This window comes from Planctomycetota bacterium (assembly GCA_018242585.1).
In the GTDB taxonomy this organism is placed as follows: Bacteria; Planctomycetota; Planctomycetia; order Pirellulales; family PNKZ01; genus JAFEBQ01.
Genome location: JAFEBQ010000021.1, coordinates 1 through 55,978, shown reverse-complemented (window position 1 = coordinate 55,978; position 55,978 = coordinate 1). Strand labels below are relative to the sequence as shown.

General features: G+C 62.5%; 41 protein-coding genes, 4 tRNA genes and 5 pseudogenes. 31 read left to right on the top strand and 19 right to left on the bottom strand.

The genetic code is table 11. The features are described from left to right. The 6 genes from JSS27_11225 to JSS27_11200 form a co-directional block, all read right to left on the bottom strand. Window positions 1-151, bottom strand: a 151-nt coding sequence (locus JSS27_11225) for an elongation factor Tu (GenBank protein ID MBS0209511.1), incomplete at its 3' end; no start/stop codon positions are given. A gap of 86 nt (window positions 152-237) precedes the next feature. Continuing rightward, window positions 238-310, bottom strand: a tRNA-Thr gene (locus JSS27_11220). A 127-nt stretch (window positions 311-437) separates the two neighbouring features. Continuing rightward, window positions 438-508 (bottom strand) — tRNA-Gly (locus tag JSS27_11215). A gap of 136 nt (window positions 509-644) precedes the next feature. Then, window positions 645-726 (bottom strand) — tRNA-Tyr (locus JSS27_11210). A 223-nt stretch (window positions 727-949) separates the two neighbouring features. Then, window positions 950-1,022 (bottom strand) — tRNA-Thr (locus JSS27_11205). Window positions 1,023-1,458: 436 nt separating this feature from the next. Further along, a complete protein-coding gene (locus JSS27_11200) occupies window positions 1,459-3,126 on the bottom strand; it encodes a sigma-70 family RNA polymerase sigma factor (protein MBS0209510.1) in 1,668 nt (555 codons plus the stop codon). An 861-nt stretch (window positions 3,127-3,987) separates the two neighbouring features. On the opposite strand from JSS27_11200, the gene JSS27_11195 reads away from it, so the two are divergent. The 7 genes from JSS27_11195 (at window position 3,988) to JSS27_11165 (ending at window position 11,709) form a co-directional block, all read left to right on the top strand. Beyond that, window positions 3,988-5,349 (top strand): hypothetical protein, encoded by a 1,362-nt coding sequence (locus JSS27_11195; protein MBS0209509.1) that lies wholly within the window; start codon window positions 3,988-3,990, stop codon window positions 5,347-5,349. 182 nt (window positions 5,350-5,531) lie between these two features. Beyond that, window positions 5,532-6,332, top strand: coding sequence for a DUF3891 family protein (locus JSS27_11190; GenBank protein MBS0209508.1), 801 nt, complete (start codon window positions 5,532-5,534; stop codon window positions 6,330-6,332). Window positions 6,333-6,511: 179 nt separating this feature from the next. After that, window positions 6,512-7,387 (top strand): hypothetical protein, encoded by an 876-nt coding sequence (locus JSS27_11185; protein ID MBS0209507.1) that lies wholly within the window; start codon window positions 6,512-6,514, stop codon window positions 7,385-7,387. Window positions 7,388-7,539: 152 nt separating this feature from the next. Continuing rightward, a complete protein-coding gene (rpmA, locus tag JSS27_11180) occupies window positions 7,540-7,791 on the top strand; it encodes a 50S ribosomal protein L27 (protein MBS0209506.1) in 252 nt (83 codons plus the stop codon). Window positions 7,792-8,066: 275 nt separating this feature from the next. Then, the gene (gene obgE / locus JSS27_11175; protein ID MBS0209505.1) at window positions 8,067-9,131 is read left to right on the top strand and encodes a GTPase ObgE; all 1,065 of its coding nucleotides are present in this window, start codon (window positions 8,067-8,069) and stop codon (window positions 9,129-9,131) included. Next, window positions 9,128-9,955 carry a type III pantothenate kinase gene (locus tag JSS27_11170; GenBank protein MBS0209504.1) on the top strand — a complete coding sequence of 276 codons (828 nt, stop codon included), beginning with the start codon at window positions 9,128-9,130 and terminating at the stop codon, window positions 9,953-9,955. The genes obgE and JSS27_11170 overlap by 4 nt, the downstream gene beginning before the upstream one ends. A 458-nt stretch (window positions 9,956-10,413) precedes the next feature. Further along, entirely contained in the window at window positions 10,414-11,709 is a 1,296-nt protein-coding gene (locus tag JSS27_11165) for a hypothetical protein (GenBank protein ID MBS0209503.1), read from the top strand. A gap of 92 nt (window positions 11,710-11,801) precedes the next feature. On the opposite strand, the gene JSS27_11160 is transcribed toward JSS27_11165, so the two are convergent. From JSS27_11160 to metH, 3 genes and pseudogenes are all read right to left on the bottom strand, one after another. Then, window positions 11,802-13,058, bottom strand: coding sequence for a DUF2092 domain-containing protein (locus JSS27_11160; protein ID MBS0209502.1), 1,257 nt, complete (start codon window positions 13,056-13,058; stop codon window positions 11,802-11,804). Between the two features lie 192 nt (window positions 13,059-13,250). Further along, window positions 13,251-14,807: pseudogene (locus JSS27_11155) on the bottom strand (cobalamin-dependent protein). Between the two features lie 2 nt (window positions 14,808-14,809). Next, window positions 14,810-17,116: pseudogene (gene metH / locus JSS27_11150) on the bottom strand (methionine synthase). 303 nt (window positions 17,117-17,419) lie between these two features. Between metH and JSS27_11145 the strand changes: the two are divergent. From JSS27_11145 to JSS27_11105, 9 genes are all read left to right on the top strand, one after another. After that, a complete protein-coding gene (locus tag JSS27_11145) occupies window positions 17,420-18,322 on the top strand; it encodes a hypothetical protein (protein MBS0209501.1) in 903 nt (300 codons plus the stop codon). Continuing rightward, complete coding sequence (locus JSS27_11140; GenBank protein ID MBS0209500.1) at window positions 18,294-19,436, top strand: hypothetical protein; 1,143 nt, start codon at window positions 18,294-18,296, stop codon at window positions 19,434-19,436. Before JSS27_11145 ends, JSS27_11140 begins: the two co-directional genes overlap by 29 nt. A 145-nt stretch (window positions 19,437-19,581) precedes the next feature. Then, a complete protein-coding gene (locus JSS27_11135; protein ID MBS0209499.1) occupies window positions 19,582-20,403 on the top strand; it encodes an AAA family ATPase in 822 nt (273 codons plus the stop codon). A 341-nt stretch (window positions 20,404-20,744) separates the two neighbouring features. Continuing rightward, window positions 20,745-21,251 carry an acetolactate synthase small subunit gene (ilvN, locus tag JSS27_11130; protein MBS0209498.1) on the top strand — a complete coding sequence of 169 codons (507 nt, stop codon included), beginning with the start codon at window positions 20,745-20,747 and terminating at the stop codon, window positions 21,249-21,251. Between the two features lie 88 nt (window positions 21,252-21,339). Beyond that, the gene (gene ilvC, locus JSS27_11125; protein MBS0209497.1) at window positions 21,340-22,344 is read left to right on the top strand and encodes a ketol-acid reductoisomerase; all 1,005 of its coding nucleotides are present in this window, start codon (window positions 21,340-21,342) and stop codon (window positions 22,342-22,344) included. Window positions 22,345-22,545: 201 nt separating this feature from the next. Continuing rightward, window positions 22,546-22,779 carry an addiction module protein gene (locus JSS27_11120; GenBank protein MBS0209496.1) on the top strand — a complete coding sequence of 78 codons (234 nt, stop codon included), beginning with the start codon at window positions 22,546-22,548 and terminating at the stop codon, window positions 22,777-22,779. Next, on the top strand, window positions 22,776-23,078 hold the full coding sequence (locus JSS27_11115) for a type II toxin-antitoxin system RelE/ParE family toxin (protein MBS0209495.1): 303 nt from the start codon (window positions 22,776-22,778) through the stop codon (window positions 23,076-23,078). Before JSS27_11120 ends, JSS27_11115 begins: the two co-directional genes overlap by 4 nt. Before the next feature lie 84 nt (window positions 23,079-23,162). Next, a complete protein-coding gene (locus JSS27_11110) occupies window positions 23,163-23,468 on the top strand; it encodes a hypothetical protein (GenBank protein ID MBS0209494.1) in 306 nt (101 codons plus the stop codon). A gap of 86 nt (window positions 23,469-23,554) precedes the next feature. Then, window positions 23,555-24,385, top strand: coding sequence for an RDD family protein (locus tag JSS27_11105; GenBank protein MBS0209493.1), 831 nt, complete (start codon window positions 23,555-23,557; stop codon window positions 24,383-24,385). Window positions 24,386-24,622: 237 nt separating this feature from the next. Here the strand turns inward: JSS27_11105 and JSS27_11100 are convergent, their stop codons facing one another. Beyond that, entirely contained in the window at window positions 24,623-25,252 is a 630-nt protein-coding gene (locus JSS27_11100) for a sugar transferase (GenBank protein MBS0209492.1), read from the bottom strand. Between the two features lie 559 nt (window positions 25,253-25,811). Between JSS27_11100 and JSS27_11095 the strand changes: the two genes are divergently transcribed. Continuing rightward, window positions 25,812-27,008, top strand: a complete 1,197-nt coding sequence (locus JSS27_11095) for a GNAT family N-acetyltransferase (protein ID MBS0209491.1) — start codon at window positions 25,812-25,814, stop codon at window positions 27,006-27,008. Here JSS27_11095 and JSS27_11090 read toward each other — a convergent pair. After that, window positions 26,992-27,801, bottom strand: a complete 810-nt coding sequence (locus JSS27_11090; GenBank protein MBS0209490.1) for an SDR family oxidoreductase — start codon at window positions 27,799-27,801, stop codon at window positions 26,992-26,994. The two genes, JSS27_11095 and JSS27_11090, sit on opposite strands and share 17 nt — an antisense overlap. 388 nt (window positions 27,802-28,189) lie before the next feature. Between JSS27_11090 and pyk the strand changes: the two genes are divergently transcribed. Next, window positions 28,190-29,644 (top strand): pyruvate kinase, encoded by a 1,455-nt coding sequence (gene pyk, locus JSS27_11085; protein MBS0209489.1) that lies wholly within the window; start codon window positions 28,190-28,192, stop codon window positions 29,642-29,644. Window positions 29,645-29,994: 350 nt separating this feature from the next. Here the strand turns inward: pyk and JSS27_11080 are convergent, their stop codons facing one another. The 5 genes from JSS27_11080 to JSS27_11060 form a co-directional block, all read right to left on the bottom strand. Then, entirely contained in the window at window positions 29,995-30,465 is a 471-nt protein-coding gene (locus tag JSS27_11080; GenBank protein ID MBS0209488.1) for a hypothetical protein, read from the bottom strand. Between the two features lie 78 nt (window positions 30,466-30,543). After that, window positions 30,544-33,120, bottom strand: coding sequence for a trypsin-like peptidase domain-containing protein (locus tag JSS27_11075; GenBank protein MBS0209487.1), 2,577 nt, complete (start codon window positions 33,118-33,120; stop codon window positions 30,544-30,546). 230 nt (window positions 33,121-33,350) lie between these two features. Continuing rightward, the gene (locus JSS27_11070) at window positions 33,351-34,061 is read right to left on the bottom strand and encodes a class I SAM-dependent methyltransferase (protein ID MBS0209486.1); all 711 of its coding nucleotides are present in this window, start codon (window positions 34,059-34,061) and stop codon (window positions 33,351-33,353) included. Window positions 34,062-34,351: 290 nt separating this feature from the next. Then, the gene (locus JSS27_11065) at window positions 34,352-34,918 is read right to left on the bottom strand and encodes a hypothetical protein (protein ID MBS0209485.1); all 567 of its coding nucleotides are present in this window, start codon (window positions 34,916-34,918) and stop codon (window positions 34,352-34,354) included. A gap of 85 nt (window positions 34,919-35,003) precedes the next feature. Beyond that, window positions 35,004-35,585 carry a hypothetical protein gene (locus tag JSS27_11060; protein MBS0209484.1) on the bottom strand — a complete coding sequence of 194 codons (582 nt, stop codon included), beginning with the start codon at window positions 35,583-35,585 and terminating at the stop codon, window positions 35,004-35,006. Between the two features lie 469 nt (window positions 35,586-36,054). On the opposite strand from JSS27_11060, the gene JSS27_11055 reads away from it, so the two are divergent. The 9 genes and pseudogenes from JSS27_11055 to JSS27_11015 all read left to right on the top strand — a co-directional run bounded on the left by JSS27_11055 (window position 36,055) and on the right by JSS27_11015 (window position 48,913). Next, on the top strand, window positions 36,055-38,694 hold the full coding sequence (locus tag JSS27_11055; protein MBS0209483.1) for a sodium-translocating pyrophosphatase: 2,640 nt from the start codon (window positions 36,055-36,057) through the stop codon (window positions 38,692-38,694). A 231-nt stretch (window positions 38,695-38,925) separates the two neighbouring features. After that, window positions 38,926-39,384, top strand: a pseudogene (locus JSS27_11050) (restriction endonuclease subunit R). Continuing rightward, window positions 39,367-41,040: pseudogene (locus JSS27_11045) on the top strand (DEAD/DEAH box helicase family protein). The pseudogenes JSS27_11050 and JSS27_11045 overlap by 18 nt, the downstream one beginning before the upstream one ends. Window positions 41,041-41,451: 411 nt before the next feature. After that, window positions 41,452-41,655: pseudogene (locus tag JSS27_11040) on the top strand (transposase). Window positions 41,656-41,703: 48 nt separating this feature from the next. Continuing rightward, a complete protein-coding gene (locus JSS27_11035) occupies window positions 41,704-42,630 on the top strand; it encodes a hypothetical protein (protein ID MBS0209482.1) in 927 nt (308 codons plus the stop codon). Next, on the top strand, window positions 42,627-44,453 hold the full coding sequence (locus tag JSS27_11030; protein MBS0209481.1) for a restriction endonuclease subunit S: 1,827 nt from the start codon (window positions 42,627-42,629) through the stop codon (window positions 44,451-44,453). Before JSS27_11035 ends, JSS27_11030 begins: the two co-directional genes overlap by 4 nt. A 4-nt stretch (window positions 44,454-44,457) precedes the next feature. Then, window positions 44,458-46,068 carry an SAM-dependent DNA methyltransferase gene (locus JSS27_11025; protein MBS0209480.1) on the top strand — a complete coding sequence of 537 codons (1,611 nt, stop codon included), beginning with the start codon at window positions 44,458-44,460 and terminating at the stop codon, window positions 46,066-46,068. 43 nt (window positions 46,069-46,111) lie between these two features. Continuing rightward, entirely contained in the window at window positions 46,112-47,911 is a 1,800-nt protein-coding gene (pepF, locus tag JSS27_11020) for an oligoendopeptidase F (protein ID MBS0209479.1), read from the top strand. A gap of 243 nt (window positions 47,912-48,154) precedes the next feature. After that, window positions 48,155-48,913, top strand: coding sequence for a sugar phosphate isomerase/epimerase (locus JSS27_11015; GenBank protein ID MBS0209478.1), 759 nt, complete (start codon window positions 48,155-48,157; stop codon window positions 48,911-48,913). A gap of 66 nt (window positions 48,914-48,979) precedes the next feature. On the opposite strand, the gene JSS27_11010 is transcribed toward JSS27_11015, so the two are convergent. The 3 genes from JSS27_11010 to JSS27_11000 form a co-directional block, all read right to left on the bottom strand. Beyond that, entirely contained in the window at window positions 48,980-49,552 is a 573-nt protein-coding gene (locus JSS27_11010; GenBank protein ID MBS0209477.1) for a thiamine pyrophosphate-binding protein, read from the bottom strand. Window positions 49,553-49,598: 46 nt separating this feature from the next. Next, window positions 49,599-50,276, bottom strand: coding sequence for a hypothetical protein (locus JSS27_11005; protein MBS0209476.1), 678 nt, complete (start codon window positions 50,274-50,276; stop codon window positions 49,599-49,601). Window positions 50,277-50,423: 147 nt separating this feature from the next. Then, window positions 50,424-51,158 (bottom strand): hypothetical protein, encoded by a 735-nt coding sequence (locus JSS27_11000; protein ID MBS0209475.1) that lies wholly within the window; start codon window positions 51,156-51,158, stop codon window positions 50,424-50,426. A gap of 368 nt (window positions 51,159-51,526) precedes the next feature. On the opposite strand from JSS27_11000, the gene JSS27_10995 reads away from it, so the two are divergent. The 4 genes from JSS27_10995 (at window position 51,527) to JSS27_10980 (ending at window position 55,971) form a co-directional block, all read left to right on the top strand. Then, complete coding sequence (locus JSS27_10995; GenBank protein ID MBS0209474.1) at window positions 51,527-52,912, top strand: replication-associated recombination protein A; 1,386 nt, start codon at window positions 51,527-51,529, stop codon at window positions 52,910-52,912. A 202-nt stretch (window positions 52,913-53,114) separates the two neighbouring features. Then, entirely contained in the window at window positions 53,115-53,858 is a 744-nt protein-coding gene (locus JSS27_10990; protein MBS0209473.1) for a hypothetical protein, read from the top strand. 354 nt (window positions 53,859-54,212) lie between these two features. Next, window positions 54,213-55,478 (top strand): aminotransferase class I/II-fold pyridoxal phosphate-dependent enzyme, encoded by a 1,266-nt coding sequence (locus JSS27_10985; protein ID MBS0209472.1) that lies wholly within the window; start codon window positions 54,213-54,215, stop codon window positions 55,476-55,478. A gap of 178 nt (window positions 55,479-55,656) precedes the next feature. Then, entirely contained in the window at window positions 55,657-55,971 is a 315-nt protein-coding gene (locus JSS27_10980) for a hypothetical protein (protein ID MBS0209471.1), read from the top strand. The last annotated feature ends 7 nt before the right edge of the window (window positions 55,972-55,978 follow it).

Genomic DNA, 55,978 nt, shown 5'->3' with positions numbered 1-55,978 from the left:
CGATATCGGAATACGACTTCTTCAACGCCAGGCCCTTGGCGGCCTGCACGGCGAGAATCGCGCCGGTGGTCGTGGTCTTGCCGTGATCGATGTGGCCGATCGTGCCTACGTTGACGTGCGGCTTGGTACGTTCAAAATTTGCCTTGGCCATTCTTGCTCCTACCTATTAATTCATGCCAACGATGAAAGACTTGTACTTGTCGAAACCAGCGAAACTCACGTTCCGCGAAACCCAAAAGCTGCTGAAGGGACTTGAACCCTTGACCTCGTCCTTACCAAGGACGTGCTCTACCAACTGAGCTACAGCAGCGCGTGTCCTCCTGACCGATCAACTGCTGCCGCCACACACCCGGCTCCAACTGAACCGATCACATACTGCCCAAAAGTCAAACCGCCAGCTACGACCCCTTCACCCCTGCACCGGGCGGCACGAGCCAAGCGGGTGAAGGGAATCGAACCCTCGTCATTAGCTTGGAAGGCTATTGCTCTACCATTGAGCTACACCCGCGGTTGCAAAACCCGAATGTCGAGATCATTTGCGCCCGCGCGGGCCTAGCACCTCACCAACAACCAATTCACGCTCAATCTAAAAGCCGCACTCGAACTTTCGCTATTCGAGCTTCGACTATTCGTCATTTCTTCAGTGGGGGGTACAGGATTCGAACCTGTGAAGGCATAGCCATCAGATTTACAGTCTGACCCCTTTGACCGCTCGGGAAACCCCCCGTGTCACTTGACGGCCGACGCAATCTGCTGCCGAAACCATCACACCAACGATTCACTAACTTGCATTTCGCCACAGCACTTGCCGCCTCGCTCGAGCACTCCGACGCAAACCCGCGCCAGGGCCAAGGAGACCCACTCGCAACCATCGCTCCGCGGCGCAATCGCCGCGCCGCGATTGATCACGACTGGCCCAAAACTGACAAGCGTCGCTCCGCGCGCAATGAGCTAGCGGAGGGACTTGAACCCACAACCTGCGGTTTACAAAACCGCTGCTCTGCCAGTTGAGCTACGCTAGCCTGGTAGTCCCGTTACGAAAACCTCTAAATATAGCGATGACAAAGACAAACACAATACGACGGGCACAAAATCTGCTACCCGCCAAACCCAGTCATTCCGCGCTGTAAACCCAATAAAAAAGACGGCGGAAGGACGGGGAAAAGTTCGGCCACGGCGGCTGCTTTTCAGACCATAGGCCCAATCGCCCATAGACCCGACAGCACTGCCGTTACCGATCTTCTCCGCGTTGCTTCCGCCGCCTCCGTAGGTTAGTTCCCCACCACTTGGGGAGCTCTTGATTCGATCGTTTCCGCACCTGCTGCCGCCACATTACCGCAAATCACACTGTGGCAAGACAGGGGGGCGCTATCAAAGCAAAACCGGCGGCTTGCGCCGCCGGCTGATGAGTTTGCCTATCTATCGGCGATTTGCCGGGTTTCGTTCAATCCGCGAGCATTACAGACCGGGAACGTCGATATGCTCTTCCTCGGCGGCCTTGCGCAGCTTGCTCAGCGCCCGGGCCTCAATTTGTCGCACGCGTTCCTTGGTCACGCCCATTTCAGCCCCCACTTCCTTGAGCGTTTGCGGCTCTTGGCCGTGGAGCAGGCCGAAACGTCGAATGATAATCTTCTGCTCGCGGTCGTCAAGTCGCTCGAGAATCTTGCCAATCTGCGATTCGCGGCGAACCTGGGCTGTTTCCTGCTCGATCTGGTCGCTTCGCCGGTCTTCGGCGGCGCTGAACATCTCGTCCAACCCGCTGCGGAACCGGTCGCGGCGACGCAACTCGTCGGGAATGGTCCGGGCGAAGTTCTTCATGATCGCCCAGCTAGCATAGGTGCTGAACTTGTTGCCGCGGCTGAAGTCGAACTTCTCGGCCGCGCGCATCAGCGAAATGTTGCCATCGCTGACCAGCTCAAAGAAGTTGTCGACCGGCCCGACGTGCCGCTTGGCAATCGAAACCACCAGCCGCAAGTTCGAGCGGATGATCTGGTTCTTGGTCGCCACGGCCTCTTCGTTCAGTCGTTCGATCTCGTCCATCACGCTGCTGCGCGAGTGGACCGGGTCCAACTCCTTGCGCAACTGCGACGCCTTGAACTTCAGGTAGTTCAACTTGCGGAAGTGGTAAACTTCCTGCTCGCGCGTCAGCAGCGGCATCTCGTACAAACTGGTCAGGTACGGCGGCAAACCCGCCGGGGGCCGCGCCTTCTTCACCGCCGGCGAAGGCGGGTACGGCGACTGCAGGATCTGGGCGTCGGCGTCCGCGCGGCTGAACGAGGCGTGCGAAATGTAGTCGAGCGGCAATTCCATGATCCGCTCGGCCCGCATCTCGTTAATCACGCGATAGATCGTCGTCCGCGTCCGGCAGAAGCGCTTGGCCAGCACGTCAACCGACACGCCGCGGCGATACTGCTGGTAGATCTTCTTGCGCGAAATCTCGGACAGCGGCCCCGTCGCGTCGGGAAACACCGCCAGGTCCGGATGCTCGGTATCAAAGGCCTTGATCGTGTAGCGGATCGTCTCGGCGCTGCGGCCGCTCCGCTCGGAAAGCCGGCGCGCCACCTCCGACGGGCAAGCGCCAGCCCGAGCCAAACGCCGGGCGTCGTCGATGATTTCATTCCGCTCGTTGTCGCTCAGTTGGCTGAACCGCGTGCCGCGGGCGACACGTTCCTCGTGCTTCGACACAAAGTGATCGACCGAGCTTTGCAGGAAGCCCACTCGCTTGCGGCCATCGAACATGAACCGCCGGCTGACCAGCCCATGCTGACGCCACCGGGCGATCGTCTTGGTCGACACGTGGAACTGCTTGCTCAGCTCTTCCACGGTCAGGACCGGTTCGCCGACCGAGTCGGCGGGGACTTCGGCCGCGTCGGACAAGTCCTCGACGAACAACCGCAAATCGTGCAACGCCTCCTGGCCCTCGATGCGCGCCGCGGCGTACGTCTCGGGACGGAAGTCGGTAATGCGGTAACAGAGGAAGTCGTACGGATAGCTGCGCTGCGGGTCGAGTTCATACAGCAACCGCTCGGCGCGGTTGACCTGTTCGACCTTCTTTTCGCGCGGGGCGAAACGAACCTGCTGGTCGCGCAACTGGCGAAGGACCGGATTGAGATAATCGGTGTGCATCTGAGATGACCCTCCCTGGATCGGTCGGTTTTCCTTGCGTTGCGGCGCCCGACCAACCCTAACTAGCCCTGCAACAACGGCCCGGACCCAAACGTAACGCACGCGAGTGGCTCCTCATTTCCACTGCAAGCGTGATGCCGCTTTAGGACCATTCCTACCGCTGTCCACCCGACCTTTCTTTCCGACCCACTCGCGTAGCGAACGCCGCCAGCTATCGGGCCGGAATCTACCGCATGGGGTGCTGTTTTGACAATCTGTGCCAGCACCGCGGCGACGGGATGCTGTATATACGGTCAATAGGTGTCAAAGGTTCTCAAGTTTGTTCGCGCAAAAACCGGGCTTCTTCTATTTTGACACAACGGCGGGCGATTCGTTGCCTAGCTGTCGTGATTTTCAGCTAAATCGCGAATGCATTGCAAGTTATGCGACAAAACGCCGCTCATAATTCACCCCAGATTCACGCGGCTTGTGCCAAGTTTCACAAGCACGTTGTTGCTCACCCTCCGTTCGAGTTACAACCTCGCGATTCCCGTTTTCCTAGCTGTCCAACCACCAACCTGGTCGCCGCGCGATCACCGCCTTGTTGAGAACTTCTTTTGATGTAGCAAACCGTCATTCCCGCGCAGGCGGGAATCCAGAGTGAAATCACACCACTAGATTCCCGCCTGCGCGGGAATGACGGGAACTGGGTTGGCGTTCGATAACTAGCCCCAAGCCGAGCGTCCTCTGCTAGCGATAAACCCTGACATTTACGTTGAATGAACCGGCACGCCGTGGCCGATTTTAGGCGTCACGGACTCCCCTGCTTGGGCCGTCCACTTGCTAGCACGACCTCATTACGCCCCACGTCGGGAGTGCATCATGCCGCGTTGCCTCGTCAATCGCCGGGCCGCTTGGCTGCTCGCCCTGTTGTTATTCGCCGCCGGTCGCCCCGGATTGGCCGCCGAAACCCACTGGCTTCGCCCCGCGCTAAAAGCCGGAGACACGGCTACGGTTGAGTTGCTGCTGGAAGTCGGCGGCAACTTGCAGGTTAACGAGCAACAAAATGTCCGCGCCCTGCCGACCAGCGTCGTCGGCAAGCTGCGCTATCACGAGCGGCTGATGAAGCTGAGCCCCGACGGGCAACAGGCCGATTCCCTCCGTTGGTACGAACAGACCGACGCCACGATCAAAGTCAATAACACGGTGACCAAGCCGGCGTTGCGCGACGACCGCAAGCTGATCGCCGCCCACCTGCGGGACGACCGGGCCACGCTGGTCAGCCCCTCGGGTCCGCTGGTCCAGGACGAACTCGAACTGCTCGACGTGCCCGCCAACACCGTCATGCTCCACCGGCTGCTACCGGACAAGGACGTGGCCGTGAACGACACCTGGGCCCACGGCGAAGCGGTGATGACCACGCTGCTGGGGCTCGACGCCGTCAGCCAGACCGACGTCGTCAGCCAGTTGAAAGAAGTCGACGCCACCGGCGCCAAGTGCGAGCTGTTCGGCAGCGTCCAAGGGGCCGTCAACGGCGTGGCCACCAGCATCGAGGTGAAAGGACGCTACAAGTTCAACTCGGCCGCCGGCCGGATCACCTGGCTGGCGCTGCTGATCGAAGAAAAGCGGTCCATCGGCCAGGTCGGCCCCGGCACCGATGTGGTGGCTCGGCTGCAAGTAACCATCAAGCCCGAGTCAGCGCCGGCCGAGTTGGCCGACGAACTGGTGGCGCAAGTCCCCTGGGCCGTCGAGCCAGGGCAGGAAACGCTCGAATGCCTGTTGCGCAACGGTCAACTGCAATTCATGCACGACCGGCGCTGGCACGTGATCGACGAAAGCAACGACGCCGTGGCGCTGCGGCTGGTCGATCGAGGTGAACTGGTCGCGCAATGCAACATCTCGTCACTCCCCTCGGGCAAGGACGTGACACTCGAACGCTTCCAGGAAGACGTGCAACGCTCGATCCAGAAGCACTTTGGCAGCTTCATCGAGGCCAAGGAAGGCGCCAACGCCCTGGGCCAGAAGGTCTATCGCGTCGTCGCCGCCGGCACGGTGGCCGAGTTGCCGATCCAGTGGATCTACTATCGGCTGTCGGACGAGCAAGGGCACCAGGCGGTGTTTGTGTTCACCATCGAAGAGCCGATGTTGGAACTCCTGTCGGGCGCTGACCAGGGGTTGTTCTCGTCGGCCCAATTCATCGACGGCAAGTCGCAAACCGCCGCCGTTCCTGCCGCCCAGCGCTAAGCACACTCGCCCGGCTGATACAATGCTGCTGGACGTCGCTCGGCAGTTCACTGATGGGTGGCACGTCCCAAGCGAAGCGCAGGGCGTGGTGAACCACCATTCACATTGCGGGGATGATATGCGCTTCCCCACGCCCTAGGAGGGCGTGCCACCCCGAAGTGGGCACGCCACGAGAAACGACGATGATTCGGCGAACCATGACCATCGCGGGTAATCCGGCTTGGGCGTTGATCGCCCAGGCCGATCATGCCCACTTGGCCTACGAGTTCGCCACGGCTTGGGGGCCCGAGCCGTTCGCGCCGCTGGCCGATCGCCAGCAAGTGCTGCGCGCCGTGCGGCATCACGACGATGGCTGGCCGGCCTGGGACGTCGCGCCGAGTGTTGACGCCTCGTCGGGTCGGCCGCTGCAATTCACCGAAATGCCGCTGGCCGAATCACTGGCCATTTGGCAACGCTCGATTGACGTAACCGCCGCGATTGGGCCGCTGGCGGCGTGGATGGTGGCGGGGCATTTCTCGGCTCTGCTCCGTCACACGAACAGTTGGCAAATCACGTCGAGTTTGCCCACATCGCAAGCCCACGAGTTCCTTGCCCGACAAGATGCCGACCGGCTCGGCTGGTTCGCCGACTGGCAGGGCGTCGATCCTACGGGCAATACACCGGCTGCGGCCCAGCGCGCGTTGGAACTGTTGCAATTCTTCGACGCGCTCAGCCTCTGGTATTGTTGCTCGGCGGCCGAGCAACCGAAGCCGCTGACGATCCCCGGCGGCCAGCCGTTGCGCCTCGCGCCCGAAGGGGCCGATCCGGACGGAACGCTACGAATCGGCTGGCAACCTTGGCCGTTCGCGGCGAGTGAAATGGCGTCGTCAGTCACCGCCCGAGCGGTTCCACCCGGCCGGTATCCCGGCGCTGCCGAACTGGCCGCGGTCCCGTCCGCCCTGGTGACCATTCATTGGCGATCCGCCCCCGCGACCACGGCATAACCGGCACGAACCGACCGGCGGACTCCTGCCCGTGGCCCCCTGCTCTGCCCGGTTTTCGCGGAAAACGGCCGGGAATTGGAAAAAAGTTGGGATTCGCCCGACCGGGCAACTAAACTGGTCATGTTGACTTTTCAGTCGGGGCGCTGGTTCCGATTCGGCTCATCGTGGCGGCGGTTGCTATGTACTTTCGGTTTTGCTTTGGCTTCGGTTCGCTGACAGCGCTGGTCTTGGCGCTGGTCGATCCGATTCAGGCCCAGCAAGTGGCCGCGCGCGAAACTCAGATCGCGCCCCCCAAGGCCGATGTCTATCGCAAGCTAGCCCCCGGCATCGAAACAACCATCCGCGCCGTCGACCGTCCGGCCGTCCTCGTCAGCCGGCACGATCTGGTCGAGTTCCTGACCGAGATGCCCAAATACGGCGAGCGCGAGGGGAACCCCGCTCCGTCGCCAGCCAAGAATGTCCGCTTCCTGCACGGTGCCAAGGAAACCGGCGTGCCAGGGCTCGACTTCACATTCAAGCCGCTGCGCATGATCACGATCGACGTCCCCAACGAACATGGCAAGATGGACCCGAAGCTGGTCTGGTACCTGGTCTATCGGGTCAAGAATCCATCGACCGAGGCGCCGTTCCGCTTCATTCCAAAGTTCACGCTCACCGATCTGGACAAGCAGGTGAACTTTGCCGATCAACTGATTCCGGTGGCGATCAAGCCGATCCAACTCCGCGAAGACCCCAAGCGCCCGTTGGCCAACACCTATGCGATTGCCGGCGAGATTCCCGCAGGCGAGCAGCGCTGGGGGGTGGTCACCTGGACCGATCTGCCGACGACGCTCCGTCGCATTACGATCACGGTCGAAGGGCTGAGCATGTCGTACCAATGGGAAGACCCCGAGGGAGCGTACAAGCCCGGTATGGCCCCCGGCAGCAGCCGCAAGCTGTCACAACAGGTGCTGCAGATCGACTTCTGGCGGCCGGGAGACGAATTTCACGAGCACGACCGGGAGATTCGGTACGGGCTCCCCGGCGAGGTTGACCACCGCTGGCTCTACCAGTAAGATTTCGGTTCTCGGCAGCCGGCAGCTAGGCCCCGATTTGGCGCAGTGCTGTTTGGCGGCAGTCCTTGATGATTGCCCGCCCGCGCCTGGCGCAATGCGCCCGCCGGCTTTTGCCCCCAGTACACGAAATCACTGTTTTTGCGAGCTGTGTCATGGCACATAAGAAGGGTCAAGGTTCGTCGCGCAACGGTCGCGATTCCAACGGTCAGCGCCGCGGCATCAAGAAGTATGCCGGCGAGTCGGTCGAAGCCGGCAACATCCTGGTCCGCCAGGTCGGCACCCGCTATTTTGCCGGCCGTGGCGTCGGTCAAGGCAAGGACTACACGCTGTTCGCCCTGGTCGATGGAAAGATCAAGTTCGACCAAGGTGGCCGTCGCATCAACGTCGAGACGGCAACCGCCTAGTCTCGCGCCAGGCCGCCTAGTCTCGCGCGAGCGACGAGGTTACCTGACCGGAACGAATTAACAGCAGCGAATCCCTAGCAGCCCACGGATGATCAGTCCGTGGGCTGTTTGCTTCTGGGGATGCTGTTTGCGTCCCTGCCCCTGGCTCGGTGATAATGAGGAACGCCGAGCGAGCTTCACGCTGGTGGGCTCGCCACTGGTGGCACCCTGATAGTACCGCCCCCCTGTTTTGACCTGCCCAAAGCCGGTCACCGTTTTTTGTTGAGAGCTGAATCATGTTTGTCGATCGCGTGCGCATTCACGTACAAGCCGGGAACGGCGGCGACGGCTGTGTCAGCTTTCGGCGCGAGAAGTTCATTCCCCGCGGCGGTCCCGACGGCGGCGACGGAGGCGACGGAGGCAGCGTGATCATCATCGCGCAACCGGGCGTTGACAGTCTGGCCGCCCTGTCGCAAAAAAAGCACTGGAGCGCCACCAGCGGCGAGCGCGGCGGCCAGGCCCAATGCTACGGCGCCGACGGCAACGACTTGATCTTGCACGTGCCGCCCGGCACGATCGTCCGCGACGCCACTCGCAACTTTGTCATTAAGGACCTGGCCGCGGGGGGCGAACAGGTCGTGGCGGCCCGCGGCGGCCACGGTGGCAAGGGAAATGTTCGCTTCAAGTCCTCGACCAATCGCGCACCACGGCAGTTCACCCCTGGCGAAGTGGGCGAGTCGCGCGAGCTGCTGCTCGAACTCAAGGTGATCGCCGACGTGGGGCTGATCGGCAAGCCGAACGCTGGCAAGAGCACCATGCTCAGCCGCGTCTCACGCGCTCGCCCCGAGATCGCCGACTACCCGTTCACCACCAAGTACCCGAACCTGGGGCTGGTCCAGGTCGATGAAGATCATTCGTTCGTGATGGCCGACATTCCCGGCTTGATCGAAGGGGCCCACGCCGGCGTCGGGCTGGGACACGAGTTTTTGCGGCACATTGAGCGGGCCGGCATCCTGGTCCACCTGGTCGAGCCCGAGCCTGTCGATGGCACCGACCCGATCGCCAACTATCGCGCGGTGCGGCAAGAGCTCGAACTCTACGACGTCCAATTGCGCGAGCGCCCCGAGGTGGTTTGCCTGTCGAAGTGCGAACTGCCCGCGGCGAGCGACGTCGCGGCGCGACTTTCGGAGTTGGTCGGCTACGACGTGTTGCAAGTCTCGGCCGTCACCGGGCGCGGGCTCGATCGGCTGTTGTTTGCCGTGACTCGCATGCTTGAACAGCAAAAGCAGAAAGCCGCCGCCAGCGAAACCCACGCCGCGGTTGCGACCGCCGCCGGGGCCGCGCAGGAGCCGGGCGCATGACGCCGGCCACCGGCGCGGAACTCGTCGCCGTCGACGTCGGCAACAGTCGCGTCAAGCTGGGGCGCTACGCTTCGCTCGATGCCGCGGCGGGCGCCTTGCCACAACCGACGTCGATGCTCGACGTTGTGCCTTCACTCGAAGCGAACTCGGCGACAGCTTCGCCGTGGAATGCCCTCGATGCCTGGCTGGCCGACAGGCGGGCCAGTGAATTCCGCTGGCTGATCGGCAGCGTGCAGCGAGCCGTCGCCACGCAACTGGTCGATTGGTTGCAAAGCCGCGGAGTGACGCAAGTGACGCTGCTGGCGGCGCGCGATCTGCCGCTGGAAGTGACGTTGCCGCGCCCCGATATGGTTGGCATCGACCGGCTGCTCGGCGCGGTGGCGGCCAATCGCTTACGCGCGGCTGATCGACCGGCCATCGTCATCGACCTGGGGACCGCCATCACGGTCGACTCGGTCACCGCGGCCGGACAATTCACCGGGGGGGCGATTCTGCCCGGCATCGGGCTGTCGGCCCGGGCGCTGCACGAGTTCACCGATCTGTTGCCGCTGCTCGACATGCAAAACCTGGCCGCGCCGCCGCCGGCACTGGGGACTAACACGATCGAAGCGATGCGCGCCGGCATCTACTGGGGCGCGATCGGGGGCGTGCGGCACCTGATCGAGTTGCTCTCGGCCCAGGGCAAGGCCACGCCCGAAGTCTTCCTGACCGGCGGCGCCGCGCCGGGCGTAGCCAAGCTGATCGCCCCCTCGGCCCGGTTTGAACCGACGCTGGTGCTGGGGGGCATCGCGCTGGCGGCGCGGCATCTGGCCGCAAACGATTAACAATGGTTGGCACGGCCGCTTGCGGCTGGGCCACCCAGGCAATTGCCCCCTGGCCTGGCAGGCCCCTCCCGGCCCAAACTTGCAAGAATGTGCAAAACGCTTATGCTTCATCGAATCGTGTAGGTGCTCGGGGCCGCCAAGCCCCCACTGCAAGGGGGCCAAGGCGGCAAAGGTTCGGAAATCGGCTGATTTTGGTGCAAAAGCGGGCCTCCGAGGGGCCTTTTTGCTGTTTTTTGCCAAAATCGAGCACAAGCTAGGTGACGTTCGCACGCCGCTCGGCAACGGAACGCTTACCAGTCGCTCACTGACCAGGCCGGAGGCCAGGGTCGCAGCCGCTGGTCCCTGATCGATCTTTCAGCCAACAGCCAATCTTCGGGTAACCGCGCGCGGTGCGCCAGCGGACTATGCAGCAATTCCTCTACCAATACCAGCCGCCCGAATTTGCGACCTGGGTCTATCTGTCGTCGCTGCTGACGATCGCCATCTATTTCAAGTTCAACCGGCTCTGGAGCCTGCGGAACCTGGACTTGCTGGCCCTCATCGCGCTGGCGCCGGGATTGTTCCTGGCAGAGTTTGGCGGGGCCAGCGAGCATTGGGGCTTTGTCTGGTTGTTCACGGTGGGCGGCGTGCTGATGATCCGGATGCTGGCCGACCCGATGATGGTCCGCCGCCCCCTGCTCGAGCCGAACATGACGACGGGGGGCCTGGCGTTCATTGGCGCGTCGTTGTTCCTGTTCCTGATGGCCAACGTGATGATGAAGGATGTCACCGAGGCCGACCTCGACGGTCCGCGCCGTGTCTGGAACCTGCTCGAGCGCACTTCCGCTCCCGATACGAACGACAGCCTGGCCGAACACGGCCCGGGCTATCCGCTGCTGCACCTGCTGCCGAGCATGTCGATGCGGCAACTGGTCAAGCCCGACGGCCAGCAGCCGGCTTCGGAAGAAAACGCCAAGGAACGCGCCAACGCCGCGGCGGCCCGAGTGATGGCGATTCTTTCGCACCTGGCGGTGGTGCTGGGGCTGGTCGTGATCGGCATTCGCCACTATGACAACGTGCGGACGGGAATTGCCGTCGCCACACTCTACCTGATGTTGCCTTACACCGCGGCCATGACCGGGCGCGTCGAGCACGTGCTGCCGGCGGCGCTGCTGGTCTGGGCCGTGGCCGCTTATCGCCGGCCGCTGGTGTCGGGCATGTTGATCGGGCTGGCCATTGGCACGATTTACTATCCGCTGTTCCTGCTGCCATTGTGGTGCAGCTTCTATTGGCAGCGCGGCTTGCTGCGATTCGGCCTGGGCGTGCTGACGACCGTGGCGGCGCTGGTCTTGTCGCTGGCCCTGACGAGCCATGACTTGCCATCGTTCCTGACCCAGATCGAGTGCATGTTCGGCTTCAACAGCCTGTCGATCGAAGGACTGTCGCGCGAAACGATCCACGGCTTCTGGAGCGGCGGCGGCACGATTGGCGCCTATCGCATTCCCGTGATCGTGGCCTGTGGCGTGCTGAGCGTGAGCTACGCCCTGTGGCCGGCGCAAAAGAACCTGGGCACGCTGGTCAGTTGCTCATCGGCCGTGATGCTCAGCACGCAGTTCTGGCAGGCGCAAGGGGGCGGGCTGCACATGGCCTGGTACTTGCCGCTGATGCTGCTGACGATCTTCCGGCCCAACCTGGAAGACCGCGTGGCAATTTCGACGCTCGACGTCGGCTGGTTCCTGGGCCGCCGGCGACAACTGCGCGTCCGCGCCGCGTAGAAAGATTTGCACCACAGAGGCACAGAGATCACAGAGAAGAAAAAATCGGTATTCTCTGTGATCTCTGTGCCTCTGTGGTGAATCCTGTTTTCTTATTTCTCGGCGTTGGCCGGGGCCTTGCCGGACAGAATCGCTTCGATCTCGGCGGTGAGTTCTTTCTTCAGGTTCGGCGACGCGCCGACGTGAACCACGCGAACCGTGCCGTCCTTGTCGATGATCACCGTCTGGGGAATCCCTTCGACGCCGTACGAGTTGGCGACACTACCGTCGCTGTCCATGGCCACCGTCGGCTTGAGCTTCTTTTCTTCCAGGAAGGGGCGGATGGTGTCGGCGTCTTCTTGCAGGTTCACCGCGTAGAAGACCACGCCCTTGTCCTTGAAGCTGTCGGTCACTTCGATAATCGCCGGCAGCGCCTGGACGCACGGCCCGCACCAGGTGGCCCAGAAGTCGAGCACGACGACTTCCTTACCCTTGTGCTTCGACAACTTCAACTCGTCGCCGCCGAGCAGCTTGACCGAAAAGTCCGGCGCTGGCTTGTCCTTGAGCGGATGCGGCCCCTGCTTGCGGCCGAATAGCGAATCGACCTTTTCCATCCCGTCCGGAGCGGCAAACACAAACGTCTTGTCATCGAGCTTGGGGCTCAGGCTCCAGTTCTCGAACATCACGGCCAGCGAAATGGTGATGCCCGGCGGCAACGTCGCGCCGCTGGCCTGTAACAGCTTGGTCATGTCGGGTGAAATCTTGCGCAGCTCGGGAGCGTCACCCTTGGTGATCCAGAGTTGCACATCGCAAGGGTCTTGCACGAACGTCAGATGGTCGCACTTCGTGCCGGCCACATCTTCCTCGCCCACGTACTTGACCTCGGTCACTCCTTCGATCAACGCGTCGTACGGCTTTTCGTTCCACAGCGGCGCGACGAATTGCAGCCCCTGCATCATCAACAGCCCGCTCAGGATGGCCGGAAACGGTTCTTCGAGCGACTTGGGGGCCGGCTCGACCATGTACTTCTTCATCATCGGTAGGGCGACGGTCAACTCCTTGCCGTCGTTGACGATCGTGGCGCCGGTTTCGCCCGACTTCAGCACGGCCGCCATCCGCTTGCCGCCCCGGTCAATGACCAGGCTGGTGACATTGGCGTTGGTCTGATTGACCGGCTGGACCGTCATGTTGGCGGTGACGTCGACCGAGAAGGCCTTGGTCTTGGCCAGCGCGTCGGTCATGCCGCGCAAGGCGCGATCGGCCTTGGGATCGACCTTGGCCGGCTCGCTCTTACCGGCGTCGGCAGCCGTGGCGACCAGCGCGCCCATGAACCACACCATCCAGCACGCGCCCAGCAACAGCCGTTTCATGGCCGATCCTTTCGTGAAATACCTGCGTCGTCCGCATTAAAACCTCAACACCGGTAAGCCTACCCGTCCCGTGCGCGCCGGGGAAGGGGAATCGTGAAGAGGTCCGTTGTCAGTGGTCCGTAGTCAGTTGTAAAGCAGAGAGATAGCCGCGAATTCGAGTGCAACGGACAACGGACTACTGACCACGGACACTTACGCCTCATACCCCAAGTTCGGCGCCAGCCACTTTTCCACGTCGGCCACGCTGGTTTGTTTGCGCGTGGCGTACGACTCGACCTGCTCGCGCGTGATCCGGTCAACGGCGAAATAGCGGGCCTCGGGCGAGCCAAAGTAAAACCCGGACACACTGGCCGCCGGCGTCATGGCGAACGTCTCGGTCAGGCGCATGCCCGTCGCTCGTTCGGCGTCGAGCAACTGGAACAACGTCCGCTTCTCGGTGTGGTCGGGACAGGCCGGATAGCCCGGCGCTGGTCGAATGCCCCGATAGGCTTCGTCGATCAATTGTTCGTTCGTCAGGTGTTCCCCCTGGCCAAAGCCCCAATCTACGCGGGCGCGTTTGTGAAGCGCCTCGGCAAACGCCTCGGCCAACCGATCGGCCAAGGCCTTGGCCATGATCGAGTTGTAGTCGTCATGGTCGCGCTCGAACCGCGCCACCAGTTCGTCGATGCCGACGCCGCTCGTCACGGCGAACGCCCCCAGATAGTCGACACGACCGCTCGCGCGCGGGGCGATAAAGTCGGCCAGCGAGTAGAACACGTCCTGGCCGCGGCGCTGCCATTGCTGGCGCAGGAAGTAGAACCGCGCCACTTCCTGGCCCAGCGACTCGTCGGCGTACAACACCACGTCGTCCCCGTCGGCCACGGCGGGCCAGAACCCGTAGACGGCGCGGGCACGCAGCAGCTTTTGCTCGACAATCTGATCCAACAGCCGATTGGCGTCATCAAAAAGTCGGCGCGCCTCGGTTCCGAATTGCACGTCGTTGAAGATGCCGGGATACTTGCCGCGCAGCTCCCAGGTGAGGAAGAACGGGGACCAGTCGACGTACTCGCGCAGCTCGGCTAGCGGAAAATGATCCAGCTCGCGCCGGCCGGTGAAGCTGGGGCGGTCGATGCGCGCCGCGGCCCAGTCGATCTGCGGGCGTCGTTCGCAGGCCTGGGCGTACGAGACCAGCGAGACTTCCTGGCGCGACTGGTAACTGGTCTTCAATTGTTCGTGCAGCTTGCGGTTCCGCGCGTCGAACGCTTCGCGCGACTTGGGATTCAGCAACTGCTCGACCACGCCGACGCTGCGCGAAGCGTCGGCCACATGGACGGTCGACTGCTGGTAGCCTGGTGCGATCTTCACCGCGGTGTGCTTGGCGCTGGTCGTGGCGCCGCCGATCAACAGCGGCACCTCGAACCCTTGCCGCTCCATTTCGCGCGCCACATGGACCATCTCGTCCAGGCTGGGAGTAATCAGCCCCGACAATCCGATGATATTCACCCCTTCGTGTCGTGCCGTCTCTAGAATCTTTTCACAGGGGACCATCACCCCTAGGTCGATGATCTGGTAGTTGTTGCAGCCCAACACGACGCCCACGATGTTCTTGCCAATGTCGTGGACGTCCCCTTTCACCGTGGCTAGCAGAATCTTCCCGCGCGGACGATCGGCAGCGCCGCTGGCCGCCTTCTCGGCTTCCATGAATGGCAGCAGATAAGCCACGGCCTTTTTCATCACGCGAGCGCTTTTGACCACCTGGGGCAGGAACATNNGTCGTGGACGTCGCCCTTGACGGTCGCGAGCAGAATTTTGCCGTTGTTCTGGCTTGCTTCGACGATACCCTTGGCCGCGTTACGCGCCTTCTCGGCTTCGATATGCGGGATCAGGTAGGCCACCGCCTTCTTCATCACGCGCGCGCTCTTGACCACTTGGGGCAGGAACATCTTGCCGGCGCCGAACAGATCGCCGACCACCTGCATGCCCGCCATCAGCGGACCTTCGATGATTGCCAGCGATGAAGGAAACTTCTGCCGCGCTTCTTCCATGTCGGCGTCGATGTACTCCACGTTGCCGCGCAACAGGGCGTGTTCCAGCCGCTGTTCGATCGTCCCCTGCCGCCATTGTTCGACGGCCTCGTCGGTCTGCTTGGCCTGGTTCTTCACGCTTTCGGCCATCTCGACCAGCCGCTCGGTGGCGTCGGGGCGTCGGTCGAACAGCACATCCTCGACGCGCTCCAGCAACTCGGCCGGAATCTCTTCGTAGACCGTCAACTGGCCGGCGTTGACAATGCCCATGTCCATGCCGGCCTTGATGGCGTGGTACAAGAAGGCCGAGTGCATCGCCTGGCGCACGGGCTCGTTGCCGCGGAACGAGAACGAAATGTTGCTGACGCCGCCGGAAATGCGCGCGCCGGGACATTTCTCTTTGATCAGCCGCGTGGCCTCGATGAAGTTGATGGCGTACCGATTGTGCTCCTCGATGCCGGTCGCCACGGTCAGGATGTTCGGATCGAAGATAATGTCTTCGGCCGGAAAGCCGACCTTTTCGGTCAATAGCTTGTACGCCCGGGAGCAGATGCGCACCTTGTCGTCGATTTCGGTGGCCTGTCCCTTCTCGTCAAACGCCATCACCACAACCGCGGCGCCGTAACGACGGATCAACCGTGCGCATCTCAGGAAGGCTTCTTCACCCTCCTTGAGGCTGATCGAGTTGACGATGCCTTTGCCTTGCACGCATTTCAAGCCGGCTTCGATCACCGACCATTTCGAGCTGTCGACCATGGTCGGCACGCGACAGACCTCGGGCTCGGCACTGACCAGGTTGAAGAACCGAGTCATCGAGGCTTCGCCGTCCAACAACGCTTCGTCCATGTTCACGTCGATGACGTTGGCGCCCCCTTCGACTTGCTGGCGCGCGACGCTGACGGCCGATTCAAAGTCGCCCGACAAAATCAGCCGGGCGAACTGCTTCGAGCCAGTGACGTTGGTCCGTTCGCCGATCATCGTGAAGTTCGTCTCGGGACGAATCACGTACGGTTCCAGGCCGCTGAAGTGCGTGGTCCGCGGCGGCGTGGGACGCTGGCGGGGTTTGTGCTTCGAGACCGCCTGGGCGATCGCCTGGATATGATCGGGCGTCGTGCCGCAACACCCGCCGACAATGTTCAACCAGCCCTCGGCCGCGTACTCGCCCAGCACGTCGGCCATCATCTCGGGTGTCTCGTCGAAACCGCCAAACGCATTCGGCAAGCCGGCGTTGGGGTAGCAACTGACATAGCGCGGCGTCAGACCTGACAGCTCTTCCAAGTAGGGGCGCAGTTGCTTGGGCCCCAACGCGCAATTGAACCCAACCGCGGTCAGGTCGGCGTGCTCGATCGAATACCAGCAGGCTTCGATCGTCTGACCCGACAGAGTCCGGCCCCCTTGAAAGATCGTGACCGAGCCGATGACCGGCAAACGCACGTTGTTCTTGTCAAAGAACTTTTCGATGGCGAACAACGCCGCCTTGAACACCAACGTGTCGAACGCCGTCTCGGGCAACAGCAGATCGACGCCCCCTTCGACCAACGCTTCGATCTGCTCGTAATAGGCGTCGACCATTTCGTCGAACGTCGTCGAGCGATGCCCAGGGTCGTTGACATTGCCCGAGATCGACAACTGCCGATTGGTCGGCCCAATCGAACCGGCCACGAACCGCCGCCGGCCGGTGCGAGCCGTCATGGCGTCGGCTTCTTGCCGGGCCACACGCACGGCCGCCAAGTTCAGGTCGCGGACCTTGTCCTCCAAGGCAAAGTCAGCCAGCGCCACGCGCGTGGCCCCGAACGTATTCGACTCGATGATGTCAGCGCCGGCTTCGAGGTATTGCCGGTGGATTTTGGCGATGGCGTCCGGCTGGGTAATGCACAGCACGTCGATCAGGTTCTTCAGGTCTTTGCCGTGCTGGGCGAATTGCCGGCCCCGGAAGTCCGCCTCGGTGAACTTCAAGGCGTGGACCATCGTCCCCATCGCACCGTCGATGATCGCAATCTGGTTCTCGAGCAGATGCTCGACGGCGGCTCGGCTTTCGTTGGGGTCGCGTGTCATGGGGCTTGCTGCTCAATCCGCTTTAATGTCAGAAGTCCTTGCCGCAACGGATTTTGTACCGCCGGGCGCACCGAAGTATGCCACCGCTCCGCTCGTTCCGGCAAGGGGGCCGTGCCGAGGAAGGCTGCGAAGTCTGGGAAGCCACAAGGGAACAACTACCCATTCCCCCCAGCCTTCGCACGTCGCAAAGCCGTCTAAAGACTCAAGATCATTATAAACCGTTCCCGATACAGCATGAGGTGGAGCGGCGGGCGCGGGCCCGACTGATGCGCTACCGTTAGATCATCTGCTGTCGTGACGATGATGAAGCCACACCTTTTGCGGACCCCGACTGCCCGACCTGCGGCGCCGCGCGTCCTGGTTTCACTTCCCGACTTGCGCGGCGAGGCGCTAGCCGCCGGTCATGCCTCCTCCCCAGCAAGAGCGACCGACAGCTATGCGGTTCGCGCTGACACCCACGATCCAACTCACGCCACGGCTGGAACTCGCCACGCCCGGCGGACGAACCTGGCCTGGCAACGGTTGCACGCCCGCAAGCTTCGCTTCGACGGCTCGCGGCAGGGTGGCTTGGGATTCATCGCTGGCCTCGGTCCCTGGATGCGGCAAGCGTTTTCGCGCTCGGCCGTGATTGCCGCCTTGCAAGGGCGCGCGATCTGGGGGATGGCGCTGACGGCCATTGTCGTGGACGTGATGGCGATTTACTTCCTGGGCCAACCAGCGCCGACGCCGACCGAAAGCCTACCGCCAATACCAACCATGCCCGCGGTCAGCGGCCCGGCGCTGCACGGCGCGCCCAGTGCCCTGCCAGGTCCGCAGCCCTTGCCCTCCGCGACAGGTTCGCCGATTGGCGTCCCCACGCCGGCGGCCGAAACTGCCTTGCCGCCAGCCAAGGCGCGCGAGCCGATGTTCCCCGCCAACAGCCCACGCTTGGGCGAACCGGCCGACCAGCTTCCTTGGGAAAACTGGTCGCCGCGTCAAGCGCCCGTTCCCGCCGACAGCAACGAATCGGCCGCCAATCGGCCGGCGCGCTTGCCCGGAGCCGCCGACACGCCCCCCGAGTATCGCACGGCGCAGTTGCCCAAACCTGAGCGCGCCTCGCCCCCCGCCGATGCCGCACCCGCGACCGGCAAAGCGCGGCTCCTGGGCACGATTCGCAAACCATTGCCCGAGATCAACAATGAGCACGCTCGACCAGGCCTTTATTAAGGTCTATCGCAAAGAGACCGAGCATTGGCTAGCGCAACAGGCCACGCCCGCGCGCCAGCCCATGCCCGCGCATCCGCCCGGCGCGCCGGTCGGGCTCGACGCAGCTCATGGACATGTGCCGTCGCCGCACGCGCGATTCGCGCCAGCGCCGACACCTGCTCCGCAAGTGATCGCGCCACCGCCAATCGTTCCGCCCGCCTATCTCGCCAGCACGCAGTATGCGGCGCCGCACGTCTCGCCGCCGTATGCCATGCCTCTGGGCCAGGTCACCACGCACATTCACGCCCCCCGAACCGTGGCCCACGGCGCAACGCACCTCAACCCGCCTCACTTTGCTCGGTCGTTACCGACCACCCCGCCGATCGATCCTGTGTCGCCGGCCGCGGTAGTGTTCGACGAAGCCACCGACGAGATCGCGGTCGAGCACGAAAGGGTCCAGCCCGCGTATGAAGTCGCGCGACTTCAGTGGCCCAGCCTGGTTGAACAGTGGGTCGCCCACGCCGGTTCAGGACTGGTGCGCTGCGCCGCCGAACTGGCCCGTCGCAATTATCAACAACGCAAGGTTCTGCTGGTCACCAGCTACCAACGCGGGACGGGTGTCTCGCACGTGGCGTTGTGTCTGGCTCGCGTGGCGGCGTCGGCGGGCTTGCGCGTGGTGCTGGTCGATGCCCACTTTCGCCAGCCGCAACTGGCCGACCTGTTGGCGCTGGCGCCGACAGTGGGCTGGAGCGAAGTACTGCGAGGCGAGCAACCGCTTAGCGAGGCGCTGGTCGACAGCCCCAGCGAGCAGGTGACCGTGCTCCCTCTGGCTGACGGAAAAGCTGCGCCGGCCGACATGGCCCTAGCTCCGGCGACGATTACCGAGCTACGAGAGTCGTATGACCTGGTGCTGCTTGACGGCGGCGCCATCGACACGGACGCCGCGGCCAAGAAGTTGACCGGGCTGTTTCCCCTCAGACCAAACGAAGGCAAGCGCCCCGACTGCGACGCCCTGGTAGTTCGCGACATGAGCGACCCAACCGCGTCACTGGAACACGTGGCCCGGCGGCTGCGCTTGGCCGGCATCGTTCGTTGGGATTTGGTGGATAACTTTTTAGGGGCGATTGGTGAATAGCGATTAGCCGTTAGCAATTAGCGATTAGACAGGACTGATACTCCGGCTCGCACTGAGCTTGTTCCCTTCCCCTACTAATCGCTAGCCGCTAATTGCTAACCGCTCCAACTAGCAACTCGCAACCAGCAACTAGCAACTTCCCTGCATGTACACCTCCTACTGGCAACTCGATCGCAAGCCGTTTGAGAGCGGCGCCGACACGACGGCTTATTACCCAAGCCAGTCGCATCAGGCGTCGTTGTTGAAGCTGCGCTATTCAATCGAGAATCGTTCGGGAGGGGCACTGCTGGCCGGGCCGTCGGGCATCGGCAAGACGCTGCTCGTGCGGCTGCTGGCCGAGCGGTTGGGCGAGGCCTTCCGGCCCGTGGTACACGTCTTCTACCCGGCTATGTCCTCGGCTGAGTTGCTCGCTTATCTGGCCGTGCAACTCGGTGACCGTTCAACGGCCCAAGCGTCGATGACGCTTGACGAAAGCGTGGCCACCATTGGTCGCGCCTTGGAACAAAACGTCGCCGCCGGCCGGCATGCGCTAGTCGTGGTGGACGAGGCCCAATCGCTGGCCGGACGCCAGGCGCTTGAAACACTGCGCCTGTTGATGAACTTCAATGTCGCGGGGCAGCCGGCACTTTCGCTACTGCTCGTGGGCCAACCGGCTTTGCTGCCGATGGTCGATCGCGTGCCCGAGCTTGAGGAACGCCTGAGCGTGAAGTGCCTGATGCGCCCCTTCACTGTCGAAGAGACGATGAGCTACGTGCAGCATCGGCTGGCGCTGGCCGGCGCGAAGCACGCGATCTTTTCGACCGGCGCGCTGGAAACCGTGCATCAACTTTCCGAAGGCCTGCCGCGGCGGATCAATCGCCTGTGCGACTTGGCGCTGCTGATCGGGTACGCCAACGAGCAGAAGTCCATCGACGCCGGGCTGATCGAAGCCCTGGCCGGCGAACTGGCCGGCGTGGCCCCGGAGTGAGGGACCGGCGGAGAAGAAGTTGCTGGTTGCTGGTTCCTAGTTGCTAGTGAAGAACCGGCGCACATCGAACGCCCCAACCAACACAGGCCCAGGTGTCTCACCCCCCTGGGTTTTTTTGTTGCGATGAGCCCTTCAGGGCGACCTACGGGCGACAAGCATCGCGTCCCTCGTTTTGCCCTCAATTCACCGGCGGTTTTCCGCACCTTTCGGCTTGCGCGAACCCTGATTATACTTGAGGATTCTTTACGGGCAGCGTTCGGTGGTCGGGGTCGACTCGCCGCCAACCGTGCTCGGACCACTAGCAACCAGCCGCTCGCAACTCGCAACTTTCGGAACACTTCATGCGACATGTCCTTTCGGCGACCGTGCAGAACGTGCCCGGCGTGTTGGCTCATATCTCCGGCATGCTCGCCTCGCGGGGCTTCAACATCGACAGCCTGGCGGTCGGCGCGACCGAGAACCCGGGCCTGTCACGGATGACCTTCGTGATTGTCGGCGACGACAACACGCTCGACCAGGTCGGCAAGCAATTGCGCAAGATCGTCACCGTGGTCGATGTCCAGGACATCAGCGCCCAGGACTTCGTCGAGCGCGACCTGATGCTCATCAAGGTCTCGGCCGCCCACGGCGGGCCGCGGACCCAGGTTCGCGAGCTGGTCGACATCTTCCGCGCGCGGATCGTCGACGTCAGCCAGGACGAAGTGATGATCGAAATCTCGGGCACCGAGCGGAAGATCGACGCCTTCATTGATCTGATGCGCCCGTTCGGCATCAAGGAGCTGGCCCGCACCGGCCGAATTGCCATGGTGCGCAGCGGCATCAAGGCCACCCAGGCCGCCGGCGCCTAGTCGCGCGGCCCATCCGCGGCTGTCGCCACATCGACCGGCCGCAGTCACACCAACCCATCCTTCATCAAGCAGACAGGACCAACAACTCATGGCAGCCAAAATCTTCTACGACAAAGACGCCGATCTGGCGGTGCTGAAGAACAAGACCATCGCCATCATCGGCTATGGCTCGCAAGGACACGCCCAGGCGCAAAACCTGCGCGACAGCGGCTGCACAGTCATCATCGGCCAACGCCCCGGCGGCCCGAACTACGATCTGGCCGTCAGTCACGGCTTCAAGCCGATGTCGGCCGCCGAAGCGGCCGAAAAGGCCGACATCGTCAACATTCTGCTCCCCGACGAGCTGCAAGGGGACGTCTATCGCAACGACATCAAGCCCAAGCTCAAGCCGGGCAACGTGCTGATGTGCTCACACGGCTTCAACATTCACTTTGGCCAGGTCGAACCGCCGGCGGGGGTCGACGCCTTGCTGGTCGCGCCCAAGGGGCCCGGCCACCTGGTGCGCAGCGAGTTCGAGAAGGGTGGCGGCGTGCCGTGCCTGATCGCGCTGTCGCCCGGGGCCAGTGAAGAGACCCGCCGCATCGGCCTGGCCTATGCCAAGGGCATCGGCGGCACGCGCGGCGGTGTGATCGAAACCACCTTCGCCGAAGAAACCGAAACCGACTTGTTCGGCGAACAGGTCGTGTTGTGCGGCGGCGTCAGCGCGCTGGTCAAGGCGGGCTTCGAGACGCTGGTCGAAGCCGGCTATCAGCCCGAGATGGCCTACTTCGAGTGCATGCACGAGTTGAAGCTGATCGTCGACCTGTTCTACCAGGGCGGCCTGAACTACATGCGCTACAGCGTGTCGAACACGGCCGAGTACGGCGACTACACTCGTGGCCCGCGGATTGTCACTCCCGAGACCAAGGCCGAGATGAAGAAGATTCTGCACGAGATCCAAAGCGGCCAGTTTGCCCGCGATTGGCTGTTGGAGAACAAGGTCAACGCGCCGGCGTTCAAGGCCACGCGTCGCCGCGAGCGCGAACATCCGATCGAGGTGGTGGGCAAGCAGCTCCGCCGCCTGATGAGCTGGATCAAGTCCAAGGAAGTCTAAGACGGGAAGTTGCTGGTTGCTAGTTCCTAGCGAAGATTGATGTGATTCGTCCACACAAGCCCAGGGGTTTTACCCCCTGGGCTCTTTTGCTGGCCGAAAGATTTGCCGTAGCTTGCCCGGAATTGCAATTGCCATCGGTTCCCCCTCTGTTGATATAATGAACCTGGACAACGCCCCAAGTCCCTTTTTGGTGAGTGATCCATGACCGACGCTGTTGGACAGATCCTTTCGCAGGTCAGTTCTCTCACCCAGCAAGAGCGAGCCGAGTTGGCGTACGCCCTGGTCTGCTCACTTGGTCCCATCGAGAGCGACGACGATGTAGCGGCAGCATGGGATGAAGAACTGAATCGCCGCCTCGATCAAGTCCTTCGCAACGAGGTTGAGGGAATTCCCGCCGAACAGGTATTCGAGAAGTTGCGTCGCCGCCAATCTTGAATCGCATTGTCTTCCATCCCGAGGCCGAACTCGAATTCGAAGCAGCGTGGGATTATTACGAGCTGCGACGAAAAGGACTTGGTGACGAATTTGCCCTAGCAGTCGAGGCCGTCCTCGACCGCATTCGGGAACGTCCTGAGTCTTGTTCGGCACACGGTACGCGCGGCTTTCGCATGGCGCTTGCGAAGCGATTTCCGTACACCGTCTATTTTCGTGAATCAGCAGGCCGGTTCTGGGTAATGGCGATTGCTCATCAGCGGCGACGGCCTAATTATTGGCGATCTCGCCGACCGAGCTAGTTTTGGGCCGCTTCAACTTTCGAAAGAACCCATTCCTATTGGGTTGGCTTGCGGTTTCCTGGCCGGACGGCCAGAATACGCCCCATGAGCAAAACCACTCTTACCAATCGTTACGACGTCACTACCCGCGATGAGGTCAACCAACTGGCCGTCGGGGATCGCATTGAGGTCACCCACGAGGTTAAAGTGGGGCAGCAGCGCTGGTACACCACGACCGTCGGGACGGTCGAGCGGATCGAGCGCCGGCGGCAGGGGCTGCACTACCAACGCAACTTCGACGACAAGGCGTTCTGCGACCTGGTCGTGCTGCGTCTGGACGACAGCTCGCTGACGACGATCACCTTCGACGAGTTCAGCCAGTTGAAAGTGGTAAGCCGCGCCAAGAGCTAACTCGCTTGACCCATCGGTCGGCGTCGGCTTAACTCTTCACAGGCTGTCTCGCACCATTCCGCGCCCGCTGGCAGGAGCCGCGCCCCATGCCGATCGAGTTCCCCTGTCCCCAGTGCAACAAGCTGCTGCGCGTGCCCGACGCGGCCGTCGGCCGCCAGGCGCAATGCCCCGGCTGCAGCACCGTCTCGACCGTGCCGGCCGCCAGCGTGCGTTCGCCGGTTCCCGCGGCGCCGCGTCAGCCGCCCCAAGCCCCGCCACCCCCTCCGCCCGTGCCGCAGCCTGGTTACGGGTCGGCGCCGCAGTCGAATCCGTTCGCTCCCCCGCCGCCGCAAGGGGGTGCGCAAGCTTGGGGCGCTCCTCAACAAGGACAGCAACTCCCCGACATCACCAACCCCTATGCGGCGCCAACCTCCTTTGGCCCCGCGGCCAACACCTGGGCGCGCCCCAGGCCGCGGCTGGCGTCGCTCGGTCAGCGCTTTGGCGGCGCGGTTGTCGACGGAGTCATCGGCATGCTGCTCGCGGTGCCGTTGATCGTTCTGCTTTTCATCGCGGTCGTGAGCATGGACAACCGGCGCGAACCCAACATCAGCGCCGTCGCGGCAATTCTCATGCTGCTACTGAGCTTGGGATTGTTGGCCTTGGGCGTTACGCAAATCATTTTGCTATCCACCAGCGGCCAAACGATTGGCAAGAAGGTAGCCGGCACGCGGATCGTCTTGAAGGAGTCAGGTCAGACGGCGGGTTTTGTCCATGCGTTCCTGCTGCGATCCTTTGTGTTTGGCCTGATCGGCAGCGCGGTCGGCCTGATTCCATTCGCCGGGATCGTCTTCAACCTGGTCGACATCTGCATGATCTTCGGCGAAGAGCGCCGCTGCCTGCACGACCTGCTCGCCCAGACGATCGTCGTTGAAGCGTAGACGTCCGTTGTCAGTAGTCCGTTGTCCGTTGCAGGAAGAGGGGCGAGCGGTTGATGAATTGCCGCCTCCACCGCGGGTGATTCGCAGTCTAGGGTTGAAGCCGCTATCCGGTGTCTATTGCCCCTTCTCCCGCCGGGAGAAGGTGGCGGCGCTAGCCGACGGATGAGGGTTCCGCCTCAATCTTGTTTCGCCCCGCGTCGAGGTGGAGCGCCACCTCCGCGAATTTTTAATCGCTTACTAATACGCCCCGCGGCGGCTCAGCACGCTGCTCGGCGTGGCGATCAGCAGCTTGAGATCGGTGATCAGGTTCTGGTGGTCAATATACCACAGGTCCATCCGCACCCAATCTTCAAAGCCGATCTCACACCGGCCGCTGACTTGCCACAGGCAAGTTAACCCCGGCTTGACCGACAATCGCCGCCGTTGCCAAGGCTGATAGCGGATCACTTCCTTCAACACCGGCGGACGCGGCCCGACCAGCGACATGTGCCCGGCCAACACATTGAACAATTGAGGCAACTCGTCGATGCTCGTGCTGCGCAGAAAGCGTCCCAACGCCGTGATCCGCGGATCGCGACGGTTCTTGAAGATCGGGCCGTCCTTCTCGTTCTTGACTTGGGCCTGGATCGCGTCGGCGTTCACGACCATCGTGCGAAACTTGAACATCGGGAACAACTTCCCCAGGTAGCCGACCCGCTGCTGCCGGAAGATCGGCTTGCCGCGCGTGGTGACCATCAGCACCGCGAACGTCACCAGCATGATCGGCGAGAACAACACAATCGCCGCCAAAGCGCCGACGATGTCGAGTCCGCGCTTCACCATTTGGTAACTCGACGCCCGATTGCCACCCGGGGAAACCAGATTCATCCCCACCGGCGCCGGAGCGACCGGGCCGCGAAACACCAGCCCGCGCACTCGGCGATCCGCCGCGACGGTTCCGCGAGTCCAAACTCCCAGGCCGTCGGCCTGGGCCGAGTTGGCGCTGAGGGTGACGTGCGTAGCTTCGGCCGTGAGCAATTCGGTCGTCATGCGCGAGGCACCTGCAAAGAGAGTGGCGAAAAGAGCGCGGAGTGTTTCCGCGTGCCAGCTCTCGAATGCAACCACGATGCCGGGCCGCGACAGACGAGCCAGCCGGCCGGTGCGTCGCGCGTGCTAAGACGTTGAATGCCAGTCGCTTACGGAACGACGAGTCCCCGCCGAGCGTGACGCGAAATCGCCGCCCGACATGTTGCCCAAAGTCAACCACGTTGCCGAAAGGCAACACCGCGTGGCGTCGCCGCTTCGCCGCCGGCGCAACCCGATCGGGCGAATAACCACCACCGAGGCGTCGTCGCCACGCCGGTCAACACGCCCGGGCGACGTAGGCTTCTGCGAGGAAGCAATTCGTGTTGGTTCGCTCCTCGCTGATGATGCCGAGTGCCCTGCGATGCCCAGTTATCAACTCGCAATCCGCTGTGCTGCCGACGAGCTGCGCGATAGCGCCGCCGACTGGGACGATCTATGGCAGCGCAGTGAAGTAGCCCTGCCCCTCACGCGCGCCGAGCTAGTCGCGATGTGGGCCGAGCATTTCGCGGCTGGCGGCGTGCAGGGACTGATGGCCTATGACGGCCCCTGGGCTGTGGCCGCCCTGCCAATCGCACTCAACCGCAAGCTGGGCGTCGGGCTGGCCGGCCTGCCCAATCATCCGCAATTCACCGCGGGCGATTTGATGCTCGATCCCGCAGCCGACGCGCGGCAGGCGCTGGCGTTGCTGGCCGAGGGACTCGAACAACTACCGAGCCTGCTGGCTTGGTTCGAGCTGGTCCCCTACGAAGCGCCGCGCTGGCGACAGCTACTTGATGTGCTGACCGAGCGCGGCTGGCGCATTCACCAGCAGCCCAGCTATACGACCGGCGTCATCGAGTTGCCCACTTCGTGGGACGTCTATGATGCCAGCCGGTCGAGCAACCATCGCCGGCAACTGCGCAAGGCCGAGCGCCGCGCCAAGCAAGCGGGCGATGTTACGCTGCGGGTGCTGAATCACCTGCGCTCCGCCGAAGTCGCCAAAGTGTTAGGCGAATGCTTCGCAATCGAGGATCGAAGCTGGAAGGGTGCCGAAGGCTCGTCAATGGCCCGCACGCCAGGACAAGCCGAGTTGAGCCTGCGCATTGCCCAACAACTGGCCGCGTGGGGGCAACTACACGTGGCGTTGCTCGAAGTGGGCGGTCGCGCGGTCGCCTTTGAACTGGGCTGCCAGGCCAAAGGAACCTATTTCTCGCCAAAAATCGGCCACGATCCACAGTTCGCGAACCTGTCGCCCGGGCAACTGTTGCGACATGAGCTGCTGCAACACTTCGTCCGCGAGCAGTCAATCAACCGCGTGGACTTCTGGGGACCGTTGACCGAAGCGACCGCGCGCTGGGCCACGACCAGCTACCCCGTCGGCCGCGTCGTCGCCGCCCCGCCGCGCACATCAAGCCGAGTTGCCTGGCACGCCTATCGCACGCTCCGCGCAGCTCGCAACGCCTTCCGCCACGAACAAAAAACCCACGAAGTGAAACCCGTGGGCTTGGAAGATGTCCCCTCTAGCAACCAGCAACTTGCAACCAGCAACTTTTCAGGCCCCGTCACCCCAACTTCCTGATCAGCCAGTCCCCCAGCGACGGCGACAACTGCGACAGGGCCAGCACCACGCGGGCCATCCCAGGTACAACCAGTTCCTTCTGACGACGTTCGGCGGCGCGCAGGATCGCGGCCGCCAGCGCCTCGGGGCGGATCGCGCCGGCCTTGACTCCGCCACCCGGCTTGGCGGCGCTCGGCGGCAGGCCCGCCAACTCGGCGGCCGTGTACTCGCGCGGCTTGTCGCGGGCGATCGGCCCGGGACAGACCAACAGCACGTTCAAGCCACGATCGGCCAGCTCAAGCCGCAACTGCCGCGTGTAGCTGACCAGCGCCGCCTTGGACGGGCCGTACGCTCCCATGTAGCGCGCCGGCGCCAGCCCCGCCAGCGAAGCGATGTTCACCAGATGCCCGCGACGCGCGAGCAAGGGTTCGATGGCCGCGAGCGTGACGTTGACGGTCGATTGAACATTGATCTCGAACTGCTCGCCGAAGTCGGCCGCCGTCGTGTCGTGTACGGCGCGGCGCATCGAGCGGCCGGCGTTATTGACCAGCACGTCGAGCTGCCCGAAGCGCTCGAGCGTCTGCGCGACGAGCGCCGCCGCGCTGTCGGCCACCGTCACGTCGGTGGGCACGGCCAGGACCGTCGCGCCGCTGGCCGACAATTCATGGGCCGTAGCCTGCAAGGCTTCGGCGCCCCGCGCCGCTAGCACCACCCTCGCCCCCGAGGCGGCGAACGCTCGGGCGATGTCGCGCCCCAGACCGCTCGACGCGCCGGTGACGATTGCCACTTTGTCGTGCCAGTAATGTGCGCTCAAGCGATTCACTGCCCTCGGTCGCGCGGCGCTCGCTCATTCGCCTAGATTTGCTGTCGGCACGCCGACAACAGAAGCCGGCGCGATGCCGCTTGTTAGTTTTGTGATACGTGCAGATTGCGAAAGCTTAAACATTGGCGAGGCTCGGCGATCGCAAGTTGGCGCCCCACGGGGCCGAAGCGCTCGCCCGCCGCCCGAATTGTGCTACATTGTCGCCAGCGATCCCGAACTTGCAATTGCCGACGCGTCGATTTGTGGGTCTTGTCACTCCCACCACACAAGTTCCGCGGGTTCGCGTGTCGCCACGCCATCGTGCGTGAGCTTGTCATCGCTTGCAGCCTGTACCGCTTTCCGTGCCAATCAACTTTTCACCAGCAGCGAGAATTCAACCGTGAGCATTGGCGTTCAGAACACTCCGCGGGCGCGAACCAAGATTGTGGCCACCGTGGGCCCAGCGAGCCGCGACGAAGACAAGCTCCTGGGGCTGATCCAGGCCGGCGTGGACGTCTTCCGCCTGAACATGGCCCACGGCGACTTGAACAGCCACAAGGAAGTGCTCGAGCGAATCCGCCGCGTGAGCGAGTCGATCGGCGATCCGGTGGCCGTGCTGGTCGATCTGGCCGGCCCGAAGATTCGCCTGGGCGAGTTGCCCGGCGGGCAGGTCGATTGTCCCAAGGGGGCGACATTCCGATTTGTCCGCGGCGACTCGACCAACGACCCGACCAAGCTGGTGACCAATTACCCGCTCTTGGTTGACGAGTTGCAAGTCGGCGATCGGGTGTTCCTGGTTGACGGCACGGTGCGGTTGGAAGTGATCGACCGCGGAGCCGATTCGATCGGCTGCCGCGTTACCCAAGGAGGGCTGATTCGCAACAAGCAAGGGGTGAACCTGCCCGGGGCCAAGATCAGCCTGCCGGCCCTGAGCGACGCCGACAAGCAGCACGCCACCTGGGCCGCCGAGAACAAAGCCGACTACGTCAGCCTGAGCTTTGTGCGGACGGCCAAGGAAGTGGCCGAGTTGAAGTGGCTGCTCAACTATCACAAAAGCGCGGCCAAGGTGATTGCCAAGATCGAGAAGCAGGAAGCGGTCGATCAACTGGCCGAGATCGTGCAAACGGCCGACGGCATCATGGTGGCGCGCGGCGACCTGGGAGTCGAGATGGACGTGGCCCGGGTGCCGATCGTCCAGAAGAAAATCGTCGCCACCTGCAATCAATACGACAAGCCGGTGATCATCGCCACGCAAATGCTCGACAGCATGCAGCATTCGCGCCAGCCGACCCGGGCCGAAGTGACCGACGTGGCCAACGCGATTCTCGACGGCTGTGACGCAACGATGTTGTCGGGCGAGACGGCCGTCGGCGAGTATCCGGTCGAGACGGTCGAGATGATGAACCGGATCGCGCTGGTGACCGAGCCGCTGCTCGAGGGTCGTCCGACGCCGCCGGCACCGCTGGTGCTGCCCGAGGATTTGAAACGATTGACCCAGGCCGTCGTATTCGGCGCGGTGCAAATCTCGAAGGAGTTGAAGGCCCAGATGATGACGGTCGTCAGCCACAGCGGCGCGACGGCCCTGGCCATGTCCAAACGGCGACCGTCGTTGCCGATTCTGGGCGTGAGCGACCGACCCGAGGTGCAGCGGCAGATGGCGCTCTATTGGGGCGTGATCCCGCTGATGAATGCGCCCACGACCGACAGCATTCAACTGCTCAAGCATTGCGAGGAATGGGGGCTGAAGCAAGGCTACATCACGCCGGGCGGGCACATGATCCTGGTCGCCGGCGTGGGATTAGCCTCACGCGGCCACAACATGGTCCGCGTGCATGAAGTAGGGAGCGAGCACTGAGTGGTCCGTCGTCAGTGGTTGATGACACGCCGCTGAGATACCCGTTCATCCATCGTCAAAGGGCGCGCAGCAACCCTTCTCCCTCCGGGAGAAGGTGGCCGAAGGCCGGATGAGGGTCCACCCTCCACTTCAAATCGCGCCCGCCTGACGCGCACCCCGGCTTGCTACGCAAGCCACCCTCTCCCACAAGGGGCGAGGGTGAAGAAACAAGCCGGGGTGCCATGCTCAAACTTCTTGTTTGAGCATACGAAGCGTGTGCCAGCCATGCTCAAGCCTTAAGAGCTTGAGCATGGCACCCGACACGGCGTGCTCCACCCTGATTGCAGTACGGTTCGCAAGCGCCAGTGAGCTCAAAAAATGATATCCAAGGTCGCTTTAACAACGGCCCACTTGCCGTTGGTTTTCTTGACGGTGTATGTGCAGCGATGGCCGCTCAGGTAGCCCCGATACTCGCCCCCTTCGACATGAGCCTCGGTGTCGGAAACTCGCTCGATGGTCGTGACATCAAGCAGCACTCCCTTGGCACCGGTTCTTTTATCGCGCACTCCCTGGCCCCCTCCCGTGGTGCACTCCGAGCCTTTGCGAACGGGTGGATCATGCCTGGCGAAACGCTTCATGAACTCATCGGTTGGGTCGTTCCCTTGCTCGTCGACTCGAAGGTAATACGCGATCTTCAGGAACTTGATGAGATCACTCCCGTCGATTTGCAAACGAAACACCGCTTCGCGAATGTCGTCGAGTTCGCGTTCTCGAACATCACCGGCAGAACTAGCAACGAGCAGCGATGCGATCAGCAAGAGGAGTGCCGAGATGGCTTTCATAGGGCGCTTCCAACTATCCAAGAATCAAGGACGGTCGCGTATTCGACTCCCCAAGCCTGCTTGGCAATTCCCCTCGCCCTACGGCAGCGGTGGCACGACGATCAGTCCCAGCGTGTTGCTCACTGACTTGGGGTCGGTGGGGTTGCGGCCGTAGATGCCGACGACCAGGTTTCCGTCACAACCGATCGTCTGCTGGTCCGAGCCGCCGGTGCCGCCCACGTACTTGCTGAGGTACATGTCGGTCACGTCCAACCGCGTGCCGTGAATGCGCATGAACATCAGCGCTAGCCCGTCGACGCCGTTGCTGGATCGCATCTTAATGCCGCCGACCGCGTAGCCCGGCTTGGCTTCCAGGCGGTCGGTCCCGGTGGTTCCCTGGCCGTTCCACGGTCCCAGGACGACCCCTTCCTTGGTGGCGAAAATGCCACGAACGCCGGCCACGGTGGACTGCTTGTTGTTGCGGCCCAAGCCAATGTCCAGGCCAATCAACAACGCGCCGTCGGGACAGACGTTGCGATAGGCGTCTTCACCACCACCACCGAATGACTGGCTCATGAAGATTCGATTGGCCAGATTCGCTTCAACCAGGTAGCTCGACAATTGAGGCGTGATCGGATCGTGCCGCGGCGACTTCATCACGTCGTAGGTAGCCGTCGACTTTGGAGCGTTCTCTTCGACCTGGGTTAAAAAGGCACTGATCGTATAACCATCTGGGCGACGCCAATCGGGATCGACACGATTCCCCTGACAGGTCGGGCAGGTGATGTGCGACTTGCCATTGCAGACCGGGCACGGCGCCTGGACATTGCCCCCCGCCGTCTTGAGGTTGACCTTCCCCTTCTTGCAATCCTTGATCGGGCAGGGCAACTCGCCGGTGCCGCGACAAGTGGCGCAGTCCCGATCCTCGAAACCGCTGTTGGCCATCGCGGCGGGTGGCCGGGTGGCGTTGTTCGACCAGGTCCAAACCAACACCGTGGCGTCGCCAACGCGCTTTTGCAGGTCGGCGGCGTCGAGCGTTTCGGTCTTGGGCTTGGGCGGAATGAACTCGGGGACCAGACTCTTCACAAACTCGATGATCGCCGCGCCTGGTACCCCGTCGGTAAAGCGCGGCCAGACGCCGGCCGGTTCCGAAACCAGTCCCAACACATTGCCCGACTGGTTTACGATCGCCCCGCCAGCGAAGCCCTGGTTGGTGAGCGCGTCGAACAAGAACGGGCTGTTCCCTTCGCCCGACACGGCGGCCACCGCGCCGTGCTTCAGACGCAACGGCGCGTGCATATAGAACATCTCGGCCATGCCCCCGGCGAACAGCTCGGTGCCGCGCGACGCCGGCGCTGGCTCGATCGACAGCCCCGTCAAGTTCAAGTCGTCGCAACTCAACAGCGCCAAGTCATGCGTCTTGGACACTCCCAACAAGGTGCCGCGCGACGTGCGGCGTTGATCGCTCGGGCCGGAATAAACATCGAAGGCGGTTCCCCCATCGACCAGTTGCTTGCTAGTCACGACCAGTCGCGGACCAACGATCACGCCCAGCCCGCCGTGAATGGCCGTCGAGTCGTCGGCCGGCTGGGGAAGCGCCGCCATTTGCAGGGCCAGGTCCGCCTTGGTCGTCAGCCCGTTGATCAATCGATTCATATCGTCGTCGGCCATCATCGTTAGCCAGCCCACGCGCGGGTTGCAGGCCTCGTACCGGCCGGTGGCCAGCGCGGCTGCGAGCGCCTTGCGGGCTTCGTCGACCGGGAACTGCTCGCACGAGATGCGGGCCTTGTCGAACTGGTCGACGAAGCGCCCCAGATTCTGCACCACGTCCTGGTTCGGTTCCGACTCCAAGGCCGTGCGCCAAAGCTTGACCGCTTCCAGGTATTCGCCGTTCCTGACCGCCAGCAGGGCCAGATTGTTCAGGGCCGCCACGTGGCCGGGGTCGCGCGCCACGACGGCTTTGAAATGTTGCTCGGCCTTGGCCAGATCGCGGTTGTTGCGGGCGTACATCGCGCCGGTCAGGAACTCGATCCGCGTGTTCTCGGGCTCAAGCGCCGCGGCTTCGGCGAAACGCTTGCGGAAGTCTTCATCTTGGCGACGAGTGAAATGGTCGATGCCCTGGCGTGTCAGGGCAATGGCCTTGGTGTGGCGAACCGCGTACTTGTCGCCTGGCTCCCAGCCGTCCTTGGTGCGCATCGATTGCGTGGCCGCCAGCTTGCCCATTTCGGCAAAGTCCTTGTCGGTGGCCTTGCGATCGTCGTCGCTGGTGTCGGCCGATTCGCGGAACGCGCGATACAACTTCAAGGCCTCGACGGCCGACGGCGTGCGCGCGACGGCCGCTTGCAGCGCAGTCAAGGTCTTGGGCACGGCCGTGGCGACCTTCACCGGCGGCAGCGGAGTCGGGGCGGCGTGCTTTTGCACGAACTGCTTATCGGCATCGACCAGCAGTTCGAGCGGCACGTCGCGGATCGCGCCGTCCTTGAGCTTCAGACGCACGGTCTTGCCGTCGCGCAGCTCGATGAACTCGGCCTCGGTCTGATAGCCCCCGTTGGCCACGGTCCAGGTCCGCGTTTCGGCGGCCACCCCGACCGAAAGACCCAGCACTGCCAAAGCCAGTGCCGTGACGACGAGCGCGCCCCAGAACACACGATGCCCATGACGACGAACCCGAGCCATAGAGATCAACTCCCAACGAAACGGCAGAGGGGGTGAACGAGGCGGCAAGCAGCGGCCGGCCAGACCTACTATCCTAAGCGGGCGCGAAGGGGATTTTAACTAGCCGGCTGGTTAAATCGTATTCACCAAGCCGGTGGCTTTGCCACCGATTTTGGCGGCAGAGCCGCCGGCTTGGAAACAATCATCAAACGCCAACTCAAGGTTCCGTGCCTTGTAACCCCGCCTCAGAACTAGGGCGTCCAAAGCGACGAGGCGGCCGACGACGGCGCGGCGGCGCTCCCCGTCCGGCGGGCTTTGATGCGCACATACGGCGGAATCCAGCGGCTGCGATGGGCGAACGTCCCTGGCTCGGCGTCGGGCTTGCCGTGGCCCGGCTCGACCAGGTCTTCGATCACGAACCCGGCGCGGCACAGCCCGCCGAGCACGTCCTCCCAGCGGTGAATGAACTCGAGCGTCCCCGCCTCGCGATGCAAGCTGCCCACCACGGGGGGCAACGGCTCGCGGCTTTCATACGGGACGTCGATCGTATAGCTGCCGCCGTGGGGCAACGTCGAAGCCTGAAGGCTGGTGGGCTGCTTGTGCTGGCTGACGTACACTCCGCCGGCGCAGATCACGCGGGCCACCTCGCGATAGACCGCGCCAATGTCGGGCACGTAGCAGGTGCTAACCGGATGGATGACCGCGTCGAAACTGGCCGGCGCGAACATGGACAGATCGTCCATCGACGTCTCGACAATCTGCAAGTCGATGCCCCGCTCCTCGGCCACCTGGCGATCGAGGGCGAGCATGGCCGCGCTGATGTCGACGACGGTCACGATCGCGCCGGCCGCGGCATAGAGGGCGCTTTGCTGGCCGCCGCCGCTGGCCAGGCACAACAGCCGCTTGCCCCGCACGTCACCGAGCCAGCGACCATCGATGTGCGAGTGGGCTTGGCCGACCATCTCGTCATCGACCGGACGCGTGAACCGCGCGCGTTGCTCGACGCGCTCGTTCCAAGCGCGGCGGTTATGTTCGTGAGCGGCGGAGTAAGCAGGTCGGTCGAGCATGGGGGATGGAAAGTTGCTGGTTGCTGGTTGAAAAGAAGTTGCTAGTTGTTGGTTCCTAGTTGCTAGAGAAGGCAATTTCTTATTCACCACTTTTAAGCGACGTTTGGAAACCCGACTAGACGATCGAGCGGTCGGCGGGTTCCTTCTTCACTAGCAACTAGGAACCAACAACTAGCAACCTTTCCTCACGGACTCTGATACGGGTTGCCGGTCTCTTGCCGAACGTAGCCGGCACCTGGGTCGCGCGAGCTATCGAGCAGGGCCAGCACGTTTGGGCGGTTCAAAAAGTAGAGCGTGAGGACGGGATAAATCAGCGAAATCGGCACTGTGAGAATGCTGGCGATCAGCGAGAACCACTCGCTGAACCGCAGGTTTGAATCGTCGATCGTGCCAGCGTGCTGTGCCAAGGGAAGCCAAAACAAGGGAAGATAGCTCACCGCGTATATGGCGGCCGTGCTAATGTCGCACCAGGCGACGCCGATTGACCAGCGACGGCCCCACGCACGCTCTTTCAGCAGCCCAACGCCCGCGACAATGAGCACCAACGACGCCACCAAGCCCACTGCAACTCCCAGCCCGCTAACCAAGGTGAGCACGGAGCTTTCACGCATCAGTTGCGTGCTGTATTCGGTGCCACCACTCATCCCCATCAAGAACAACCATAACACGCTTGTCACAGCGCTCAGCAGCCCCAGCGCCCCCCAGAGCAGATTCAACAGACCGAACACGAGTGGAATGGAGCTTTTTGACATGGGGGCAAACGGGGGCTAGGGGCTCGATTGATCAGCAGGTTCCTTCTTCACTAGCAACTAGGAACCAGCAACTCGCAACTTCTCCTCACGGACTCTGATACGGATTACCGGTTTCTGGTCGGGCGTAGCCAGCGCCGGGGTCGCGCGCGCCTTCGAGCGTGGCGATCACATTGGGCCGGGTCAGAAAGTAGAGGGCGCAGACCGGAAAGATCAGGGCGATGAAGATGCCGATGATGCCGCCAAAGATGCCACCGATCAGGCCAAAGCGTTGAGCGCGGTCCTCGACGGTTTGGGCATGTTCATAGAGGGGCACCCAAAACAGGGGGGTATAGAGGACCAGCGTCAGCACCGTTTTGGCGATGTCGTACCAGGCCACGCCGATCGTCACCCGGCGTCCCCAGTCGCGCATCTGGAACAGCCCCACGCCGGCGGCCAACAGCGCGATCGACGCCAACAGCGACAACACCGGTACGGTGATGCCGAACACGCGCAGCACGGCGCTCGCGCGCATGATTTTGATCGACGGGTCATTCTTCAACACGTCCCAAAAGAACAGGCTGGCAATACCGACCGCCGCCCCCAACAACCCCAACAGTCCCATCACGATGTTCAACGCCCCAAAGACCGTGGGGATAACCGACTTACTGGATGGCTGCAGCTGATCCATGGTGTTGCCCGTTGCGTTCTTGGAATGCCTGTCGGCGGCGAATCTGCCGATCTTGGCCCACTTTAGACCAGCGTAAAGTCCGCTGCCAGTCGCGCTTTCTGGCGCGCGGCGAGGGCCCGCCGGGACTTTTCCGCGATTTCATCGCACCAGAAAAAAACTCCCAGGGGGTGAGCCCCCTGGGCTTGGGCTGCGCCGCTCGAAAGTCTCGACTCAACCTTTGCAATAAAAACGTCGCAGCTTCGCCCGACAACCCAATTGCGAGTTGTTCACAATCCCTTTACGCTATGCGAACCAAACAACGGGGGGAGTTCGTTGCCGACGGGGCCTAGCGCTGGGTCGGCGACGCGGGGGGCTCGGGCAGTTTGCGTCGAGGACGACGCAGCGCGGCCTTCCCGGGGATTGTGCCCCATCCTCCGGTACTCGCATCGAACCACGCATCCGACACCTGCCGATCATCAGAGGAGTTTCCATGAAAGCGCTCGTGGCTAGGACTGTTTCCCGACTTTGGCCTGCGGTCGCCCCCCAGAAGACGACCGCTCAACCGCCAAGTCGTTCGATCGAGCGCGGCGCGCTCTCGCGCGCCGCCTGGCTGGCCGCGGCGGTGTTTGGAACGTGGCTCGCGGCCGGCGCCTCGTTCGCCGGCGAAGCCGATCTAGCCATTCCCGACTTGCACGCCGGCCGATTCTTCACCAGCCCGGGCGACCCGAACAGCGGCATCTCGGCTTGGAACCTGTTGCTGTACGGCGCGTTCGTCATCTGCGGCACGCTGGGCATCAGCCTCTTTCTGCGCAAGCAGATCCACGCCCTGCCAGCCCACAAGTCGATGCTCGACGTGGCGGAAGTGATTTTTCAAACCTGCAAGACCTACCTGCTGCAACAAGGCAAGTTCTTGTTGATGTTGTGGGCGTTGATCGCCTGTGCCATGACTTATTACTTGCTGGGGTTCAGCCACGAAGAGGGACCGCCGAAGCCCGGCGCCATCAGCCCCCTGACCACGGTCGCGCTGGTGCTGCTGTTCTCGGTGGTGGGCATGGGCGGCTCGTTCTGGGTGGCCTGGTACGGCATTCGCGTCAACACCTACGCCAACTGCCGGACGGCGTTCGCTTCGCTCAAGGGCGAGCCTTGGGACGTGGTGAACATTCCATTGCGGGCCGGCATGTCGGTGGGTTTGTTTCTGATTTCGCTCGAACTGGTGATGATGGTCATCATCTTGCTGTTCGTGCCGCGCGAAATTGTCGGCTACTGCTTTCTGGGCTTTGCCATCGGCGAGTCGCTGGGGGCGTCGGCCTTGCGCATTGCCGGCGGTATTTTCACCAAGATCGCCGACATTGGCTCGGACCTGATGAAGATCGTCTTCAACGTCAAGGAAGACGACCCGCGCAATCCGGGCGTGATCGCCGACTGCACCGGTGACAACGCCGGCGACAGCGTCGGCCCCACGGCCGACGGTTTTGAGACTTACGGCGTGACCGGCGTGGCGCTGATTTCGTTCATCACCCTGGCGGTCACCGAAAAGGCGGCCGGCCCCGGCTACCTCGACCTGCAATCGAAGCTCATCGTGTGGATCTTCGCCATGCGATTCCTGATGGACTTCATGTCGGGCGTGTCGTACTTCATCAATCAGGCGATCTCCGAGAAGAAGTACCGCGGCCTGAAGGAATTTGACTTTGAACAGCCGCTGACCCGGTTGATCTGGATTGCCTCGATCCTGTGCATCAGCACGTCCTATGGGATGAGTTGGCTGCTGATTCGGGATCTGAGCGTCAACGGCGTGGCCCAGACGGAACTGTGGTGGCAATTGGCCACCATTATCAGTTGCGGCACCTTGGCCGCCGTGCTGATTCCCGAATTGACCAAGGCTTTCACCAGCTCGCACTCGAAGCACGTCAAGGAAATTGTCACGGCCAGCCGCGAAGGCGGCGCGTCGCTGACGATTCTCTCGGGCATCGTGGCGGGCAACTTCAGTGCCTATTGGATGGGCATGCTGATCACCGGCCTGATGGGTGGCGCTTACTTCGTCAGCTTGCAGGGGCTGAACGATCTGATGATGGTTGAACTCATGCAGGGGCAGCCCCTGGTGGGCGTCGGCTCCATCTTCGCCTTCGGCCTGGTGGCCTTCGGCTTCTTGTGCATGGGTCCGGTGAACATCGCGGTCGACAGCTACGGCCCGGTGACCGACAACGCCCAGTCGGTGTTCGAACTGGCCCAGACCGAGCACATTCCCGGCATCAGCGAAGAGATCAAGCGCGACTTCGGCTTTGTGCCGAACTTTGAACAAGGGAAGCATTACCTCGAAGCGAACGACTCGGCCGGCAATACGTTCAAAGCCACGGCCAAGCCGGTGCTCATCGGCACCGCCGTCGTCGGCGCGACGACGATGATCTTCTCGATCATCCTGCTGCTGGGCAAAGCCGGCATGTTGCACCTGAGCCTGACCGACGCGCCTGTCTTGCTCGGCTTTATGTGCGGCGGCGCCGTCGTGTTCTGGTTCTCGGGCGCTTCGATGCAGGCGGTGACCACCGGTGCGTACAGCGCGGTCGAGTACATCAAGCGGAACATGAACCTCGACAAGAAAGAAGCCGACATCAACGACTCGATCACCGTCGTGCGCATCTGCACCCAGTACGCCCAGAAGGGCATGTGGAACATCTTCATCGCCCTAATGACCATCACGCTGGCGTTCGCGTTCTTCGACCCGAACTTCTTCGTCGCTTACCTGATTTCGATCGCGGTGTTTGGCTTGTTCCAGGCCATTTACATGGCCAATGCCGGCGGCTCGTGGGACAACGCCAAGAAGCTGGTCGAAGTCGATTTGCGCGAAAAGGGGACGCCACTCCACGCCGCCACGGTCATCGGCGACACGGTCGGCGATCCGTTCAAGGACACCACCTCGGTGGCCTTGAACCCGATTATCAAGTTCTCGACGTTGTTCGGGCTGCTGGCGGTGGAGATCGCGGTCAAGACCAAGCAGGCCACCGAGCACGCCAACGCGGCCGCTCCCGACTCGGTCAAGGATTACATTCCCTATGTCGGCGTGTTGATGCTGGCAATCGCGATGGTCTTCGTCTGGCGCTCGTTCTACTCGATGCGAATTCCAGAGAAGACGTAAAAGAGCGATTAGCGGTTAGCTATTAGCGATTAGACAAAAGAGAAAGACGTCACACCCAAGCCCAGGGGGCTGTCGCGGATCAACCATCGCCACCGAGCGGCTGCGCATCGTCGCCAGTTTGCCGCTGGAAAGTCCCCTTGCTAGACTGGCGAAACTGCAAATCTCGCAGGAGTGGGACAAGGGGGGCGAGTCGCGTTGTCGGTCGCCGGCCCCCAGGTGGGTCCGAGGCTTATGACGCCCGAAGAAATAGCGCGCCAGAAGATCGACCAGCAGCTTGAACAGGCTGGCTGGATCGTGCAGTCACGCCCCGACATGAACATCGCGGCGGGCCTGGGGGTGGCCATTCGGGAGTTCCCCCTCAAAACCGGCTTCGCTGACTACCTGCTCTATGCCGATGCCCGCGCCATCGGCGTCGTCGAGGCCAAGCCCGAAGGCCACCCGCTCACCGGCGTCGAGACACAGTCCAGCAAATACGTCGATGGGCTGCCGAAGGGGCTGCCCCATTACCACCTGCCGCTCCCCTTTGCCTACGAATCGACGGGCACGGCAACTCAGTTCACCAATGCGCTCGAACCCAACGCGCGCAGCCGCCCAGTCTTCACGTTCCACCGGCCCGAAGAACTGATCCGGCTCGCCAAGCTCGACGACCAGGTTCGCACGCTGCTGCGCAACATGCCGCCCCTCGTAGACGCGGCTTCCAGCCGCGTTGCCCCCGACGCAATGCTCGTAGACGCGGCTTCTAGCCGCGTTGCCCCCGACGCAACTACGCGGCTAGAAGCCGCGTCTACACAACTCTGGCGCGTGCAGATCGACAGCATCAACAACCTCGAAGCCTCGCTGGCCGAGAACCGACCGCGCTCGCTGATCCAAATGGCCACCGGCAGCGGCAAGACGTTCACCGCCGTCAACTTCTGCTACCGGCTTATCAAGTTCGCCAAGGCCAAGCGCATCCTGTTCCTGGTCGACCGCAATAACCTGGGCAAGCAGACGCTCAACGAGTTCCAGCAATTCGTCAGCCCCCTCAACAGCTACAAGCTCACCGAGGAATACTCCGTCCAGCAATTGAAGCGGAACACCATCGACCCCGCCGCCAAGGTCTGCATCACGACCATCCAGCGGCTCTACTCGATGCTCAAGGGCGAGGAAGAATACCTCGAGGAAAACGAGGAAGGCTCGCTATTCGAGGCGGATGTAGACGCGGCTTCCAGCCGCGTTGAAAGCGGCAGGATGCCGCTTCTACGCGAGCCGCTGCCCGTCGTCTACAACGCCAAGATTCCCATCGAGACGTTCGATTTCATCGTGGTCGATGAATGCCACCGCAGCATCTACAACATCTGGCGGCAGGTGCTCGACTACTTCGACGCTTTCTTGATCGGGCTGACGGCCACCCCCACGACCCAGACCATCGGCTTCTTCAACGGCAACCTGGTGCAAGATTATTCGCACGAACAAGCCGTCGTCGATGGCGTCAACGTCGGCTACGACGTGTATCGCATCGAAACGAAGATCACGGCCCAGGGGGCGAAGCTCGTCAAGGAACCAGGCATCTTTACTCCGCTTCGTGATCGGCGCACCAAGCAGCGAAAGTACAAGGAACTCGACGACGACCTGACCTACACGGCCAACCAGCTTGACCGCGACGTGGTGGCCGAGAACCAAATCCGCCTCGTCGTCCGCACGTTTAAGGACAAGCTCCCCGAAATTTTTCCGGGCCGCACCGAAGTCCCCAAGACGCTGATCTTCGCCAAGACCGACCTGCACGCCGAAGACGTGGTGCGAATCGTCCGCGAGGAATTCGGCAAGGGGAACGACTTCTGCCAGAAGATCACGTCGAAAAGCACCGGCAAGAAACCCGAAGAACTTTTGGCCGACTTTCGCAACTCGTACAATCCCCGCATCGCCGTCACCGTGGACATGATCGCCACCGGGACCGACGTGAAGCCGCTCGAATGCCTGGTTTTCATGCGGAACATCCGGTCGCTCTCCTACTTCGAGCAGATGAAAGGGCGCGGCTGCCGCGTCGTCGATCCCGACGTGCTGCAAAGCGTCACCCCCGACGCCAAGCACAAGACGCACTTCGTCATTATTGATGCCGTCGGTGTCTGCGAAGAGGAAAAATCGGCTACCAAGCCCCTCGACCGTCAACCCTCGGTCCCGCTCGACAAACTGTTGAACTTCGTGGCCGCGGGTGCCGCCGATCCCGACGTGGTTTCCACGCTGGCGTCACGATTGGCCCGGCTCGAACGACAACTCGACGGAGATCAGCAGGTTCGCATCGAGCAAGCCGCTGGCGGCAAGGACTTGGCCACCCTGAGCGCCGACCTGCTACATAGCATCGACGCCGACGAAACCGTAGCAGCGGCATCCTGCCGCTTTCACCCAGCACTGCAAGATTCCGCGTCCCTGATCGGCTATTTCGATCCGGCGGAACCGCTCGCGAATCTCGACGGCAATTTACCGCATTGGCGGCAGGAAGGAGCAACGTACTTCGTTACCTTTCGTCTGGCCGACAGTTTGCCGCAAGACAAACTTGCCCTTTGGATCGCTGAACGCGAAGCGTGGCTCGCTCAACATCCCGAGCCTCATTCACCTGAAACCAGGCGGGAATACCATCGGCGATTTTCCGCACGCATTCAAGGTTGGCTCGACGCCGGCTACGGAGCCTGCTCGCTCGCCCGCGGGGACGTGCGCCAAATCGTGGTTGACGCCCTCTTGCACTTCCAATCCCAACGCTATGAGTTGCGGTCCTGGGTGGTCATGCCCAATCATGTCCATGTCGTGCTAACTCCCCTGGCCGGTCACGAATTGTCGAGCATTCTCCACTCTTGGAAATCATTTACGGCAAAGCAAATCAACGCGCTGCTCCAACAACAGGGACAGTTCTGGCAGAAGGAATCGTTTGATCATATCGTTCGCTCGCCCGACGCGCTCCAACGCATCGAACTCTATATCCAGAACAACCCCGTGGGGTTGGCTGACGACACGTACACCTTGTCGAGCGACCTGGCCATGCGGCGGGACGCCGCATCTACTTGGGAACCCAGCGAACAGCAGGTTGCCCAAGTGGAACAAGAGCGCATGCGCGCCGCGCTCAAGCCGTTCCTCAACCCCAAGCTGCGCAACATGATCCTCGGCGCCAAGCAGGCGCTCGAACAGGTGATCGACGAACAAACGCCCGATCAACTCCTGCGGGCGGGCTTCGACGCGGCGGCGCTCGAAAAAGCCAAGTCGATGCTCACCAGCTTTCGCCAGTTCATCGAAGACAACAAGGACGAGATCGAGGCGCTCCAGGTCTTGTACAGCCAGCCCTACCGCGCGGGCCTGCGCTTCCGGCACGTCAAGGAACTAGCCGCCAAGCTCAACCAGCCGCCGTTCTTCGTCGATCCTGCGCGACCTGAATCGCTCTCGCGCCTCTGGCAAGCATTCGAACTCGTAGACGCGGCTTCCAGCCCCGTTATCGTAGATGCGGCTTCCAGCCGCATTCAGGACCAACAATTAAAGCAACAAGTAGACGCGGCTTCCAGCCGCATTGAAAATCCGCCCGATCCGGCTTCCAGCCGCATTCAGAACCAACAATTAAAGCGGCAGGATGCCGCTTCTACGACGAGCCGCAAGCTGATGCTGGTCGATGTGATCGCCCTGGTGCGGCACGCCATTCACCCCGACACGCCGCTGGCGCCGGTCGGCATGACCGTCGAGCAGCGGTATCAGACGTGGCTGAGCGAAAAGCAGTCGGCGGGCGTCACGTTCACCGCCGATCAGCGCCGCTGGCTCGACGCGATCAAGGACCACATCGCCAGCAGCCTCGCCATCGAACAAGACGATCTCGAAGAAGTGCCGTTCAACACCATCGGCGGCTTGGGCCGCGCGTATGAACTGTTTGGCGACAAGCTCTCCGGCATCCTCGATGAACTCAACCTGAGGTTGGCGGCATGAGCGAATCGAATGGATTGCCGAAAGGATGGGCAAACGCTTTGCTTGAGCAGGTCGTGGTTGTTCGAGACGATCTACGCCAGCCTGTCAACTCGGATGAGCGTGCTACACGGCCCGGTCCCTATCCATATTATGGTGCGACTGGACAAGTCGGTTGGATCGACAATTACCTTATGGATGGCGAATTCATTTTGCTTGGGGAAGATGGCGCTCCCTTTTTTGATCCGACCAAGCCAAAAGCATATCGGGTGCAAGGAAAGTCGTGGGTCAATAATCACGCGCATGTTCTCCACGGTATGAATGGCGTCCTAGACAACCGTTATTTGCTTCATGCCCTGAATTGCACGGACTATCGACCATTTGCCAATGGAACGACTCGACTAAAACTTACTCAAGGAGCCATGCGGAAAATCCCGCTTTGCATAGCTCCACTCAACGAGCAGAATCGAATCGTTGCCAAAATCGAAGAACTGTTCTCCGATCTCGATGCCGGGGTGGCGGCGCTCGAACGGGCCAAGGCGAATCTCAAGCGTTACCGCGCCGCCGTTCTGAAAGCGGCGGTCGAAGGCAAGCTAACCGCCGCCTGGCGCGCCCAGCACCATCACCATCACGTAGACGCGGCTTCCAGCCGCGTTTCCAGCGACCAACCAACGCGGCAGGATGCCGCGTCTACTACTACTGTCGAACCGGCGTCGAAGCTGCTCGAACGCATCCTGATCGAGCGCCGCCAGAAGTGGGAAGCCGACCAACTCGCCAAGTTCGCGCAAGCAGACGCGACGTCTCGCCGCGTTCAAGAAAAGCGGCAAGATGCCGCTTCTACGAAGAAGAAACCCCCAAAGAACTGGAAGGCCAAATACGTCGAGCCAGCCCCACCCGACACAACCGACCTGCCAGAACTCCCCGCAAGCTGGTGCTGGGCGAGTGTGCAACAACTCGGCCAAGTTCAACTTGGCCGTCAACGCTCGCCAAAGAACCGGAGCAACAAGTATCCGACGAAATACATTCGAGCCGCCAATCTAACCGAAGCAGGGTTGGATTTGTCAGATGTTCTCGACATGGAGTTCATTCCGCGAGAAATGGAGACGTATCGCCTTCATCCTGGCGACATTCTTCTTTCAGAAGCATCGGGGAGTCCCGATCAGGTGGGGAAACCTGTCTTATGGAACGGCGAGATCGAGGACTGCTGTTTTCAGAATACGGTGATCCGTCTTCGTCCAGAGGGGATTCCAAGCGAGTATCCATTGACGGTCTTTCGTCATTACTACCGAAGCAAGCTCTTTGCCAAAGTTTCTGCTGGGGTGGGGATCAACCATTTGAGCGCGGCGAAGTTTTCCGTTTTGCCCTTCCCGCTAGTGCCGATTGATGAACAAAAGCAAATCGTCATCGAGGTCGAGGCACACCTTTCGTTGATCACCGCCGCCGAAAAGCAGATCGAAGCCAACCTGCTCCGCGCCTCTCGCCTGCGGCAAAGCATCCTCAAGCGAGCCTTCGAGGGAAAGCTCGTCCCCCAAGACCCGAACGACGAACCCGCGAGCGCGATTTTAGTAGACGCGGCGTCCCGCCGCGTTTCCGACAAGCCGCGAAACGCATCGCCTGCGCGAACAGTTCAGATACCAGAAACACAAATACCCAGAAAAAAACCTAGCAGAAAGCGGCGAAACGCATCGTCCGCGAGAACAGTTCAGATACCACCAACACAAATACCCAGAAAAAAACCTGGCAGAAAGCGGCGAAACGCATCGTCCGCGAGAACAGTTCAGATACCACCAACACAAATACCCAGAAAAAAACCTGGCAGAAAGCGGCAAGATGCCGCTTCTACGTGAGAGCATGAGTTCTGATTCCCAAAACATCGTCAACAAAGCCTGGAACTTCGCGCATGTGCTGCGCGACGATGGCCTTTCGTACCTGGCCTACACCGAGCAGATCACCTTTCTGCTCTTTCTCAAGATGGCCGACGAGCAGACCAAGCCACCCTATAACCGCGCGCCCATCGTGCCGCCGAAGTATGGCTGGGAAAGCCTGCTCAAGCGCGAGGGGGACGAACTCGAAGCCCACTATCGGCACATCCTCGAAGAACTTGGCAAGCAGCCCGGCATGCTGGGCGAAATCTTCAAGAAGGCCCGACCCGAAATCCAGAACCCGGCCACGCTGCGCCGGTTGATCGTCGATCTGATCGACGTGGAAAAGTGGTCGAGCATGGACGCCGACGTGAAGGGGGACATTTACGAAGGGCTGCTCGCCAAGAGCGCGGCGGAAAGCCCGAAGGGCGCGGGCCAGTATTTCACGCCGCGCGAACTCATCAAAGGAATCGTCGATTGCGTGCAGCCGACCGCCGACGACACGGTTTGCGACCCAGCGGCGGGAACGGGCGGCTTTCTGCTGAACGCCTACGATTACGTCGCCAAGCATCAGGGCCGGTCGCTCGACAAGGACCAGAAGAAGCACCTGCGGACCAAGTTCGTGAGAGGCTGGGAGTTGGTGCCGAACACGGCGCGGCTCTGCATTATGAACCTGTACCTGCACGGCATCGACGGTGGCGTAGACGCGACTTCCAGCCGCGTTTCCGAGATGCCCACAAAGCGCGTAGACGCGACTTCTAGTCGCGTTGCAGAGACGCCTGCCAAGCGGCAAGATGCCGCTTCTACTTCTACGTGTCCGATCAGGTCGGGCGTCGATAGCTTGGCGAGCGATCCGGACGAGCGGTTCAGCGTGGTGCTGACCAATCCGCCGTTCGGCAAGAAAAGCAGCATCGCCGTCGTGAACGAGGCGGGCGATCTCGAAAAGGAAGACCAGTCCTACGAGCGGCAGGATTTCTGGACCTCGACCAAGAACAAGCAGTTGAACTTTTTGCAGCACGTCAAAACGCTGCTCAAGGTCAACGGGCGCTGCGCCATCGTGGTGCCGGACAACGTGCTGTTCGAGGGAGGCGCGGGCGAAACCGTGCGCCGCAACCTGCTCAAGCAGTGCGATGTGCATACCCTGTTGCGACTGCCAACCGGCATCTTCTACGCCCAAGGCGTGAAGGCCAACGTGCTGTTCTTCGACGCCAAGCCCGCCCAGGAAAAGCCCTGGACCAAGACCCTCTGGGTCTACGATCTGCGCACGAACATGCACTTCACGCAGAAGACCAATCCAATTCAACGCGCGGACCTCGACGAGTTCGTGGCCTGCTACAAGCCCGCCAGCCGGCAGCGCCGCAAGGCGACCTGGGACGCCGAGAAGAATCCCGAAGGGCGCTGGCGCTCGTATGACTACGAAGACCTGATGAAGCGTGACAAGGCGAACCTCGACATTTTCTGGCTCAAGGATCAGAGCCTCGAAGACTCCGACGATCTGCCCGACCCGGATGTACTGGCCCAGGAAATCGCGGACGATTTGCAGACCGCGCTGGAACAGTTCACGGCCATCGCGGAAAAAGTGAATGCCACGGACCACTGACCCACTAGCCTCTAGCCCCTAACCCCCAGCCCCTCTTTTCCCCATGCCCGTCGCCAAACTACCTGCTCGCCAAGACGTTAAGACCCAAGACACCTGGGATCTCACGCTGCTATTCCCCGACGATGCCGCCTGGGAAAAGGCGTTCACGCGCTGGGAAAAGCGCGCCGCCGGCTTCGCCAAGTTCCAGGGGCACTTGGGGGACGGCCCCCAGGCGCTGGCCGCCTGCTTGAAGTACGACCTCGACACCGACCGGGCCGGCGAGCGGATCGGCGGCTATGCGTTCCTCAAGTCGGCCGAGGACACCGCCAACAGCACGTACCAGGGGATGACCGCGCGGTTTCGCGGCGCCAGCAGCCGGCTGGGCCAGGCGGCGGCGTACCTTCGCCCCGAGATTCTGGCGCTGCCGGCGGCCAAGTTGAAGAAGTATTTGGCGTCGACCGAACTCAAGCCCTACCGGCTGCTGCTCGAGCGGATCATCCGCTACCAGCCCCACACACTGACGCCCGGCGAGGAAAAGCTGTTGGCCATGCAGGGCGAGATGGCCTCGGCCGCGGGCCAGGCCTTTCGCCAGTTGAACGACGCCGACTTGAAGTTCGGCACGGTCAAGAACGAGAAGGGGCAAACCGTCGAGCTGTCGCACGCTTCGTTCTCGGCCCTGTTGCACTCGCCGTCGCGCGACGTGCGGCGCACCGCGTTCGAGCAGTACTACGCCCAGTTCGCGGCGCACGAAAACACGCTGGCCGCCACGCTGGCTGGCTCGATCCATCGGGACGTTTACTACGCCCAGGCGCGGAACCATGCGAGCGCCCTGGCCGCGGCTCTGTTCCCCGACAAGGTGCCAGCCAAGGTCTATGACAATCTGATCGGCAGCATCCACCGCTACTTGCCGTCGCTGCACAAGTATTACGAGCTGCGGCGGCGCAAGATGAAGCTCCGCGACATCCACCACTACGACACCTACGTGCCGATCTTGTCGGAGTTGGAAACGCATTATCCCTGGGACCGCGCGGTCGACGTGGTGATCGAAGCCTTGCAGCCGTTGGGAGCGGAGTACAACGCGGCCCTGGCGGCGGGCCTGCGCGGGCGCTGGTGCGATCGCTACGAGAATCGCGGCAAGCAAAGCGGCGCGTTCAGCAGCGGTTCGTTCGACGGCGAGCCGTACATCTTGATGAACTATCAGGCCAACGTCCTGGATCACGTCTTTACGCTGGCGCACGAAGCGGGCCACTCGATGCACTCGTACTACTCGGCCCGGTCGCAGCCGTTTCAGTACTACGACTACACGATCTTCGTGGCCGAAGTGGCCAGCACGTTCAACGAACAGTTGCTGATGAAGCACCTGGTGGCCCACGCCCGCGACGACCGGCAGCGGGCGTTCCTGATCAATCGCGAGATCGATTCGATCCGCGGCACGATCTTTCGCCAGACGATGTTCGCCGAGTTCGAGAAGCTGACCCACGCCCTGGCCGAAGCGCACCAGCCGCTGACGCTCGGCTCGTTCCGCCAAGTCTATCGCCAGTTGCTCGACCAGTACTTCGGCCCCAAGTTCGCGATCGACGATGTCTTGTCGCTCGAATGCTTCCGCATCCCGCACTTCTATCGGGCCTTCTACGTCTATAAATACGCCACCGGCTTGTCGGCGGCGATCGCTTTGGCGGAGCGCGTCACCCAGGGTGGCAAGAGCGAGCTGAACGACTACTTGAACTTTCTGCGCGGCGGCTGCTCGAAGGATCCGCTTGATTTGCTACGTGGCGCCGGCGTCGACATGGAACAACCCCACGCCGTCGATACGGCGCTGGCGCGGTTTGACCATCTGGTCGACGAGCTTGATTCGTTGCTCTAGCTTCGGATGGCACGGCCGCTCGTCGGCCGTGTTGCGCGAGCAACAAGAAAAACGTGCGACCGGGCCGAGAAACGTCTTCTTGTCGCTGACGCGACCCAGCCGCAAGCGGCTGGGCCACCCCCGTGGCTGCTTGGCTCCGGCCCGTTGCATCCCTCTCGTCGCCTGCCCAGAATACCGAACAGCGACCGTTACGCCCCCACTCCCCCACCCCGCAACACCCCCACTTCCGCCCGGAGCATCGCCATGGAACTCGGTCTGGTCACGTACATGTGGGGCGCCAATTGGGATCTCCCCACGGTCATCAAGAATTGCCAGCTCACCGGCTTCAAGGGCGTGGAACTCCGCTCGGGACACAAGCACGGCGTCGAGCCCACCCTGTCAGCCGACGAGCGCCGCGAAGTGGCCAAGCGTTTCGCCGACAGCGGCGTCGACCTGGTCGGGCTCGGCAGCGCGTGCGAGTACCACTCGGCCGATCCCGCCGTGGTCAAGCAGAACATCGAGCTGACCAAGGAGTTCGTGGTGCTGTGCCACGACTGTGGTGGCGGCGGCGTGAAGGTCCGCCCCAACGGCTTGCCCAAGGACGTGCCGGTCGAAAAGACGCTCGAGCAGATCGGCCGCGCCATGAACGAAGTCGCTACGTTCGCCGCCGGCTACGGCGTGCAGATTCGCCTTGAGGTACACGGGGCCGGCACGCAAGAAGTGCCGAACATCAAGACGATCATGGACGTCGCCACCCACCCCAACGCGACCGTTTGCTGGAACTGCAACCCGACCGATCTGAACGGCAAGGGGCTCCAGCACAACTTCGACCTGGTCAAGGATCGGCTGGGGACGATTCACATCCACGACCTGATCACCAGCTACCCCTGGCAGCCGCTGTTCGACTTGTTGAACGGGGTGAAGTTCAAAGGCTGGACGCTGGTCGAGGAAGGCAAACAGACCGAAGACCCGATTCGCGTGATGCAGTACTACCGGCTGCTGTGGGAACGGATGGTTGGTTAGGAGCAACTAGCGATTAGCGACTAGCAATTAGAAACAGGCATCAATTCCTGATCGCAATTGCCTTATCTAATCGCTCGTTGCTAATCGCTCGCGAAGCGCAGCACAGCGCGAGGGGATCGACGCCGGCTTGGGCAACTGATGATCTCCCGCGGTGGGTTGCACGGCCAGTGCGATGAACCGCGGGCCGGGCTGTGACAGGCAACCGGGGAGCGCAAGGCGGAAGTCTTCCACGTCGCGTGGGGCAATCACGTTCGTCCAGCCCGCCCCGCGAGCCAGCGCCGCGAAGTCGACGTGCGCCACCGAGCCGGCCGTCGTCTGCCCACCGGTTACTTCGTAGATGCCGTTGTCCAGCACGACCAGCGTGTAATTCGCCGCCCGCGCCGCGGCAATCGTGACCAGACAGCCCAAGTTCATCAACAGCGAACCGTCGCCGTTCAGGACGATCACCTCGCGCTGGGGCTGCGCGAGCGCCAGGCCCAAGCCGAGCAAAGGCCCCTGCCCCATCGCCGACGGCAGGTATTGAAAGTCGAGCGGGTGCTGCGACAGCCGAGGCCACTCGCGGGCGGCCCCCATCGACGCCACGACGATCTGTTCACCGCGCACCGCGGCCAACACGGCCAGCGCTTGCTCAACCGGCATCCTGCTCGTGACGTTCAACGTGCTGGCTCCGCGCGGGTTAAAGGGTTCACCGCATCCGCGGCAGCAACTGGCCGACGTCACCGTGGACTTCGCCGGTCTGGCGCACCACCAAGGCCGAGCCGGGGGCCCAGAAGCGAATCACGCCGGAGCCTCCTTGCACATCCCAGCTTGCCGGCTGGATCGTCTCTTCAATCAAGTCAGCCAAGTCCTGGCCGTAGGTCGCCGGCTGTTGATTCGGCAGGCCGCCGACACCTCCGGCGCCCGGGGCAAGTTGCTGGGCGAAGACCGGCGCGATGGCCCCGGCCGCTTTGACATTCGCCGCCGGCTGCATATTCACAGGTGCGCCAGCTTTGATGGGGACAGCGGCACGCAGCGCCTGGCCCGCTCGTTGCAGCCGGCTGCGCAGCGCCAAACGCAGACCATCGCGCTGGGCCTTGGGCAACGACTGATCGGCTTGCACCCGTTGATACAGGTCGAGCATCTGGCGGACCAGCGCCTCGTCAGTCGTCGCGCCAGCTTGAGCCGCCTTGCGCAAAGCCGCGCGCACCGTAGTCTCCAAAGCTTTGCCCACGAGTGTGGGCGCTTCGACGGGTTTATCGACCAAGGCAGAATCAGCCGCGGGCGAATCACCGTTCGACGCCGGCTCGTCGGCCCACGCCGGCAACGCCACCGCTACCGCCACTATGCCAACCCCAACGCCCAAGAACCAACAGCTTGCACGCATGGCGAATCCCTCCTCACCACGGTCACACCAAGGGAACCGTCTTACCCAGCAAGGCTGCCGTGCGGCAACCCCACAAGGTTTTGACGCCCAGATCCCGTCCCTGGTTCCCGCGATTTCTCGGCCAATCTGCGCTGGCGGCAAACCGTCTTAGCGCGAACCGGTCGAGTTCGGCTTGTAAAACGTGCCGGTGATGGTCACGTTCAAACGCCCCTGGTTGTCGCTGCCGTCGGCGTCGTACATGCCCAAGTACAGCTTGCCGTTCTTCTCGGCCTTGCCTTCATAGCTGCCGCCGACCAGGAACGGCTTGATTTCCTTGGACTGGCCGTCGTCGATATAGCCGATCAGCGCCCCCATGTTGAATTCCTTGAGGTCTTCGGGAATCTCGATCCCGTCGGCGTTGGTCTCGGCGGTCAGTCGGAAGGTCCATTTCCCGTCCGCCTTGATGCGGAACGGCTTCCCTTCGGCCACGATTACGCCGGTGTCATGCCAGCCCTTGGTCGACTGGATGTCCATCTGCTTCTTTTCGGCGCCGGCTTGCTTTTCGAACAGCTTTTCCATCGCTTCCTTCGCGCCCGGATAGGTCGGCACCAGCCGTACGATTTCCGAGTAGCAGACGCGGGCCTTCTCGAGCTCGTTGTTCTTTTCGTACTCCTTGGCTAGCTTTTCGGCGTCGAGCACGAACTTGCGATGCACTTCGAGCAGCCGCTTGTCGTCCGGCAGCTTGACTTCCTCTTCCTGGCGGTTGCGGTTGTTCCCTTGGCGTTGTCCTTGGCCTTGGCGGTTATTGTTGTTATTGCCAGGACGAGCTTGTTGAGCCCACAAGTCGCTCGCCGTCAACTGAGCCGCCACAACTGCCAGCGCCAAAATCCCGATGCGTTTCATCGCCTCGCTCCGCTTGTTCGATAAATGTGATGGATCGTCGGCCGACCGCTTTGCCTGCCGTGCTTCGAGACGTCAGCGTACGGTCACAGCCTCGGGCATCGGCAACCTGTTCCGGAAGTTGCCGCCCGGCTCCCCCTTGTAGCGTGCCGACCGGAAAGGCCGCTGGCAGCGCGGAAAAGTCTAAGCCTTTCCATTTAACCGCTTTGGGGCACGCCGGGCAAGCAAAATCATCAGGTTCCCCGCCGCGGCTTTCCGCCGGTCGAGACTGGGCCGACGCGGAGCCTTGCCTGTCGGACGCCGTGCCCCGATACTTCCTACGGTTCGCCACCTGTTGCCTTTCCGACCGCCGCGTCATCGAGTCCCCTGCCATGTCACTTTTTGCCGCCAGCGAGGACCAGAATCGCCGGCGGGCTCAACCGTTGGCGGCGCGGATGCGCCCCCTCTCGCTCGATGAATTCGCCGGCCAACAACACTTACTCGGCCCGGGAAAGCTGCTGAACCGGCTGCTCAAGGCCGATCGGCTGGGCTCGGTGATTTTCTATGGCCCGCCCGGCACCGGCAAAACCACGCTGGCACGATTGCTGGCCTCGGCCAGCCGCAGCTACTTTGTGCAACTCAACGCGGTAACTTCCGGCGTCAAGGAGCTGCGCGAGGTACTCGAGCAAGCCCGCGACCGACTGGCCGCCGAGGGGCGCAAGACGCTCCTCTTTGTCGATGAGATCCACCGCTTCAACAAGTCACAGCAAGACGTGCTGCTGCCCGATGTCGAAGACGGCAGCGTGATCCTCGTCGGCGCGACGACGCAGAATCCGTTCTTTGCCATCAACAGCGCGCTGGTCAGCCGCAGCCGCGTGTTCCAGTTTCAGCCTCTTTCACCCGACGACGTGCGCGGCCTGATCCGTCGCGCCTTGGCCGACAAGCAGCGCGGCTTGGGCCAGATACCCGTCCACCTGCACGACGACGCGCTCGAATTCCTGGTCGAGTCGAGCGACGGCGACGCCCGCCGCGCCCTGTCGGCCCTGGAAGTCGGCGTGCTGTCGAGCGACGAACGCCCCGTCGAGCTGACCCGCGCGCTGGCCGAGGAATCGGTGCAGCGCAAGGCGATTGAATATGACCCGACCGGCGACACGCACTACGACTGCGCCAGCGCGCTGATCAAGAGCATCCGCGGCAGCGATCCCGACGCGGCGATCTATTGGCTGGCCCGGATGCTCGAAGGAGGCGAAGACGTGCGCTTTCTGGCGCGGCGGATCGTCATCCTGGCCAGCGAGGACGTCGGCAATGCCGACCCGCACGCCCTGCCGTTGGCGGTGGCGGCCATGCAAGCGACCGAGTTCGTCGGCCTGCCCGAGTGTCAACTGACGCTGGCCCAGGCGGTGGCGTACCTGGCCTGCGCGCCCAAGTCGAACGCGGCCACGGTGGCGATCGGCGAAGCCCGCTCGGACATCGCCAACCAGCGCGTGCTACCGGTGCCGGTCCATCTGCGCGACAAGCATTACGACGGGGCCAAGCGACTTGGTCACGGCGCGGGCTATGAATACTCGCACGACGCGCCCGACGCGGTCTCGGCCCAGGACTACCTGGGCGTCGATCGCGAATACTACCGCCCGGTGTCACGCGGCTTTGAAAAGGAACTGGCCGAACGCCTAACGGCCATCCGCGCAAAACTCCGCACCGGCAAGGAGGCCGAGCGCAGCGCCACAGCGGAAGAACAATCGACCACGACGACACAACGAACACGACGTAAGGAATGATAAGAAAACGACCTTTCGCCTTTACGTCGTGCCCGTCGTGTCGTCGTGGTCGAACTCCTCTGAATCACAGATAAATGATGATGGCGGCAAAGCCAGCACGGGTGTTTTGACACGGCTTGTGCGCGCGACTTATACTGTGGCCTTCCGCCTGGGCCGCGATCTGTGGCCCCGCGCAACATCACCAACCTGCAAGGTCTTCGCAATGTACGACTACAACTCCGTGTGTGACGATTTCTACGTCAACATGAACCTCAGCACGGAGATGGAGTTGCCGCACACTCGCGAGACCGTGTTGCACTTTTTCGAGCGCATCCAAAAGACGTTTCCCACCATGCGGAATTTCTATTGCCGCGAGAAGGGAGACTTTGTCCTCGAAGAAGACAAGGATCACGGCCACTACCGCTGGGCCACGATCGAACACCGCCGGCTCTGCTCGGGGCACGTGAACCCCACGTCGATCGAGTCGGCCCTCGAGCAGCATAAGCTGGTGCTCGACATGGCGCCGTACATGCTGTCGGTCAGCCCGCTGGATTGCGAGGCGCTCGACCTGCTGTTCGGCTTCGACTTCACTTATCGCGGCAACCAGAATCAAATCGTGGCCGAGGCGCTCGGCTTTGGTCCGGCCTTTGACCGCTTGCACGAAGTGCCCGGCGCGACGGTGCTGAACTACGAGCCGACGATCACGCTGGCGCTCGACGAAGAGTGCCGCACGCAGTGCCGATTGTCGATCGAGACGCGCACCAACGCCTATCAGGTGCGAACCGGCGAATTCCCCGAGGAACAACTAAGCGTCTACCTGACCGCGCGGCAGTACGGTAGCCTGGGCCCCGACACCACGTTCGGCGACACGCTCGACAAGCTGGCCCGCATCTGCCACGAAATGGTCGACAACTACGTCATCGACCAGGTTCTCCGCCCCCTGGCCCGCGCGATTACGATGAAGTAATTGGCACGCGGCCACACGCACTTTCGCCGCCACAGTCACGCGCGAGCCGCCATATAAACCCTTCTCCCTTCGGGAGAAGGTGGCGGCGGTAGCCGACGGATGAGGGTCACGCATCAGGCTGGTGTTGTACTCGAATCAGCGTTGCCCCTCATCCGGCCTTCGGCCACCTTCTCCCCGAGGGAGAAGGGTTCGGGCCGCGTCGATGCCGGTAGTTGCCACACGGCCCAGTCACAGTCATTTTTCACCCCACCGCGCGAACCGGATATAATTCCCTCGGCACTTAGCAGTCGAATACTAGCGCAATCGAATATCAACCCAGTCGAACATCAACGGCACACGCTCGTGGGGGATGTCATGGCGGTTCGGTTCACGCGGTTTGCCTCGAACATCGGCGCCGAAAGCGCCTTCAGCGTCCTGGCCGTCGCCAAAAAGCTCAAAGCGGCCGGCAAGCGAGTGGTCGAACTCGAAATCGGCGACAGCCCCTTCCCGTCGACCCCGGCCGCCAAGCAAGCCGGCATCGCCGCGATCGAAAACGACGAGACGCACTACTGCCCCAGCCTGGGGACGCCCGAGCTGCGCGCCGCGGCCGCCCGCTATCTGCAGCGCGAGCATCGCATCGCGGTCGACGCCACGCAAATCGTCGTCGCGCCGGGGGCCAAGCCGTTCGAGCAGTTCTTCTGTGAAGCGTTTCTCGAAGCCGGCGACGACGTGCTGGTCTTCACTCCTTGCTTTCCCACGTACGCGCCGAACCTGGCGCGACGCGAGGCCAACCCCTGGTACGCGCCGCTGCGCGTCGAGAACGAGTTCCGCCCGCGGGCCGATGACGTGGCCCGCTTCTTGCGCGAAGCGAAACGGCCGCGCGGCATCTTTCTGAACTTCCCGCACAATCCGACGGGCGGTGTGGCCACGGCGGACGACTTGCGAGCGATTGCCGATCTGATTCGCGGCCGCGACGTGGTCGTCTTTAGCGACGAGCCATACGACCAGATGGTCTGGCGCGGGCGGCACGAATCGCTGCTGGCCCAGCACGGCATGCTCGACCAGTGCGTGGCCGCGTACACCTTCAGCAAGTCGTACAGCATGAGCGGCTGGCGGCTGGGCTTTGCGGCGTCGAGCACAGCCGTAATCGACACGCTGGGCAAGTTGTTGAACACGACGTTGTCGTGCGTGGCGCCGTTGGTCCAGCGGGCCGGCGCGGCCGCGCTCGACCACGACACCGTGCCCCGCGACGCGATGATGGCCGAGTTCCGCAAGAAGATGGAGCTGCTGGCTGGCCGGCTCGATCAGGTGCCGGGCTTCAAGTGTCCGTTTCCGGCGGCGACGTTCTATGCGTTCGCATCAGTGGCCGAGGTGTGCAACCGGCTGGGCATCACTTCGCACGGGCTGGCGATGTTCCTGCTGGAAGCGGCCGACGACGCGTTCGGCGTGGCGTGCCTGGGAGGCGAGTGCTTCGGTGCCGGCGGCGAAGGATTCATTCGTTTCAGTTGCGCCGAACCCGACGCGGCCTTGGAAGAAGCCGTCGCGTTCATTACCCAAGCGATCACACGCACCGACCGCGTGAGGAACTACGTGGCCAGCCACGAGCAGTATCGGTTGACGCAGCCCTACGCGACGACGTAGCGGTGTGGCTCCATAACGGCGGTGCCTCCAAGGAGCCGGGGACGTAAACACCCCTCCCTTGCAGGGAGGGGCTGGGGGAGGGTCAACGCGTCGCGCGGCAACAACGTTTCAACGTTTCAATCCGACCGGCGCGCGTTAAGATGCCAGCGAGCGAACCACGCCAAGTCCGGGGCCCATCATGCGCCGCAAACCAAACAATCGCCAAGGCAACGTCCGCACGAGCGTGATCGTGGCGGTGATTTGCATTCTGCTATTGCTCGCGATCATCGCCACCCCAATCCTGTCGGAAATCGGACAGAAATCCGTTGCCAAAAAAAATCGGTGCGCAGGCCGCATGCGCGACATTGGCACAGCGATGCTTCAATATGAAGTCGACAATCGCGCCTACCCGGGCTATCGCAATGTCCTGCTGATGACGAACGACGCATCGTACGTCGACCCGGATAACGGAGAAGGTGGTGTTACTTGGTTTGTGCCAGTACTGTCCGGCTGAGGATTTC

Excerpts from the sequence above, each read along its gene's own strand:
- JSS27_11200 (MBS0209510.1), bottom strand. The coding sequence starts at position 3,126 with ATGCACACCGATTATCTCAATCCGGTCCTTCGCCAGTTGCGCGACCAG.
- JSS27_11195 (MBS0209509.1), top strand. The coding sequence starts at position 3,988 with ATGCCGCGTTGCCTCGTCAATCGCCGGGCCGCTTGGCTGCTCGCCCTG.
- JSS27_11190 (MBS0209508.1), top strand. The coding sequence starts at position 5,532 with ATGATTCGGCGAACCATGACCATCGCGGGTAATCCGGCTTGGGCGTTG.
- JSS27_11185 (MBS0209507.1), top strand. The coding sequence starts at position 6,512 with ATGTACTTTCGGTTTTGCTTTGGCTTCGGTTCGCTGACAGCGCTGGTC.
- rpmA (MBS0209506.1), top strand. The coding sequence starts at position 7,540 with ATGGCACATAAGAAGGGTCAAGGTTCGTCGCGCAACGGTCGCGATTCC.
- obgE (MBS0209505.1), top strand. The coding sequence starts at position 8,067 with ATGTTTGTCGATCGCGTGCGCATTCACGTACAAGCCGGGAACGGCGGC.
- JSS27_11170 (MBS0209504.1), top strand. The coding sequence starts at position 9,128 with ATGACGCCGGCCACCGGCGCGGAACTCGTCGCCGTCGACGTCGGCAAC.
- JSS27_11160 (MBS0209502.1), bottom strand. The coding sequence starts at position 13,058 with ATGAAACGGCTGTTGCTGGGCGCGTGCTGGATGGTGTGGTTCATGGGC.
- JSS27_11145 (MBS0209501.1), top strand. The coding sequence starts at position 17,420 with ATGAAGCCACACCTTTTGCGGACCCCGACTGCCCGACCTGCGGCGCCG.
- JSS27_11140 (MBS0209500.1), top strand. The coding sequence starts at position 18,294 with ATGAGCACGCTCGACCAGGCCTTTATTAAGGTCTATCGCAAAGAGACC.
- JSS27_11135 (MBS0209499.1), top strand. The coding sequence starts at position 19,582 with ATGTACACCTCCTACTGGCAACTCGATCGCAAGCCGTTTGAGAGCGGC.
- ilvN (MBS0209498.1), top strand. The coding sequence starts at position 20,745 with ATGCGACATGTCCTTTCGGCGACCGTGCAGAACGTGCCCGGCGTGTTG.
- ilvC (MBS0209497.1), top strand. The coding sequence starts at position 21,340 with ATGGCAGCCAAAATCTTCTACGACAAAGACGCCGATCTGGCGGTGCTG.
- JSS27_11120 (MBS0209496.1), top strand. The coding sequence starts at position 22,546 with ATGACCGACGCTGTTGGACAGATCCTTTCGCAGGTCAGTTCTCTCACC.
- JSS27_11110 (MBS0209494.1), top strand. The coding sequence starts at position 23,163 with ATGAGCAAAACCACTCTTACCAATCGTTACGACGTCACTACCCGCGAT.
- JSS27_11105 (MBS0209493.1), top strand. The coding sequence starts at position 23,555 with ATGCCGATCGAGTTCCCCTGTCCCCAGTGCAACAAGCTGCTGCGCGTG.
- JSS27_11100 (MBS0209492.1), bottom strand. The coding sequence starts at position 25,252 with ATGAATCTGGTTTCCCCGGGTGGCAATCGGGCGTCGAGTTACCAAATG.
- JSS27_11095 (MBS0209491.1), top strand. The coding sequence starts at position 25,812 with ATGCCCAGTTATCAACTCGCAATCCGCTGTGCTGCCGACGAGCTGCGC.
- JSS27_11080 (MBS0209488.1), bottom strand. The coding sequence starts at position 30,465 with ATGAAAGCCATCTCGGCACTCCTCTTGCTGATCGCATCGCTGCTCGTT.
- JSS27_11075 (MBS0209487.1), bottom strand. The coding sequence starts at position 33,120 with ATGGCTCGGGTTCGTCGTCATGGGCATCGTGTGTTCTGGGGCGCGCTC.
- JSS27_11070 (MBS0209486.1), bottom strand. The coding sequence starts at position 34,061 with ATGGTCGGCCAAGCCCACTCGCACATCGATGGTCGCTGGCTCGGTGAC.
- JSS27_11065 (MBS0209485.1), bottom strand. The coding sequence starts at position 34,918 with ATGTCAAAAAGCTCCATTCCACTCGTGTTCGGTCTGTTGAATCTGCTC.
- JSS27_11060 (MBS0209484.1), bottom strand. The coding sequence starts at position 35,585 with ATGGATCAGCTGCAGCCATCCAGTAAGTCGGTTATCCCCACGGTCTTT.
- JSS27_11055 (MBS0209483.1), top strand. The coding sequence starts at position 36,055 with ATGAAAGCGCTCGTGGCTAGGACTGTTTCCCGACTTTGGCCTGCGGTC.
- JSS27_11035 (MBS0209482.1), top strand. The coding sequence starts at position 41,704 with ATGCGGCGGGACGCCGCATCTACTTGGGAACCCAGCGAACAGCAGGTT.
- JSS27_11030 (MBS0209481.1), top strand. The coding sequence starts at position 42,627 with ATGAGCGAATCGAATGGATTGCCGAAAGGATGGGCAAACGCTTTGCTT.
- JSS27_11025 (MBS0209480.1), top strand. The coding sequence starts at position 44,458 with ATGAGTTCTGATTCCCAAAACATCGTCAACAAAGCCTGGAACTTCGCG.
- pepF (MBS0209479.1), top strand. The coding sequence starts at position 46,112 with ATGCCCGTCGCCAAACTACCTGCTCGCCAAGACGTTAAGACCCAAGAC.
- JSS27_11015 (MBS0209478.1), top strand. The coding sequence starts at position 48,155 with ATGGAACTCGGTCTGGTCACGTACATGTGGGGCGCCAATTGGGATCTC.
- JSS27_11010 (MBS0209477.1), bottom strand. The coding sequence starts at position 49,552 with ATGCCGGTTGAGCAAGCGCTGGCCGTGTTGGCCGCGGTGCGCGGTGAA.
- JSS27_11005 (MBS0209476.1), bottom strand. The coding sequence starts at position 50,276 with ATGCGTGCAAGCTGTTGGTTCTTGGGCGTTGGGGTTGGCATAGTGGCG.
- JSS27_11000 (MBS0209475.1), bottom strand. The coding sequence starts at position 51,158 with ATGAAACGCATCGGGATTTTGGCGCTGGCAGTTGTGGCGGCTCAGTTG.
- JSS27_10995 (MBS0209474.1), top strand. The coding sequence starts at position 51,527 with ATGTCACTTTTTGCCGCCAGCGAGGACCAGAATCGCCGGCGGGCTCAA.
- JSS27_10990 (MBS0209473.1), top strand. The coding sequence starts at position 53,115 with ATGTACGACTACAACTCCGTGTGTGACGATTTCTACGTCAACATGAAC.
- JSS27_10985 (MBS0209472.1), top strand. The coding sequence starts at position 54,213 with ATGGCGGTTCGGTTCACGCGGTTTGCCTCGAACATCGGCGCCGAAAGC.
- JSS27_10980 (MBS0209471.1), top strand. The coding sequence starts at position 55,657 with ATGCGCCGCAAACCAAACAATCGCCAAGGCAACGTCCGCACGAGCGTG.